The organism is Dactylosporangium darangshiense, assembly GCF_039537565.1.
In the GTDB taxonomy this organism is placed as follows: domain Bacteria; phylum Actinomycetota; class Actinomycetes; order Mycobacteriales; family Micromonosporaceae; genus Dactylosporangium; species Dactylosporangium darangshiense.
In genome coordinates, this window is sequence record NZ_BAABAT010000003.1 from 399613 (window position 1) to 454905 (window position 55293).

Here is a 55293-nt window from a genome sequence, read left to right on the forward strand (position 1 = left end):
GCATCCAGGACCTGTCGCTACCGTGGCCGGAGATCAGCGAGGTGCTGGTCGCGCCGCCCGGGCTGCCCCTGAGCCTCGTGGTACGCACACACCTCGGCCCCCGCGACGGCGCGGCCCGCACCGGGCGGCCGTACCGCTCGGACGTGAACGGCTACGAGCTGTGCACGCTGCGCGAGGTGGGCGCCTCACCCGTCCAGCTCCGCACGGCGATCGCCGCCCACCGCCCCACCTGAACGCCCCCGCCAACTTGATTCACGATCCGTGACTCAAGTTTGGCTGATCGTGAGGTCTGCGCCGTAGGCTCCGCGCCGTGCCCTGCCTGGAGGAACTGATGACCACCACGAGCCACCGCTACACGAGCGATTTCGCCCGCCGATACTTCAGCCAGGGCGAGGCCGCCGGAGAGGCCCGTGGGCAGGCACGCGGAGAGGCCATGGCGGTCCTGGCGATTCTCGACACTCGTGGGATCGACGTTCCGGACGCGGTCCGTGACGAGATCGCCGGCTGCACCGACCTCGACCAGCTCGGTGTGTGGATCCGGCAGGCCGTCACGGCCGAGACCGTCCAGGATCTCGACGCACCGGCGCGCGGCTAGCCAGCCACAACGAAGCTCATAAAGCCCCGGCTCGATCTCTGTGCCGGGCCGCGGAGAGGTTCAGCGTGCCGCGATAAGGCGCCGGACGTCGTCGGCGAACGGGGAGCGCAGGAGTTGTACCCACGGCAGGAACAGCGGGCCGGGGAGGCTCTCCCAGGCGAACCAGGCGTGGCGGACGAAACGGTCGGGCTCCCGCACCTCCGGCTCGCCGTCGGTGCACGTGCCGATCATCCACACGGTCACGTAGTGGCGGCCGTCCGCGATGAAGACGTCGTTCGTCACGGCCGCGGGGCGCAGGTCGAGCAGCGTCAGGCCGGTCTCCTCCTGGACCTCGCGGGCCGCGGCGTCCTCGAAGGACTCGCCGAACTCCAGGTGACCGCCCGGCAGGGACCACGTGCCGGCGCCGTGTGCGCCGCGGCGCTCTCCCATGACGAAACGGGCACCGCGGACCACGAAGACGCCGATCCCGACGCGGGGTGATGACTCGCTCACCATCGCCACAGTACGGCGGTCCTGGCCCCGCGCTCACACCAACGGCGTCTACGGTGGGCGCGTGCAAGGGGCGAGGGGCACGAAGCTCGCGGTGCGGCTGCTCGTCGCAGGGCTGTGCGCGGCCGCGTTGTTGCAGGCCATGCGGCCCGCGGTGTACTCGGCGCGGACCGGGGTCCAGGTCGTGCGCGACGCCGGGAAGCCATCCTCGGGGCGGCAGTTGCGCGAGCAGCTGGAGTACATCAGCGACGAGCTCGCCCGGCAGGTGCCGGCCCGGACGCGGGTCGTCGTCGCCGAGGCCGACGCCGAGTGGCGGGCGCGGGTCACCGAGCTCGCGACGCTGCGCGGGATCGTGGTCGTGACCGGCGGCGGGGATCTCGAGGTCGCGCTCGAGTTCGACCGGGCGGCGCCGCACGGGGTGCGGGTCGTGAAACGGAAACCGGCGAGCCCATGACCGGCGCGCTCGGGATCCTGCTGCTCGTCGCCCTCGGGCTGCCGCCGGCCTACGCGGTCACCCGGGCGCTGCCGCTCGCCGTGGTGTTCGCGCCGCTCGGCGGTGCCGCCGTGGCCACGGGCGGGGTGCTGCTCATGATCGTGGCCGGCGGGCCGCTGCTGGCCTGGGTCGCGCCCGTCGCGCTGGTCACCTGGGTGGTGGCGTGGCGGGTGCGCGGGCGGCCGCCGGTGCCGCACGGGTCGTGGCGGGACGCGCTGCTGGTCAGCGTGCCGCTGGTGCCGTCGCTGCTGCCGCTCGCGCAGCAGCCGCTGCTGTGGGACGCGCACATGATCTGGTGGCTGCACGCGGGATACTTCGAGCAGGGCGGCGGCTTCGCCCGCGACGCGATCGGCAACGGCGCGCTGGCGTTCAGCCACCAGGACTACCCGCCCCTCGCCTCGGCGCCGGTCGCGCTCGTCTGGCGGGTGCTCGGCACGCACGAGTTCTACCCGGCGGCGATGGTGTCCGGCGCGCTGACGTTCTCGGCGGTCGCGGCGGTGGTGTACGCCGTGCGGCTCGTCACCGCCTTCGGGCCGGCGCCGGTGTCGTGGCTCGCCGCGATCGCGGTGGGGCTGTCGGCGTGGAGCCCGCTGTGGATGGTGCCGACCGCGGGCTTCAGCGACGCGATGTGCGCCGCCGCGTTCGCCGCCGCGGTGGTACTCCTGCTGCTGCACCGCGAACCGTTCGGCGCGACGCTGCCCCTGGCGATGCTGCTGGCGTGCTCCTCGGCGCTGATGAAGAACGAGGGGATGAGCATGGCGGGGGCCCTGGCCGTCGTGGGCACGGTCAGGTACCGCCGGGAGATCCGGCGCATCGGGTGGTTCTGGCTGCCGGTGGCCGTCGCCGGCGTGTGGTCGGTGCTCGCCCGGCTGCTCGGGGCGCGCACCGACGTGCTCGCCGGCGGGCGGTTCGAGGCGCTGCTGCACGGCGACCCGGACACCGCGGGGCGGTTCCCGCACGTCTTCGCGACGATGGCCGGACGGGTCGGATGGATCATGGTGTACGCCATGACGGCCGCCCTGCTGGGCCTGCTGCTCCTGCGGCGGCGAAGGCGCGAGCTCGGCCTCGGCGGGGACCTGTGGCTGTGGGCGGTGGCCGCGCTGCAGTGGGGCGTGTTCACGCTCATCTACATGATCACGCCGATGCCGCTGGAGTGGCACCTCGGCACGTCGGTGGACCGGGTGATGATCTCCATCGTGGTGCTGGCCTGCGCGAGCGCGGCCTGCTGGGCGGTGGTGGCGCTGCACCGGCCGGCCCGGGCACCGGACGCGGCGCCGGCCCCTGTCGAGCAGGCCGGCGCCCGGGTCTAGCGGGAGTCAGTCGCGGCCGAAGAGGCGCGAGAAGAAGCCCTTGCGCTCGGTGCGGCGCGGTGCGCGCTGGCGCGGTACCGCCGCCTTGTCCACGGAATGGTGCCGTTCGACGTGCTCCTCGACGGTGTGGTGGCCGGCCACGACCTTGACCTTGGTCTTCTCGTCCTCGACCTTGTCGACCTCGACCTCGCCGGACTTCGTCGGGCGGCGGCGCACCGTCGTGGTCCGGGTGGTCTTCACGACCGTCTCGCGGTCGTCGTCGTCGAGCTCGTCGGCCGGGATGAACTCGGCGGCGGGCTTGACGTCCGCCGCCCGGTAGCGCAGCGGTTCCCAGAGCGGCCCGGGGATCACGTGTACCCCGAAGTGCGTGCGATGGTGCACCGCGCACAGCGGCTCGAGGTTGCCCGGCGACTCGATCCACTCCTGGAAGTCGCCGTCGTCGTCGAGGTGCAGGCCGAGCTGCTGGTTGACCTTGTCGATGTCGACGCCGCCGGCCTGGGAGAACTCGATGTGCGAGTGGTGCAGCTCGACGTTGCCGCCGCAGTAGTTGTCGTTGATCACGCAGCGCCACAGGCCCTGGCGTTTCATCCGGGCCTTGACCTGCTCGAAGAGGTGGTAGTGGGGGTCTTCCTCGCGCGGCTCGTGGGCCGGCACATGCGTGATCAGGTGGAGGGTGAGTCCCTGGTCGTGCGCATCGGTCATGACGCGCAGTTCACAGCCGCGCGGGGCCGAGAGCAAACGACACGCCGTGAGATGTTGACAACCTCATGACAAGCGGGGCGCACCCTCCACTTGATTCAGTCCGTGCCCGCCTCCATCGCGGCCTGGTCGAGCAGGTCGTCGTCCTCGGTCGTGGCACTGCGGGCCGTGATCGCGGCGGCGCCGCCGGCCGGCATCGCGCCGATCAGGTCGGCCGACGGGGTCTGGTTGGCGCCGATGAGCATCGGGTGCGGGCTGCCGATGACGTTGAGCGTGACGTACTGCTCGAGCTTGGCGCGCGAGTCGGCGATGTCGAGGTTGCGCATGGTGAGCTGGCCGATGCGGTCGACGGGGCCGAACGCGGCGTCCTCCTTGCGCTCCATCGACAGCTTGTCCGGGTGGTAGGACAGGGCCGGCCCGGTGGTGTCCAGCACCGAGTAGTCCTCGCCGCGGCGCAGGCGCACGGTCACCTCGCCGGTGACGGCGCTGCCGACCCAGCGCTGCAGGGCCTCGCGCAGCATGAGCGCCTGCGGGTCGAGCCAGCGGCCCTCGTAGAGCAGGCGGCCGAGCTTGCGGCCCTCGTTGTGGTACGCCGCGACGGTGTCCTCGTTGTGGATGGCGTTGATGAGCCGCTCGTAGGCGGCGTGCAGCAGCGCCATGCCGGGGGCCTCGTAGATGCCGCGGCTCTTGGCCTCGATGATGCGGTTCTCGATCTGGTCGGACATGCCCAGCCCGTGCCGGCCGCCGATGGCGTTGGCCTCGAGCACCAGGTCGACGGCGCTCTCGAACTGCTTGCCGTTGATGCTGACCGGCCGGCCCTGCGCGAAGCCGATCGTGACGTCCTCGGTGAGGATCTCGACGTCCGGGTCCCAGAAGCGCACGCCCATGATCGGGTCGACGATCTCGATGCCGTTGTCGAGGTGCTCGAGCGACTTGGCCTCGTGGGTGGCGCCCCAGATGTTGGCGTCGGTGGAGTACGCCTTCTCGGTGCTGTCGCGGTAGGGCAGCCCGTGCGCGAGCAGCCACTCCGACATCTCCTTGCGCCCGCCGAGCTCGCCGACGAAGGCGGCGTCGAGCCACGGCTTGTAGATGCGCAGCGACGGGTTGGCGAGCAGGCCGTAGCGGTAGAACCGCTCGATGTCGTTGCCCTTGAAGGTGGAGCCGTCGCCCCAGATCTGCACGTTGTCCTCGAGCATGGCGCGCACCAGCAGGGTGCCGGCGACGGCGCGGCCCAGCGGCGTGGTGTTGAAGTAGGCGCGCCCGCCGGAGCGGATGTGGAACGCGCCGCAGGCCAGGGCCGCGAGGCCCTCCTCGACGAGGCTGGCGCGGCAGTCGACCAGCCGGGCGATCTCGGCGCCGTAGGCCGCGGCGCGCGAGGGCACCGAGGCGATGTCGGGCTCGTCGTACTGGCCGAGGTCGGCGGTGTAGGTGCAGGGCGTGGCGCCCTTCTCGCGCATCCACGCGACCGCCACCGAGGTGTCGAGGCCGCCGGAGAAGGCGATCCCGACGCGTTCGCCGACAGGCAGGGAGTTCAGAACCTTGGACACGTAGAAAGCATATACGACGCGATGCATAACCATGCAACCCCCCGTGTCGTAACCCACGGTGGTGACGTCAGGCCTCCAGGGCCGCCGCGATGTCGGCCGGGGTCGTGACCGGGTGCAGGGCGGTGCCGCACAGGGGCTCGTACATGCCCTCCGCGTAGTGGCCGGTGCCGTGCACGACGATGTCGCGGCCCGGGTCGAGCAGGGCGCGGTCGGCGGCGTTGAGCACGCCGGTCAGGGCCATGACCGTGGACCACTCGTGCAGGCGGCGTGGGTCGGCGGGCAGGGCGACGCCGGCGGGGGCGAGGCGGGCGCGCAGTTGCGGGTACCGCCCGATGCACTCGGCGAGGGACACCACGATGCCGTCGCCGCCGTGGCGGGCGATCAGGTCGTTCATGGCCGGCGACGTCGGGGGGTTGTGCGTGTAGAACGTCGGGTCGAGGACCTCGGCCGGGTCGTAGGTGACGGCCGGGAAGTGCGGGTCGTCGCCCTCGCGGTGGTACAGGCCCTCGTCGAGGCTGTAGGCGGGCAGCGCTGTGCGACGCAGCGACAGGACCATGTCCGGCGCCGCCAGGTGCTGCACCAGCAGGCTCGCCGGGCGGGTCGCCGGTGTGGCGGCGCCGGTTGACTCGAGCAGGTCGCGGCCGGCGTGGTACCCGAGCAGGCCGAACGCCGACGACACCGCGTGTGCGTGCAGCCGGGGGCGGGTGGCCGGGTCGACGTGGTGCTCGAACAGGGCCCGCGCCGCGTCGGCGATCATGTAGTTGGCCAGGTCGAGGGAGAACCAGACGTCGACGCCGTCGCGGGGGGTGTGCGTGCGAGCGAACTCCCGGGCCAGGGACTTGACGGTTTCGGGGTCGGTCCCGGAGTACGACATCTGGGGGTTGAGGCGGCGCAGGGCGGGGTCCTCGGACAGGCGGGTGGCGCGCAGCTTGTGCCGGCCGGTGCTCGGCGCGATCGTCGCCACGCGCAGTTGCTCGGGCGTGGCCAGGCCCGCGTCGAGGGCGCGCAGGACGGCGTCGCGCAGGGCCACGCCCTTGTTCCCGGAGGTCGGGGAGAAGATCAGGACCTTTCGTCCGGTACGCCGGATGTGCTCGACCGCACGGGCGACGATGAGCAGCGACGCGTAGGTCTTCGTGGTGTGGGTGCCCGGGTTGCCGGTGAGGTCGAGCAGCGTGATCCCGTGGCCGCCGTACTCGCCCAGGGGGCGCCAGCTCGCCGTGGCCGCGGCGAAGAACCCGCGCACGGCGTCGTCGAGGTCGGGCAGTGCGAATCCGACCGGGCCGCCGGCGGCCGGCGCGCAGCGGGCGACGATCTGGGGCATCCGGTCGTAGAAGTCGAGGATCAGGTTGCCGGTGAGCACCGGCAGCTCGACGGAGGTTGGCACCCGCGTTCTCCCTTCAGCCGGCCGGGCGGGCCCGCAGCTCGTCGCGGACCGCGTGCAGCGCCGCGAGCACCCCGTCGAAATCGGCGGCCGCGAAGCCCTCCGCGTATCGGGGCAGGACGGGACCGAGGGCCTCGGCGACCGGTGAGCCGAACCGTACCCGTTCGGCGTCGAACGACACGCCCTCGCGCGCCGTCCAGGCCCGGTTGAGCGCGTCGGCGCCGGCCGCGGACACGCCCGGCGGGCGGCGCAGGGCGACGGTGCCGTTCGCGACGCGGACCGGGTGGCCGCCCGGCAGGCCGGCGACGCCGGGCAGGTGGGTGTCGCGGGCCACGCCGGTGGCGAGGTCGGCGAGCAGCCGGGCGGCGAGGGCGCCGGTGAGGTCGTTCATGCCGCGCCGGTCGGCGCCGCGCTGCGCGGCGAGGCGGGCGCCGACGCCGTCGACGGGTGTGCCGTCGAGCCAGGCGCGGGCCTCGTCGGCGGGGTCGGCGGGCGCGTGCAGGTGGTAGTGGTGCGCGATGACGTGCAGCCGCGACTCGTCGGGCAGGCCGAGGTCGTCCTGCAGCGCGGTGGCGAGCATGCCGATGTTGCCGACGCCGGCGAGCACGGGGGCGCCGAGCAGCGCGAGGAGGGGGTTGACGAGGTCCGGCAGGCAGGCGTTGACGACCCACGCGCCGGTGCCGGCCAGCCGGGCCTTGAAGGCGACCTCGGCCTGCAACGGCAGGGCCACCGCGAGGCCGCCGGCGCGCAGCAGGTCGGTCCAGGCCGAGGGGCGGTCGATCGGCTCCCACGGCGACTGGGTCGAGGCGGCGACGAGCACCCCGGCCGGGTCGTGCGCCTGCAGAGCGGTCGCGAGGGCGGCGGGGTCGAGCACGACGGGCGTGAACCTGGTGGACCGCCCGGCCGCGGCGGCGCGCAGCTGGGCGACGTGGCAGAGGTCCTGCACGGCCGCGCGGTTGCGGGCCAGGACGTGGACGTCGGCCGGGATCGGCAGCGCGAGGCAGGTGGCGCGGGCGAGGGAGCCGCTGCCGATGACGGCGAGCCTGGTCAAGGCGTCAACCGGAGGCCGGCCGGAGGCCGACGAAGGCGTGGGCTTGCACGTCGTACTTCTCCACGAACGCGAGTTGGAGCGCTTCGTGCAGCTCCGGGTCCTGGCTGTCCACGATAAACAGGTCGTGCAACCGTGCGGTGTCGCCGCGCAGGAACACCTGCAGGCGGGCGGGGCGGCGGGCCATGGCGGCGAGGATCTCGGTGTGGATCACGTAGTGGTCGCCGTCGTGCTCGACGTAGCGGGCCTGCAGCTGCCGGGCGGTGTGCTCGTCCTCGACCATCGTGACGGTGACGTCCATGAACTCGGGCATGGCGAGGGTGGCCCGGTCCTCCCAGAGCTCCTCGAAGCGCTGCTGGATGAACTCGCCCAGCGGCGAGCGCATGGTGACCTCGAGCTGGCCGCCGAACTCGGAGAAGCGCCCGATGGGCAGGAACGACACGAGGGCGCGGTCGTCCCAGCGGTACAGCGTGATGGAGGCCGACGCGTCGTAGAGGCGCACCTCGAAGCCGGACCGGTCGCGTTCGCCGAGGTCGGCGACGAAGCGGGACAGGCGGCGCAGGTTGCGCATGATCTCGCGCTGCACCGAGAGCACGACGTTGCCGCCGGCGAGCTCCTGCTGGCGCAGGTCGGCGGCGATGGAGCCGGGGTTCAGCAGCAGGATGCGCACCTTGGCGCCGCGGGCGAGGGCGCCGCGCACGCCGCGGAAGAAGGCGTCGGTTGCGGCGTGGTCGAGCACGTTGGTGAACGTGGTCAGGATCTGCACGTGCTGGGTCGCGGTGTTGACCTGGTCGCTGAACCAGCCGTAGTCGAGGCGGCCGTGCTCGCGCACGGTGCCCTCCTGCACGTAGCGGATGATCGGGCCGATGATCGCGACGGTGATGAGGGCGCCGAGCATGCTGGTGCCGACGTTGAGGGCGGCGTTGGCGAGGCCGTCGTCGGTGTGTGCGGCGCCGTAACCGAGCAGGCCGCCGGAGACGGCGAGGCCGACGATCAGCACGATCAGCCAGCCGGGACGGCGGGCGAGCGCCCGGACGCCGCGGACGAACCGCGTGAGCGACAGACTGCGCACGCGCCCTCCCCCGGCCTGTGTGTGCAGCGACAGTATCCGATGCCCGCGACCACGCACAGCCGCCGACCGCAGTTCGAACAGTTTCCAACACGATCTATCAAAGACCGACGCGAATACGCATACTAAGACACCGATGCGTCGCTCAGGGCCGCCGCCAAATCGGCCCTTCATCGATCGAAAGAGGTCTCCCGTGGTCAGTCGATCACGACCGGGACGCCGGCGCCGGATGCTGTTCTCCGCCGCCGCGGGCCTGGCCCTCACCGCCGCCGCCCTCGTCGGGCTCACCAGCCCGGCGCAGGCCGCAGGTCCCCTGCCCTGCGACATCTACGCCTCCAACGGCACCGCGTGCGTGGCCGCGCACAGCACCACGCGGGCGCTGTTCGCGTCGTACAACGGGCCGCTCTACCAGGTGCAGCGCGCCTCCGACGGCGCCCTGCACAACGTCGGCCTGCTCGCCGCCGGCGGGTACGCCAACGCCGGCGACCAGGACGCCTTCTGCAACGGCTCCACCTGCCGGATCACGCGCATCTACGACCAGACCAGCAACCACAGCGACCTGACGATCGCGCCCGACGGCGGCGCCGGGTCCGGCGACCGCGGCGCGGACGCGAGCGAGATCGCGGTCACCGCGGGCGGGCACAAGGTGTACGGCCTGTGGGTGTCGCCGGGCGTCGGCTACCGCTTCAACGGCCGGGCGCCGGGCGTGGCGGTCAACGGCCAGCCCGAGGGCGTCTACATGGTCGCCAGCGGCACGCACGTCGGCTCCGACTGCTGCTTCGACTACGGCAACGCCGAGGCGACGCCGTTCGACATCGGCAACGGGCACATGGACGCCATCAGCATCGCCACGACCTGCTTCTTCCCGCCGTGCCAGGGCTCCGGCCCGTGGATCGAGGCGGACATGGAGAACGGCATGTTCCAGGGCGGCAACGGCTCGAACCCGAACCCGGGCAACAACTCGGCGTTCGTGACCGCCGTGCTGAAGAACAACGGCCAGACGACGTACGCGCTCAAGGGCGGCAACTCGCAGTCCGGCGGCCTGACGACGTGGTGGAACGACGCGCTGCCGACCGACAAGCCCGGCTACCGCCCGATGCACCAGGAGGGCGGCATCATCCTGGGCATCGGCGGCGACAACAGCAACCGCAACCGGGGCACCTGGTTCGAGGGCGCGATGGTGTACGGCTACCCGAGCGACGCCGCCGAGAACGCCGTGCAGGCCAACGTGGTGAGCGTCGGCTACGGCGGCCAGACGAACGTCCCGAACGGCCCGCAGGGCACGGTCACCGGCCCCGGCGGCAAGTGCGTGGACGTCTCCGCGGACGACACGGCCGGCAACGGCGGCACGGTGGTCCTCTGGGACTGCCAGACCTGGGCCGAGGACCAGCACTGGGCGCACTTCGCCGACACCTCGCTGCGCACCCTGAACCGCTGCCTGGACATCAACGGCAACGGCACCGCCAACGGCACCCAGGTCGAGCTGTGGGACTGCAACGGCGTCGGCGGCCAGAAGTGGGTCCAGCAGGCGGACGGCTCGCTGCGCAACCCGCAGTCGGGCCGCTGCCTGGACTCCCCGAGCGGCGCCACGGGCAACGGCACCCGGCTGCAGATCTGGGACTGCAACGGCTCGGCCGCGCAGAAGTTCGCGGTCAACGGCGGCGGCTCCGGCGTCGGCCCCGGCGGCAAGTGCGTGGACGTGGCCGCGGACGACTCCGGCGGCAACGGCGCGGCCGTGCAGCTGTGGGACTGCCAGTCCTACGCCGTGGACCAGCACTGGTTCCACCAGTCCAACAGCGCCCTGCGCACCCTGGGCCGCTGCCTGGACATCATCGGCAACGGCACCGCCAACGGCACCCAGGTGGAGCTGTGGGACTGCAACGGCGTCGGCGGCCAGGTCTGGCAGCAGCAGGCCGACGGCTCCCTGCGCAACCCGCAGTCGGGCCGCTGCCTGGACTCCCCGAGCGGCGCCACGGGCAACGGCACCCGGCTGCAGATCTGGGACTGCAACGGCTCCGCGGCCCAGAAGTTCGCGCTGAGCTGAGCGATTTCGCCGAGAGGGGCGCGGGACTGGACCCCGCGCCCCTCTTCGCGCGCAGTAGCGTCGGGCCATGGACGCTCAGAGGTTCGTGGAGTTCGAGGCGGGCACGTTCACGGGGGTGCGGGCGTGAGGGTCTTGATCATCGGCGGCACGCAGTTCGTCGGCCGGCACATCACCGAGGCGGCGCTGGGCCGCGGGCACGACGTCACGCTGCTGCACCGGGGCAGGACGGGCGCGGACCTGTTCCCCCAGGCCCGGCACGTGCTCGCCGACCGCAACGGGGACCTGGCTCAGCTCGAAGGCCTGGCGTTCGACGCGACGATCGACGTGAGCGCGTACGTGCCGGGGCAGATCCGGCGGCTCGCCGACGCGCTGCCGGACTCCGGGCAGTACGTCTTGGTCTCCAGCGTCTCCGTCTACGACCAGCCGCCGGCGGGCTACACCGAGGACGGGCCGCTGTACGAGGCCGCGCCCGGCGACGAGGACGTCACCGAGACCAGCTACGGCCCGCTCAAGGTGGCGTGCGAACGGGCCGCCGTCGAGCGGTTCGGCGACGCGACGCTGATCGTGCGCCCGACGTACGTCATCGGCCCCCACGACCACCTGATCCGCTTCACGTGGTGGGTGGAGCGCATCGCCCGCGGCGGCGAGGTCCTGGCGCCGGGCGAGCGGGGCAGTTCGATCCAGTATGTCGACGCCCGCGACATGGCCGCCTGGATCGTGGCGATGGCCGAGTCCGGCACGGCCGGGGTCTTCCACGCCGCGGCGCCCGCCTACGCGCCCGAGCGGCCGTTCTCGTTCGGGGACCTGCTGGAGGCGATGGTGGCCGAGGCCGGGCCGCCGGGCACGACGCTGACCTGGGTCGACCCCGGGTTCCTGCTCGAGCGCGGGATCGGCGGCGACGAGCTGCCGCTGTGGCCGGCGCCCGACCGGGACGCGGCGGTGAACCGCGCCGACCCGTCGGCGGCGTTCGCGGCGGGCCTGTCGCCGCGGCCGCTGCGCGAGAGCATCCGCGACTGCCTCGCCGACGCCCGCACCAACCCGCGCACCGCCCCCCAGCGGCTCACGCCCGAGCGCGAGGCCGAGCTGCTGCGGGAGTGGCACGAGCGTCAGAGGTAGGCGGGCAGCCCCGCTCGCAGGCACGCCAGCATCGCCGCGCCCTCGGCGGGAGCCATGGGCGCGGCGGCCCGGCGCACGCCGGCGAGGACGTCGTCGAGGGCGATGGAGGCGTCGGCGTCGGCCGCGTGGTAGCGCACCTGCGCGACCAGGTCGGCGACGTAGACGAGGACGTCGTCGGGGCCGGTCGTGTTCTCCCACAGCCAGGCGAGGACGCGCCCGAACGCCTCACCGGCGTGCAGGGCCGCGCCGCGGGACCGCTGCGCCAGCATGGCGGCGGCCGACTCGCTGATCAGCGCGCCGATCAGCTTCTCGAAGATGTGGTCAGGCACCGCACGCGTCCGCACATCCGACTCCCGACCAGTCAGTCTTGCCACGAATCAACGTGCCACGAATCAATGTGACGACGGGTGATATTACCGCTTCCCAGCGTCATCGACGAGGCGTCGCCCGAAGTTCATGAACAGACCGCCCGAACACCCTGGCCGCGATGGCGGGGCGCAGCAACGCGGTCGGCGGGTCGAGCAGGTTCGTGACGCGGCTGAAGGCGAGGGACACCGCCTCGTCGTGCGCGGCGGCGGCGTAGAGGCGGTCGAGGTACCGGTTCACCATGCGGGTCCTGGCGTCCCGCGGCCCGTCGACGCCGGGCAGGGCCGCGTCGCCGCCGGTCGCGATCTGCCACGGGATGTCGATGACGGGGCGTACCGCGCGGAAGAACCGCAACGCGTCGAACCCGTCGGCGCCGTCGCGGGCCAGGGCGTCGCCGAGGCGCAGCGCCTCCACGCCGGCGACCGACATGCCCTGCCCGTACATCGGGTTGAACGAGCACATCGCGTCGCCGACGACGACGAAGCCGCGCGGGAAGCGCCGCAGCCGGTCGTAGCGGTGCCGGGTGCTGCCCGGGTAGCGGAACTTCACCGCGTCGTCGAGGGGCACCGACGCCTCGATGATCTCGGCGGCGTACGGCAGCGGCAGCCGCCGGGCGTAGGCGCGGAAGCCCTCATCCTCCAGCGGCGCGTGGTCGCCGAGGATGCCGAACAGGGTGATGACCGCCCGACCGGCCTCCTGCAGCATGACCGCGCCGCCGCGGGGCGCCTGCGCGGACGGGCCGATGATGATCGCGATGTCGCCGTCGAGCAGCGCCGGGTCGACCTTGTAGTGCCGCGACACGTAGGCGAGGTCCACGTGCAGCTGCTCCTCGCGGGGCGGCTCGTAGCCGAGGTCGGCGAGCCACCGCGGGGCCCGTGACCCGCGCCCGGTCGCGTCGACGACAAGGTCGGCGGCGATGCCCTCGACCGGCCCGCCGTCGCGGCGCTGCACCCGCGCCCCGGTCACCCGGCCCGCATCGGCGTCGATGCCCACGATGTCGTGTCCGCCGCGCACCTCGACGCCCGGCAGCGCGAAGACCTTGCTGCGCAGGTAGTTCTCGAGGTACGGCCGGCTGAACGACAGCGCCGTGCGGCCCGTCGGCGCCTGGCGCAGCCGGTGCCCGCTGACGCAGAAGCGCACGTTGCCCAGCACGTCGCCGCTGGGCACCCCGGCCGCGACGAGCTCGGCGGTGGCGCCCGGGAACAACCCCTCGACGACGTCGAGCCCGGCGGCGAGCAGGCCGTGCGCATGGCGACCCTGCGGCACGCCGCGGCGGGTCTCGCGCTCGCGCGGGTCGGCCTCGGGGTCGCCGGACCACGAGCCGCTGAGCTCGTCGCGCTCGACGATGGTGACGCGCCCGAAGTGCTCGGTGAGCACCCGCGCGGTGAGCAGCCCGGCCATGCTGCCGCCCAGGACCACTGCGTGTCGTTGCCTCATGCCCTGGTGGCGTTCCAAGCCGTTCCCTCGCCATCCCCCGCGGGGGCTCGATCGGGTACGCGACAGTGCAAGACTGCTGTTCATGACGACGCTGGGTACCGTGTTCCTGCCGCAGCTGCCGCCGGAGCGCCTGCGTGACCTCGTGCGGACCGCCGACGACGCCGGGCTCGAGGAGCTGTGGCTGTGGGAGGACTGCTTCCTGGAGGGCGGCCTGACCACCGCCGCCGCGGCCCTCGCCTGGACCTCTCGGCTGCGGGTCGGCGTCGGCCTGCTGCCGGTGCCACTGCGCAATGTGGCCATCAGCGCTATGGAGATCTCCACCGTGTTCCGGCTCTTCCCCGGCCGGGCGATCATCGCCGCCGGGCACGGCGTGCAGGACTGGATGGGCCAGGTCGGCGCGCGGGCCGAATCGCCGCTGACGCTGCTGCGGGAGTACACCCTGGCGCTGCGGGCGCTGCTGCGCGGCCAGCGGGTCTCGGCGCAGGGCCGCTACGTGCGCCTCGACGACGTCGCCCTGGACTGGCCGCCCACCGGCCCGGCCCCGATCCTGCTCGGCGCCACCGGCGACAGGACGCTGCGGCTGTCCGGCGAGCTCGCCGACGGCACGGTGCTCACCGGTGGCACCGATCCGGCGACGGTACGCCGCAACCGCGCCCTGATCGACGAGGGCCGCTCGGCCGCGGGCCGCACCGACCCGCACCCGGTGGTCGTGTACCTGCACGCGGCGACGGGCCCGGGCGCGCAGGAGCGCATGGCGGCCGAGCGTCGCAAGTGGGGCTACCCCGACCCGTCGCGGGACGTGTCGGTGACCGGCGACGAGCACGCGTTCGCCGACGCCGTGGCCCGCTGGGCCGAGGCCGGCGCGGACACCGTGGTCCTGCAGCCGACCCCCGACGACCCCGACCCGGAGGGCTTCGTCCGATTCGTCGCCGAGCGCGTCCGCCCGCTGGTGAAGTGAGATGACCGCGTCTTCTGACAACCCGGCCGTCGCCGGGGTTGCGGCGAGCGGCATCGCGTACCGGGTCGTCGAGCACGGCCCGGTCCGCAGCCTCGCCGAGGCAGCCGCGGCCCGCGGCGTCGAGCCCCGTGACGTGGTGAAGACGATCGTGGTACGCCTGAGCGACGGCGACTACCGTTTCGTCCTCGTCCCCGGCGACCGCGTCATCTCCTGGCCGAAGCTGCGCGCCCTGCTCGGCGTGGCCCGCATGTCGATGCCCGACGCCGCGACGGCGAAGGCCGCGACCGGTTACGAGCGCGGCACCATCACCCCGTTCGGCTCGACGACACCATGGCCGGTGATCGCCGACGAGCGCGTCCGCGGCCGGGAGATCTCCCTGGGCGGCGGCCGGCACGGCGTGGCGCTGGCGGTCGCCGCCGACGACGCCCTGACCGCGCTGCAGGCCACGGTCGCCGACGTCTCCGACCCCGAGCCGGCGGCCGGTGGCGGTTCGTCGACCTGAGGAACGGCAGTGGCTCAGGCAATGGGCCCGATCAAAAACCGCACATAACCGAAATGTCGGATATGTCCGTCGCGGAGCGGCGGACATATCCGGTCAACGCGCGGCATAGCGTCAGGGTGCGGGGTGGGGCGCCAGGCGGAAGTCGGCGAAGTCGAAGCCCGGGGCCACCACGCAGCTGACCAGGACCGGGGCGTCGGAGGCGGGTGCGGCGGCCTGCCAGACGCCGCCGGGGATGAGGACCTGCGGGCGCTGGCCGGCGGCGACGTCGGCGCCGAGCAGGACCTCGGTGCCCGGGCCGGGGCGGTCGGCGGAGCCGCCGAGGCGCAGGGCCAGGGGGCCGCCGGAGTGCCAGAACCACAGCTCGTCGGAGCGGACCACGTGCCACGCCGACTCCTCGCCGGGGTGCAGCAGGAAGTAGATCGCGGTGGCGGCGCTGCGCGGGCCGTCGTAGCCGGGCGGCACGAAGACGGCCGTCGAGCGCCAGGTCTCGCGGTACCAGCCGCCCTCGGGGTGCGGCTGCATGTCGAGCTGCTCGGCCAGATGCGGTCTCATCGGGGTACCGTAACCGGCCTAACGCCCAATGCCCCGGCTACCGGCGGTTTGCGATGCTGGGCCGGTGAGACTGCATTCGCGCACCGGGGCCTTCGTCGAGCTGCGAGCCGCCCCCTCATCCGAGACCGGGCCGCTGGTCGTCGAGGGGACCGTGGACGCGCTGGACGGGCGGGCGTGGATGTTCCGGGCGGAGTGCCTGAGCGGCGACGAGGCGCGGCTGCTCGGTGACTGGCTGTTGCGGGCCGCCAAGGGGCGGGTGGAGCTGCTGGAGCGGCTCACGTTCCCGGCGCTGTCGTTCACGCTCGACGAGCACGAGTACGGGCAGCCGCGGCTCATCGTCGGGTTCTCGCAGGACACGGCGCCGTCGTGGCTGGGTGAGGAGCGCGTGCTCACCTTCGACTATCCGGTGACGCTGGACCTCACCCCCGAGTCGCTGGAGGCCGCGGCGGTGGACTGGGAAAGGGAACTGCGAGCGGACTGAATCCACGCGGGCCGCGGCGGCGCTACCATCGCCCGATGCGACGAGGGTTCGGGTTCGTGTTGCTGACGGCGGTGCTCGCCCTGGCGGCCTGCGAGGCCGAACCTGTGCCGGTGGATCCGAATTATCACGTTCCGGACCCCAACAGCGTTGCCCCCGTGGCCTCCGACGCCTCGGACGGCGCGAGCGGGCTCGGCTCGGCGCCGGCGGGCGGCGCGGCGCAGTCCTACACCAACGGCAACCCGTCCGGCCACGCCGACGTGCCCGCCGAGGCGCGAGCGATCGACACGTCCAAGCCGACCTGGGTCGTCGGCGACGGCACGCCGGCCGGCTGCACGTCGGAGAAGTTCGTGGCGGCGGTCGCGGCCGGCGGGCTCGTCACGTTCAACTGCGGGCCGGACCCGGTGACGATCGTGGTGAAGGAGACGGCGAAGGTTCGCAACCGCTCGCCGCGGGTCGTCATCGACGGTGGCGGCAAGGTCACGCTCAGCGGCGAGGGCAAGCGCCGGATCCTGTACCAGAACACGTGCGACCAGTCGCTCGAGTGGACGACGAGCCACTGCCAGGACCAGGAGACGCCGGCGCTGACGGTGCAGAACATCACGTTCGCGGACGGCAACTCCACCGGTGACAAGGCCGAGGGCGGTGGCGGCGGGGCGATCTTCGTGCGGGGCGGCCGGTTCAAGGCGGTCAACTCCCGCTTCGTGCGCAACCGCTGCGACGACACCGGCCCGGACCTCGGCGGCGCCGCCGTCCGCGTGCTCAGCCAGTACCACAACCAGCCCGTCTACATCGTCGCCAGCACCTTCGGCGGGGCCTCCGGGCAGGGCGGGGTCTGCTCCAACGGCGGCGCGCTGAGCAGCATCGGGGTGTCGTGGGTGGTGCTCAACAGCGTGCTGTCGTACAACTCGGCGGTCGGGCGCGGCGCCAACCCGGCCAAGTCGGGCACCCCGGGCGGCGGCAGCGGCGGCGCGATCTACTGCGACGGCAACGACTTCACGGTGCGCATCGCCGGGTCGCTGATCGAGCAGAACAAGGCCAACGAGGGCGGCGGCGCGGTGTTCTTCGTCAGCAACAACCGCACCGGCACCATGTCGATCGAGGGCTCCACGCTGCGCCGGAACCCGAGCGCGGGCTTCGAGACGAACGGCTTCCCCGGCATCTTCTTCCTGGGCGCGAAGCCGCCGTCCGTCTCGTCGTCCACACTCACGAAGTAGCTGTCATGACCGCAGGCAGGCGCAGAACGGATGGCCGGCCGGGTCGAGCAGCACCGTGTACCGGTCGCCGCCGGGCTGGAAGTCCGGCTTCGTGGCGCCGAGCTTGAGCGCGCGTGCCTCGGCGTCGGCGAGGTCGTCGACGTAGAAGTCGAGGTGGAACTGCTTCGGCGTCGGGCCCTGCGGCCACGTCGGCGCCTCGTACGCGTCGATCTGCCCGAAGCCGATGGACGTGGTGCCGTCGCTGATCATCGCGTACTCGGCCTGGCTGTGCGTGACGTCCCAGCCCAGGACCTCGCCGTAGAAGCTTGCCAGCGCGGGCGGTTCGGCGCAGTCGATGTTCACCATGATGAGGCTTGCGAATCCGGTCATGCGCCCATCCTCCCGGCCATTCCTGCCATCTTGTGTCAGGAATTTTTGGCGGTACCGCATGAGCCTGCTCTTGGTTTTGCAAGGCCCCCGGAGCGAGCTCAGGACGCCGTCGGGGCGGACCAGTTGCGCCGGATGGCGACCATGCGCAGCACGAACGTGAGCGTGGCGGCCAGGGCGATGCTCACCGGGCGCTGCAGGTGCACCGCGTCCAGGGCGGCGACGGAGACGCAGCCGAGCAGCCCGGCGACGGCGTAGATCTCGCGGCGCAGCACGGTCGGGATCTCGCCGGTGAGCAGGTCGCGGACCAGGCCCCCGCCGATCCCGGTGAGCATGCCGATGATGCAGGCGCCGAGCGGCGGCACGCCCGCGTCGAGCGCCTTCAGCGTGCCCGTGACCACGAACAGCCCGAGCCCGGCGGCGTCGAGCACGAGCACCGTCCAGCGCAGCCTGCTCACGGTGGGGTGCAGCCGGAACGTGGCGGCGGCGGTGAGGACGGCGACGAGGGCGTACCGCCAGTCGACGAACGCGAACGGCTGCACGTTGATGAACACGTCGCGCATGATCCCGCCGCCGAGCGCCGCGAGGAACCCGACGAAGATCACGCCGAACAGGTCGAGCCGCTTCGCCACCGCGGCGGTGGCCCCGGACGCGGCGAACACGGCGATGCCGACGAGGTCGGCGACGAGCAGTGGGCTGAGGGGTGCCATCGGGATCATGTATACCGGCCGCCCGGCGACGCCTGCGCGGCGCGCCGGACGGCCTCGATCGCGGTCGGCGCGGCCGGTCAGATGTTGTTGATCACGGCCATCGACGTCTCGTGCTGCATCTCCATCATGTCGGACACGGCGCCGGCGTCCCAGTACCCGCCGGAGTCCCCGCCGCCCGCGCTGTCCCCCGCGGCGGCCACGTCGCCGTCGAGGTTGCCGCCCTCGCCGTCGTACCCGGGGTCGTCGTACTCGGCGCTGTAGTCGGGGTCGCTGCCGGTGAGGTCGGTGGTGATGCCGGTCTCCGGGTCGTACGCCTGCTCGTAGACGCCGTCGCCGTCGCTGTCGAGGGCGGCGATGTCGACCTGCCCGTCGTGGTCGAGGTCGCCGACGAGGACGTTGGAGCCGTCGTCGAGGGTGTAGATGGCCGCCGGGTCGTCGGTCCCGTTGCCGTCGAGGTCGGTGCTGAAGGGCGTGTAGTCGTCGCTCATATCGGTGTGTTGCTCCGTTTTCTGGTTCGGCTCGTTTCGCTGCCGCCGGTCGCGCGGCACGGGAATGAACCGTATGGGCCCCCGGCGCGTGCGCACTCCCCCATTGCTGCCAAGCCGACACCGGAAGCGACGCGCGTCACGCCGCCCGCGTTTGCCGCAGTGGTGTGCGCGGGTATCAATCCGTCGATTCGAACCAAGGAGGCACACCGTGGGCAGAGGGTCCTCGATCGGCGGGGTCATCATCGCCATCTGGCTGATCATCGGCGTCATCGCGGCGGGGCAGCGCGGCTACTTCGACAGCGACGACGCGAACTGCGCCAAGGCCGGCACGATCGTCGTCACGATCATCGCGGGCCCGCTGAACTACCTGGGCGTCAACCCGAAGATCAACTGCGAGTTGCCGCAGCCTTCGAAGTAGCCCCGTCCGCCGTTGTTCTGCGCAGCGCGATCGGCGTTCAGCCGGCTCACAGCCTCGGGAGCTAACGTTCCGGGATGGACGAGTTCGAGGCCCGCCGGGTCGTCGACACGCTGCGCGAACGCGGCGTGCCCGCGCACCTGGAGATGGCTAAGGCCGGACTGTCACAGTTCGGCGTGCGGGTGACCCTGTTCGACGGCCGGGTCGCGGTATGGGACACGGACGGCACCGCCGGCCTCGAGGCGCAGGTGATGCGCGACGGCATCCTGGTCGGGTTCGTGCCGATGATCGAGGGCTCGGAGCACTTCACCGAGGCCGAGATCGTCGACGCGATCGCCCGCACGGACTACGACCGGCCGGTCGCCCGCCAGCGCGCCACGCCCCCGCCTCCCGCCCCGGCCCTCCCCCAGGAGGGCGGTTTCTTCCGCCGTTTCCGCGGCGGCTTCCGCTGACGCCGGGCCGCACAGACACGAAAGGCCGCCTCCGCTGAAACGGGTGTGTCAGGCGTCGTGGAGCTCCGAGCGCTGGATCTCCGTGAAGGCGGACTCCAGGTAGCGGGCGAAGCTGCGCGTCTGCAGCAGGTCGGCGACGAGCAGCGGGGCGTGCGCGGCCAGTGCGCGCGGAGGGAGCGGGGCGTTCTCGTCGGTCTCGTGGATGCCGAGGGCGCCGACCAGGAGGACCACCATGACCTGGGGGTCGACCTCGTACCAGGTGCCGGCGGTGCGGACGGTGTGTTCCAGGGCGGCGCGGATGTCGTCGCCGTCGAGGCCGTCGGGGTGGCGCTCCTCCAGCAGCGATCGCACCACGGCGCCGAGGACGCGGCCGGTCTGCTCCGGGTCCAGAGCGGCCAGGCGGTCCACCGCGGCGTCGTACGGGTCCGGGTCGCGCTCGCGGGCCGCCTCCACGGCGTCGGTGGCCGCTACGGCGATCGCGCGGGCGGCGGGCGGGAGGTGGCGCCAGGTGCTCGAGGTCACCCACGAACAGTAATGCGCGGGCCCGCCCCGGTGGGGGTAGTGGTGCTTGCCACACCGCCGGTTGTCACGTTCCGGCGGGGGTGGGCCGTCGTGATCGCATGACGAACTCGGCGGCTGTCAAGCCGGTGCAGCGTATGACGATCAACCAGGTCAGCCCGGACGCCTACCAGGCGGTGCTGGGCATGGAGAAGTACATCCGCGCCAACGTGGATGCCGAACTGCGGCACCTCATCAAGCTGCGGGCCTCGATGCTCAACGGGTGTGCGTTCTGCGTGGACATGCACAGTGGCGAAGGGCTCCAGGACGGGATGGACACCCGGAAGCTGTTCGCGGTGTCGGTGTGGCGGGAGGCGCCGTTCTTCGACGCGCGCGAGCGTGCGGCGCTCGACCTCACCGACGAGGTGACGCGGCTGGGTGAGCACGGGGTGAGTGACGAGGTGTGGGACGAGGCGATCAAGCAGTTCGGGGAGGGCGGGGTCGCCAACCTCCTCATGGCGATTGCGACGATCAACGTGTGGAACCGTCTCTCGGTCGCGACCCGGAACCAGCCGCCGACGGCATGAGCGTCCCCGCCACCGCGGACCGCACCACCCCGGACGCTGCCGCCCGGCACGACGCCGGGCGGCAGCCGAATCCGTCGGGACAGGGAGACGCCGCCGAGCGGGCCTATCAGGAGCACCGGCCGATGTTGTACGGGCTGGCGTACCGGATGCTGGGCAGCGTCCACGACGCGGACGACGTGCTGCAGGAGGCCTATCTGCGCTGGACGGGGGCGGACCGGTCCGCGGTGGCCGAGCCGCGCCGCTACCTGACCCGGGTGGTGGCGCGGCTCGCCGTCGACGCGCTGCGGGCGCGGCAGGCGCGGCGGGAGGAGTACATCGGCACCTGGCTGCCGGAGCCGGTGTCGACCGAGCCGTCGCCGTTCGGGGCGGTCGACACCTCGGACCTGTCGATGGCGGTGCTGCACCTGATGGAGCGGCTCACGCCGCCGCAGCGGGCCGTGTACGTGCTGCACACGGCGTTCGGGCTGCCGTACACGGAGATCGCCGGCATCCTGGAGCGCTCCGCGGAGGACTGCCGGCAGCTGCACCACCGGGCCGAGGCGGCGCTGGCGGGGCGGGCGCGGTTCAGCACCGACCCGGCTGAGCTCAACCGGCTCATCGACGGGTTCGTGGCCGCGGCCCGGCTCGGGGACGTGGCGCGGCTCGAGCGGCTGCTGGCCGACGACGTGGTCGTGTGGAGCGACGGCGGCGGGCGGGCGCGGGCGGCCCGCAACCCGATCGCGGGGCGGGCGAAGGCGGTCCGGTTCTTCGCCGCCGTCCTCGGGCGGCCGCTCTCCGCGGTGCCCGCGCGCCTCAACGGCGGGCCGGCGCTGCTGATCGACGGCGAACGCGCCCGGTACGCACTCACCGTCGCCGTGTCCGGCGGGCGCATCGCCGGCGTGTACATGGTCGTCAATCCGGACAAGCTCGGTGGCATCAGCGCGCCACAGGGGGTACCACTGCGGCGTCCTTAGGGCATTGACGGGCACTGGTTTCGGCGTATGGTCGGGCGCGAGGAGGCGCCGCCATGCCTGCTGATCGAAGCGCCGCGCCGGAGAGTGCGGACTACGTCGTCGTCGGGGCCGGGCCGGCCGGGTGCGTGCTGGCCAACCGGCTGTCGGCCAGCCCGGGCAACCGGGTGGTGCTGCTGGAGGCCGGCGGGCCGGACAAGGCGCGGGAGATCCGCATCCCGGCCGCGTTCAGCAAGCTGTTCGCCACCGCCTACGACTGGAACTACCGCACGGCGCCGCAACCAGGGCTGGGCGGGCGGGAGCTGTTCTGGCCGCGCGGGCGGACGCTGGGCGGGTCGACGTCGATCAACGCGCAGATGTGGATCCGCGGGTGCGCCGCCGACTACGACGGCTGGGGGCTGCCGGGCTGGTCGTTCGCCGAGGTCCTGCCGTACTTCAACCGCGTCGAGCGGCGGGCCGGGCCGGGCAGCGCGTACGGGGCCGACGGGCCGCTGTGGATCGAGGAGCTGCGCAGCCCGAGCCCGATCACGGCGGCGTTCCTGGCGGCGTGCCGGGAGGCCGGCATCCCGGACCAGCCGGACCTCAACGGGGCGGACAACACCGGGTGCTCGCCGACGCCGGTGACGCAGCACCGCGGTTCGCGGCGCAGCGCAGCCGACGCCTACCTGCGCCCGGCGCTGCGCCGCCCGAACCTGACGGTGGTGACCGGCGCGACCGTGGACCGCCTGCGCATCGCTGACGGCAGGAGCGGCGCGGGCGGCAGGGTCACCGGGGTCTCGTACCGCGCCGCCGACGGCACCGTGCGGGAGCTGACGGCACAGCGGGAGGTGCTGCTGTGCGCGGGCGCGGTGAACTCGCCGCACATCCTGCAGCTGTCGGGCGTCGGCGACCCGGACCGGCTGCGCGCCGCCGGGATCGAGCCGGTGCACGAGCTGCCGGGCGTGGGCGCCGGCCTGCAGGACCACCTCAGCGCCGGGGTGGTGCTCGGGTGCCCGCAGCCGATCACGCTGGTCGCCGCCGAGTCGGCGGGCAGCCTCGCGCGGTACCTGCTCGCCCGCACCGGCATGCTGTCGTCGAACGTGGCCGAGGCGGTGGCGTTCGTCTCCTCCACCGGGTCGGGGCTGCCGGACGTCGAGGTGATCTTCGCGCCGGTGCCGTTCATCGAGCACGGCATGGTGCCGCCGCCCGGGCACGGGCTCACGATCGGGGTGGTGCTGCTGCAGCCGGGCAGCCGCGGGACGGTGAGCGCGGCGAGCGCCAACCCGGCGGAGCCGCCGGTGATCGAGCCGGGCTACCTGTCCGACCCGCGCGACCTCGAGGTGCTCATGTGGGGCGTGCGGCAGGCGGAGCGGCTGGCGCGCACGGAGGCGCTGCGGCCCTACGCCGGGGAGCCGATGGCGCCGTACGAGGGCCCGGCGGACGACGCGGGGCTGGCCGAGTCGATCCGGCAGCACTCCGAGACGCTGTACCACCCGGTGGGCACCTGCCGGATGGGGGCGGACGACGACGAGGGCGCCGTGGTCGACCCGCAGCTGCGGGTGCGCGGCCTCAAGGGGCTGCGGGTCGTGGACGCCTCCGTCATGCCGCGGATCAACCGGGGGCACACGATGGCGCCGGTGTACATGATCGCGGAGAAGGCCGCCGAGCTCATCAGCCGTTGAACGGCGGGTCACCGATGAGCGCGGCGTGCGTTTCCGGGCGGGCGCAGCAGCGGCCGTTGCACGGCGGGTCAGCCGAGGAGCGCGGCGTGCATGGCAGGGCGGCGCAGCAGCAGGACCGTCGCGAGCGGCCATACCGCCTCCGCGCCGGACGCGAGGCGCTCGGCGAGGCCGACCAGCCGGCCGGTGCCGAGCGCGACGGTGAACAGCAGCACGAGCGCGACCATGGCGAGCGTGGCCGGGATCATGACGGTGGCCGGCGGGCGCGGCAGCCGGCCGCCGGCGTGGCGCCACAGGGCCGGCCACAGCGCGAGGCAGGCGAAGGCGAGGGTGGCGGCGGCCTGGTGCGCGCCGGAGGTGCCGGCGACCGGCAGCGGCAGGGCGGCGACCGCGACGGTGGCGGCGCCGCCGACGGCGAGCATCACCCGGGCCGGTGTGGCGATGGGGCGCAGGCCGCGCGCCGTGACGAGGTGGCAGATGCCGACGCCGAGCAGGGCGAGGGTCATCACCCAGCGGTCGGTGGCGCCGTACCCGGCGAGGGCGCTGATCGTGTCGCGCAGGGAGTCGTAGCCGTCGCGCTGCAGCGACGCCGCGGGCTGGAGCGCGGCGGCGACGGTCCAGCCGCCGATGAGCAGCACGGGTGCGGCCGCGGACGACCAGATCGCGTACCCGGCGGCGGCATCGCGGCGCATCCGAGCAGTATGCCCGCCCGCCGCACCCCGCGCATGCAGGCACCGCGCGCAGCGCCCGCCGCACCGGGGCCGGCCGGCCCCGGCGGTCACCCCGGGGCCGAGCGACCCCGCAGACCAACGCGAGGCCGGGCGGGTGAGGTGGTGACGGCGGTGAGTGGGTGGTGGCGCGCGTGGGCAGCCCCACGAAGCGAGGGATCGTTAGGTCGCGCGCGACTGAATCGTGCGCTACGGTGTGGGGGTGGATGTCCTTCCGCTCGACCGGCAGGTCTGCTTCGCGCTCTACACCGCCACCCGGGCGGTCACGGCGCGCTATCGGCCGCTGCTCGACGAGCTCGGTCTCACGTACCCGCAGTACCTCGTGCTACTCGCGCTGTGGGAGCGCGACGAGCGGACCGTGAAGGACCTCGGCGCGGCGCTGCGGCTGGACTCCAGCACGCTGTCGCCGCTGCTGAAGCGCCTCGAGGCGGCCGGCCTCGTGGCGCGGGAGCGGCGCAGCGACGACGAGCGCTCCGTTGTCGTCCGGCTCGCGCCGGGCGGCGCGGCGCTGCGGGAGCGGGCGGCGCCGATCCCGGCGCGCCTCGTCTGCGACGGCGGGCTCGACCTCGCCGAGCTCGCCGAGCTCCGCGACACCCTCGTGCGGCTCACCGCCGCACTCCAGCGACAGGGAGAAATCGATGCAGGTGCTCTACACGGCTGAGGTCACCGCCAGCGGCGACGGGCGCAACGGTCACGTCGCCAGCTCCGACGGGATCCTCGACTTCGACGTGCGCACGCCGAAGGAGATGGGCGGCGGGGGCGGCGCCACCAACCCGGAGCAGCTGTTCGCGGCCGGCTTCGCGGCGTGCTTCCACAGCGCGCTGCGGGTCGTCGCCCGCCGCGCCGGCGCCTCCGTCGAGGGGTCCGAGGTGCACGCCCGGGTCGGCATCGGCCCGAACGGCTCCGGCGGCTACGGCCTGGAGGTCTGGCTGGCGGTGACCCTGCCCGAGCTCGACCCCGACACCGCGCAGCGCCTCGCCGACGCCGCGCACCAGGTCTGCCCGTACTCCAACGCCACCCGCGGCAACATCGACGTGCACATCGAGGTCGGCAAGTGAGCGCCACGACGAACCGGGTCTGGTATCTCGCCGCCCGCCCGTCGGGCTTCCCGTCGGAGTCCGACTTCGAGCTGCGCGAGGAGGCGGTACCGCAGCCCGGGCCCGGCGAGGTGCTGGTCCGCAACGACGTCATGTCCGTCGACCCGGCGATGCGGGGCCGGATGAACGACGTGCCGTCCTACATGCCGCCGTGGCAGATCGGCGCGCCGCTCGACGGCGGCGCCGTGGGCACCGTCGTGGCGTCGGACAGCCCGGACGTCAAGGTCGGCGACAGCGTCCTGCACGGGCTCGGCTGGCGGGAGTACGTGGTGCTCGACGCGGCGCGGGTGCGGGTCGTGGACACCGCGGCGGCGCCGGCGTCGGCCTACCTGGGCGTGCTCGGCATGCCGGGCCTGACCGCCTACGCGGGGCTGCTCGACGTGGCCCGGATGCGGCCCGACGAGACGGTGTTCGTCTCCGGCGCGGCCGGTGCGGTCGGCAGCCTCGCCGGGCAGATCGCCCGGCTGCGCGGCGCCCGGGTCGTCATCGGCTCGGCCGGCTCGCCGGAGAAGGTGCGCTACCTCACCGAGGAGCTCGGCTTCGACGCCGCCTTCAACTACCGCGACGGCGACATCCGCGGCCAGCTCAAGCGGCTCGCGCCGGACGGCATCGACGTGTACTTCGACAACGTCGGCGGCGAGCAGCTGGAGGCGGCGCTGTTCCGCATGAACCTGCACGGGCGCATCGCGGTGTGCGGGATGATCTCGCAGTACAACACCCCGGACGCGACGGGCATCCGCAACCTGACGCTGCTGATCAGCAAGCGGCTGACGATGCAGGGCTTCCTCGTCCTCGACCACTGGTCGCGGCGGGAGGCGTTCCAGGAGGAGATGACGGGCTGGCTGCGCGAGGGCCGGGTCACGGTGGCGGAGACGTTCGTCGACGGCATCGACAAGGCCGTGGAGGCATTCCAGGGGCTACTGCGCGGCGCAAACCTCGGCAAAATGGTCGTGCGCCTGTCGGACGCCGCCTAGCAAGCACCACCACGAACCGCCGCCGGCCCGATGAGCACAGAGAACCCGCTCGTCGTCCGGGCGCGCCGCTTCAGATCTTGAGGGGGTGTGGGTGGAGCGAAGCTCCCCCGCCGCGAGCGAAGCGAGCAATTGACACAGCTAGCCGGCCCGTTCCACCGGGAGGTGGAGCTGGAAGGCGACCTCGGTGTAGCGGATCGTCGGGGGCGGCAGCGCCTGCAGCTGCCGCTCCAGCACCACCAGCAGCTCGCGCGGCGGCGCGATCGGGCGGGCCATGATGCGCACGGCCACGGGCCGGTTCGGGGGCAGCCGGAACTCGATCATGAGCTCCTCGGTGTGGTGGCGCACGCCGGCGAAGAGCTGGTAGACGACGCGGCGGGCGCGGTCGAGGAAGTCGCTGAGCTCGCCGGGGGTTGTGGCCTGGCGCAGCTGCTCCTCGCTGGTCAGCAGGACGATCCGGCCGCGGGCCGGGTCCTGTGCGGCGGCCGGGCGGGCGCTGCGGGCCGTGCCGTGCAGGTCGCCGCCGGCCATCGTGGTGGCCGCGGGCACGCCGTTGACGAGGTCGGGCGGGAGCGCGTTGACGGCGTCGGGGCCGGGCTGCGGCGCGGCGGCGGGCGCGCGGTCGGCGACCCGGAACGCGACCGCGCGCACGGCGCCGCCGGGCAGGCCGATCTCCACGGGGCGGCCCGCCTCCACCGCCTGCAGCAGGCGGGCGTGCATGGCGCCGGTCAGCAGGACCGCGAAGCCGTCCTCGACCTGGCGGGCCGTCGGCGCCTGCGGGTCCTCTCCCGGCACCGCCGCGGCGCCCGCGCCGCGCACGATGAGCAGGAAGTTGCAGGCGAGCCGGGTGGCGCGCTCGCCGCCGGGCGCGACGATCGCGGCGGGGCCGGACTGGCCGGGCGCCCACACGTAGGTCTTCGGGGTGCCGGCGAGGCCCGGCAGGTACGCGCACACCTCGGGCGCCTCGCGCATCGCCTCCTGCAGTGACGGCAGGTCCTCGGGGCTCACGGACAGCTCGAGCCGGTCGCCGTCGTGCACGACCCGCAGGAACGGCAGGCTGTACGCCGGTGCGCGGGACAGCATCGTCGCGGCGCGGAACTCGGCGTCGTCGAGGACGGGTGCGCGGCCGGGCCGGAACCACCACGGGTGCGGGTAGTAGCGCTCCTGCGCGCCGAGCAGGGCCAGGACGCGGGCGTGGCCGAAGCGCTGCACGACGGCGGTCTCGCCGCCCAGCAGCGGCAGGGCGACCAGCGGCGGGCGCGGCAGGTCCACAGTGGAGGGCAGGGCGGCCGGCGGGTCGGCGTAGACGAAGCCGGTGACGCGCTCGTCGACGTCGACACCGGGGCGGCCGAACACGCTCACGTCGCCGGCGTCGACGATGCGGCCCTCGGCGGCGAAGCGGTGCACGGTGCGGGCCATCGTCAGCGGGAAGCCGGGCGCGGGTGCGCCGGTGCGGGCGACGGCGAAAACCATCTCGCGCTGGCCGTGCCGCTCGAGGCCGTCGGTGGTGTACAGCAGTGCGGGCAGCATGCCGCCGGCCGTGCGGATGCCACCCTCGTCGATGGCGACCGACAGCTCGCCGGGGATGAGGACCTCCCGGCCGACGGGTAACGCGGAGCCCACGGGGCCGATCATGCCATCCGCACGCAACCCTCCCGGGGTCCGCGAACGGGCCCGGCAGGACAGTGACGGGCGGGTCACCGGGCGCTGCCGGAGCGCGCCGGTGCCGGTGACTGACGGCGGACGCCGCAGGCCCGGGAGTCACGGACCGCGCCCACGGCGGGCATCGCGGTAGCTCGGACTGTGTTCCTGGTTCTTGGTCTGTCCTTGCACCGGGGCGGTGCTGGCGTTCGCCGACGGCCGGCGCGACGATGGTCTCATGCGTGTTGGTGTGATGCGAATGACGTCGGAGCCGCCGGCCGGCTACGTCGCGTTCGTCACCGAGCACCTCGAGCCGCTGCGCCGCGACTCGGTGCGGGTCGTCGGCGGCGAGGAGGACGCCGACCACCTCTACGTCGACGTGCTCACCGACGTGGCGACCCGCTGGCCGTGGCTGGAGCTGCAGCGCACCCGGCTCGGGCAGGCGCGCGCCGCCGACGACTTCCTCTCCCGCGTGTTCCGGCGCCGCTCGGAGCGTTTCTGGCTCGACGAGCGGCCCCAGGAGGACGGCGCCGGCGACGACGCGCTGCAGATCACCGTCACGCCGGAGCGGCCGCAGGAGGCGCCGCAGCGGCGCGTGTACGTGAGCACGGCGGTGCGGCTGGCGCCGATGGTGGTGCCGCGGCGCCGGCGGGGCGTGTTCGTGGCCGGGCCGGTGTCGGAGGCGGCGATCGCGTGGTGGCACGCCTACGAGAACATCCGCCGCCGGCGGCTCGTCTACATCGGCTTCGTGGTCATCGCGGTGCTGCTGGCCCTGGCGCAGTTCGCCGCGCCGGCATCGGAGATCTGACCCGTAGGCACGCCACGTGTAGCCATGCTACTCGTGGTTGGGCGGAAAAGTTCCCGAACGTGTTCAACATTGCTTTCGCGCGCACCGCCGGGCATGCGGCGCGGCCGCGGGGATAGAACAGGGGCAGGCACACCACGCAGGCTTAGGGGGCACGCGTCGTGGAAATCCTGCTGTCACCGTCGATCCTCGCCGAGGCCGCAACGCCCGGCGACTTCGCCGCCGCCCGCACCCAGATGGCGCTGTCGCTGGGCTGGCACATCATCATCGCCAGCTTCGGCGTCGCCATGCCCGCCATCACCCTGTTCATGGAGTGGCGCGGGCACCGCACCGGCGAGGTCGAGTACCGGCTCCTCGCCCGCCGCTGGGCCCGCGCCATGGGCGTGCTCTTCGCCGTCGGCGCCGTCTCCGGCACCATCCTCAGCTTCGAGATGGGGCTGCTGTGGCCCGGGCTCATGGGCACCTACGGGCAGGTGATCGGGCTGCCGTTCACCCTCGAAGGGGTCGCGTTCTTCGTCGAGGCCATCTTCCTCGGCATCTACCTCTACGGCTGGGACCGATTGCCCGCCCGCGTGCACCTGTGGTCCGCCGTGCCGATCCTGATCGCCGGCATCGTCGGCACCTTCTGCGTCGTCAGCGCCAACGCCTGGATGAACCAGCCGAAGGGCTTCGACCTCGTCGACGGCAAGATCACCGGCGTCGACCCGCTCGGCGCCATGTTCAACCGGGCCACCGGGCCGCAGTCGGTGCACATGATGGTCGCCGCGTTCATGGTCACCGGCTTCTGCATGGCCTCCGTCTACGCCGTCGGGCTGCTGCGCGGGCGCAACGACCGGTACCACCGCCTCGGCTTCCTCGTCCCGTTCACCGTCGCCGCCGTCATGGCCCCGGTCCAGGTCGGCGTCGGCGACTGGGCCGCGCACTACGTCGCCGACTACCAGCCGGTGAAGCTCGCCGCCATGGAGGGTCTCTACGAGACCGAGCGCGGCGCGCCGCTGCACATCGGCGGCGTCGCCGTCGACGGGGAGCTGCGCTACGCCATCGAGATCCCCAACGCCCTGTCGCTGCTGGCCCACTGGGACCCGAACGCCGAGATCACCGGCCTCAACACCGTCCCCGCCGACCAGCGGCCCCCGGTCAACGTCGTGCACGCGTCGTTCCAGCTCATGGTCGGCGCCGGGTTCGCGATGCTCGGCGTCGCCGCCGCGTTCGCGTTCATCTGGCGATGGCGGCGGCAGTGGCTGACCAACCGGTGGTTCCTGCGCGCCGCCGCGCTGTGCGGGCCGGCCGCCGTGCTCGCCCTCGAGGCCGGCTGGACCACCACCGAGACCGGCCGCCAGCCGTGGGTCGTCTACGGCATCCTGCGCACCCACGACGCCGTCAACACCGCGCCCGGCCTGCGCACCGGGCTCGTCGTGCTGACCGTGGTGTACACGCTGCTGACCATCGCCACCGTGTACGTGCTGCGCCGCCTCGCCCGCGACAAGCCCGTCCCCGTCGCGCCGCAGGAGTCCGACGTCTCGGCCTTCCCGGTGCCGTGATGAGCCACCTGACCTCCGCGGACCTGCTGCTCGGCGTGCTGTTCCTCGCCGTCACCGCCTACGCCCTCTTCGGCGGCGCCGACTTCGGCGCCGGGTTCTGGGACCTCTTCGCCGGCGGCGCACGCACCGGCATGCGCCGGCGCAAGCTCATCGAGCACGCCATCGGGCCGGTGTGGGAGGCCAACCACGTGTGGCTCATCTTCGCCGTCGTGCTGCTGTGGACCGGGTTCCCGGCCGTGTTCGCCGGCGTCGCCGCCACCATGTACATCCCGCTCACCTGCGCCGCCCTCGGCATCATCGGCCGCGGCGCCGGGTTCGCGTTCCGCAAGACCAGCGACACCGTCGGGCGGCAGCGCATCTTCGGCGCCCTGTTCGCGTTCTCCTCCGTCGTCACGCCGTTCTTCTTCGGCGCCGTCGCCGGCGGCGTCGCCTCGGGCCGGGTGCCGCCGTGGACGGCGGGGCGCGGCGACCTGCTCACCTCGTGGTGGAACCCGACGTCGATCGCCACCGGCGCGCTCGCCGTCGCCGTCTGCGCCTACCTGGCCGCGGTCTTCCTCACCCTCGACGCCCGCCGCGAGGACCCCGATCTGGTACCGCAGATGCGCCGCCTGGCGCTGTGGGCCGGCGCCGCCACCGGCGTCCTCGCCGCCGCCGGGCTCCTCGTCGTGCGGCTCGACGCCGGATGGCTCGCCGACCGCCTGTGGCGGCCCGTCCCGGCGGCGCTCATCGCCGCGTCGGCGCTCGCCGGGCTCGCCTCCATCGGGCTGCTCGCCGCCGGCCGCTACGTCGCCGTCCGCATCACCGGCGGGCTCGCCGTCGCCGCCATGCTGTGGGGGTGGGCGGCCGCCCAGTACCCGTACCTGCTGCCGCCGTCGACCACCGTCTCCGGCGTCGCCGCCACCCCGGCCGTGATGCGCGCCACGCTCTGGGCCGTCCTCGCCGGCGCCGCCATCCTGGCGCCCTCCCTGTGGTGGTTGTTCCGCCTGTTTCAGACCCCTGTGCGCGATTCGTCCCACCGGGCGGCGGAGGGCGATCGTTGACAAATGCTGCTATCGTCCGCCGAGGCATGGGTGACGTCCGAAGCTTGAGACGCTGGAGCGCGACGGTGGCGACCGTCGCGGCGGTCGGCGTCGGCACGGTCGCCGGCGCGGTGGCCCTCGCCGGCCCCGCCTGGGCCGCCGACACGTTCAAGGTCACCGTCCAGCCCGAACGCATCGAGGGCAAGGTCGGCGACAAGGCGACCCTGCAGTTCTCGGTCGAGAACATCTCCAAGGAGCCGGCGACCGGGCTCACCGTGATGCTCACCACGCCCGGCAACGCCAGCGCCGACCCCGCCGACAACCCCGGCTGCGACGTCGGCCCCGGCGGGCGCACCGTCACCTGCCGCTCCAACGGCACCCTCGGCCCCGGCAAGTCCGGCGGCGGGCGGTTCACCATGAAGCTCAACCGCGCCGGCTCCGGCAACGGCAGCGTCCGCGTCGCCAACGGCAAGGGCGCCAGCTTCAACCTGCGCGTCACCGGCGGGCCGTCGGCGACCGCCACCCCCAAGAAGACGTCCAGCGCCTCAACCAGCGAGACGCCGGCCCTGGGCGACGAGACCCTCGCCCCGCCGGAGGCCGGCGGTCAGGTCATCATCCCCACCACCGACGCGGCCACCGGCCGCACCAGCGACGGCGGCGGCCTGTCGTTCGGGTTCTGGGTCGGCATCGTCGCCATCGTCGGCGCGCTCGGCCTCGTCGGCAGCCTCTTCTACTTCCGGCGCAAGGACCGCCAGGAGCCCGACACCGGCATGCACCCCGTCGTGCCCGGCCCCGGCGGCGGGTTCCCGCCCGGCGGCGGCTACGGGCCCGCGCAGCCGAGCACGTACGGCAGCCCGGCGGCGCCGACCACCTACGGATCTCCGCACGGCTCGTTCCCGCCGCCCGTCGACCCCTACCAGCAGGGCGGCGCGACGCAGATCATCAACCCCGGCGGGCCGGGGCAGCCGCCGCCCGGCAACGACCAGACCGTCACGTTCCGCCGGCCCGAGCAGTACTGACCGCCGCGGCGCCCAACGTGAGGACGGGGCTCCGGGCGGCCGCGACCGGCACGGCCCTGGTGTTCACCGCGAGCGGCGCCCTGGTCGGGGCCTGGGTCTCGCGCATCCCGGCCGTCGTGCGGCACCTTGACATCAGCGCCGGGCAGCTCGGCCGGGCCCTGCTCGCCCTCGGCATCGGCTCGTTGCTGTCCATGCCGGCCACCGGGCACCTGTGCCGGCGCTTCGGCAGGCGCCTGGGTGGGCGCCACCGCCGTCGTGTCCTGCGTTGCGCTCGGCGCCGCCGGGTACGCGCCGGGGCTCGGGACCCTCGCCGCGGCGCTGTTCGTCCTCGGGCTCGCCTACGGCTCCTGGGACGTGGCCATGAACGTGCAGGGCAGCGCCGTGGACCGGCGGGCCGGGCGGGAGTGGATGCCGCGCTACCACGCGTGCTGGAGCCTCGGGTCGATCGCCGGGGCGGCCGCCGGGTCGCTCGCGGCGCGGGGCGGGCTCGGGGTCGGGCCGCACCTGGCGCTCGCCGCCGCGGCGTCGCTCGTCGTCACCTACGCCGGGCTCGGCTGGTACCTCGACGAGCGCGCCGACGCGCCCGGCACCCCCTCGGACGGCGAGCGGGGGCGGCCCCGGCTCGCGCGCGGGCTGCTGCTCATCGGGGCGCTCACGTGCTGCGCCACTATCGCCGAAGGGGCCGCCGGGGACTGGCTCGCGCTCTACCTCGACACCGAGCGGGGGCAGTCGCAGGCGTCGGCGGCGCTCGGGTTCACCGTGTTCGCCGCCGCCATGACCGGCGGGCGGTTCCTCGGCACCGCCGTCGTCGCCCGCCTCGGCCGCGCCGGTGCCGTGCGCGCCGGCGGGCTGCTCGGCGTCGCCGGGGTGGCCGGGACCGTCCTGCCGGCGTGGACTCCGCTGGCGTACGCCGGTGCGCTGCTGTGGGGGCTCGGCATCTGCCTCGTGTTCCCGGCCGCCGTCAGCGCCGCCGGGGACACCGCGCGGCCGGCCGAGGCGATCGCGGTGGTGACCAGCATCGGGTACGGGTCGATCCTCGTCGGGCCGCCGCTCATCGGCGCCGTCGCCGACGTGGCCGGGCTGGGCCGGGCGCTGCTGCTGCTCGCGGTGCTCGCCGCCGCGGTGGCCGCGCTCGCCCCGGCCCTGCGCGTCCGGCGCTCCCCGCCCTGATCAGGCCGGCAGCCCTGATCGGGCCGTCACTCCTGATCAGGCCGGCAGGGCGTCCATCGCGCGGTAGATGCGCACGTCCGACACCGGGTAGGCGGTGCCGAGCGCCTGGGCGAACAGGCCCACCCGCAGCTCCTCGATCATCCAGCGGATCTCGCGCAGCTGCGGCGACATCGACATCGTCGACGCCAGCTGGTCGTACTCCCGCTGCACCTCCTGCACCGTCAGCATCCGGTCCCGGTCGCGGGCCGGATCCGTCGGCACCTTCTCCAGGCGCCGCTCGATGCCGCGCAGGTACCGCTCCAGGTCCGGCAGCCGCGCCCAGCCCGTGTCGGTGACGAACCCGCGGTACACCAGCCGGCTCAGCTGGCCGCGCATGTCCGCCAACGCCGGCAGCAGCAGCGGGTTCTTCGTCCGGGTCAGGCGCTGCTCCACGTCGTAGGCGGCGGCCAGGATCCCGCGCACCCTGCCGACCACGTCCAGCGTCAGGTCCACCACGTCGGCGCGCACCTTGTCCCGCAGCGCCGCGAACCCGGCCTCGTCCCACGCCGGGCCGCCCGCGTCCGCCATCAGCTGGTCCACGGCGCACGCCGCGCAGTCGTCGAGCAGGTCGACGGCGTTGCGGTGCGGGTTGCGGCTCAACGCCAGCTTCGCCTCGTTGGACAGCCGGCCCTGCACGAACCGGGCCGGCGCCGGCAGCGTCAGCAGCAGCAGGCGGCGGGTGCCCGCCCACATCTCCAGCTGCTGGCGGGCCGGCAGGTCGAACGCCTGCACCGCCACCGACGTGCCCTCGTCGACCAGTGCCGGGTAGACGGTGAGCGTGTGACCGGCCACCGTGCGTGACAGGGTGCGGGGCAGGGTGCCGAACTCCCAGCTCGTCGCGCCCTTGCGGGTCACGTCCACCGCCGCCTCCGCGACCGTGGCCTGCACCTTCGGCGCCAGGCTCTCCCGCAGCGCCGGCAGGCTCTTGCCCTCCCCCAGCACCTTCCCGGCGTCGTCGACGACCCGGAAGGTCATCTTCAGGTGCTCCGGCACCCGCGACCAGTCCCATTCCTCGCGCGGCACCGACACGCCCGTCATCCGGCGCAGCTGCCGCTCCAGGGCGTCGAGCAGGTCGCCGTCGCGGACCGGCATCTCCGCCAGGGCGTCGCGGGCCGTGTCCGGGGCCGGCACGAAGTTGCGCCGCAATGCCTTCGGCAGCGACTTGATCAACGCCGTCACCAGGTCCTCGCGCAGCCCCGGCACCTGCCACCCGAAATCGGCGTCGCGGACCGACACCAGCAGCGGCAGCCCGATGTGGACCGTCACGCCGTCGGCGTCCGTGCCCGGCTCGAACTGGTACGTCAACGGGAACCGCCGGCCGTCCTGCTCCCACGCGTCCGGGTACTGCTCCTGGCGTACCGCATCCGCCGAAGCGTTCACGAGCATCGCCGGGTCGAACGTCAGCAGGTCCGGCTGCTCGCGGCGCGTGCGCTTCCACCAGCTGTCGAAATGCCGGCCCGACACCACCTCGGCGTCGATCCGGCCGTCGTAGAACTCGAACAGCGTCTCGTCGTCGACGAGCAGGTCCCGGCGGCGGGCCCGGTTCTCCAGCTCCTCCACCTCGTCGAGCAGGCGGCGGTTCTCGGCGAAGAACGCGTGCTGCGTCTCCCAGTCGCCCTCCACCAGCGCGTGGCGGATGAACAGCTCCCGCGACAGCACCGGGTCGATCCGGCCGTAGTTGACCTTCCGCGCGGCGACGATCGGCACCCCGTACAGCGTCACCTTCTCCGACGCCATCACCGCCGCCTGCTTGCGCTCCCAGTGCGGCTCGCTGTACTGCCGCTTCACCAGGTGCTGCGCCAGCGGCTCGATCCACTCCGGCTCGACACGGGCCGCGACCCGCGCCCACAGCCGCGACGTCTCCACCAGCTCCGCCGCCATCACCCAGCGCGGCGTCTTGCGGAACAGCGCCGAACCCGGGAACACCGCGAAGCGCGCGCCGCGCGCACCCAGGTACTCGTTCTTCTCCGCGTCCTTCAACCCGATGTGCGACAACAGGCCCGACAGCAGCGACACGTGGATCGGCAGCGGCGCCGCCGGCTCCTCGTTCGGCGTCACATCCATCGACTTCAGGACCTGACGCAGCTGGCTGAAGATGTCCTGCCACTCCCGCACCCGCAGGTAGTTGAGGAACTCGGCCCGGCACAGCTTGCGGAACTGGTTGCTCGACAGCTCCCGCTGCTTGTCCTGCAGGTAGTTCCACAGGTTCAGGAACCCGGTGAAGTCGGAGTCCTTGTCGGCGAACCGGGCGTGCAGCTGCTGCGCCTGCGGCTGCTTGTCGGCCGGGCGCTCCCGCGGGTCCTGGATCGACAGCGCCGCCGCGATCACCATCACCTCGCGGACACAGCCGTTGCGCTCCGCCTCCAGCACCATCCGGGCCAGCCGCGGGTCCACCGGCAGCTGCGCCAGCCGGCGGCCCAGGTCCGTCAGCCGCGGGCCCGGCTCCAGCGCGCCGAGCTCCTCCAGCAGCTGCACGCCCGCCGTCACGTTGCGCCGGTCCGGCGGGTCGATGAACGGGAACGCCCCCAGGTCGCCCAGGCCCAGCGAGATCATCTGCAGGATCACCGACGCCAGGTTCGTGCGCAGGATCTCCGGATCCGTGAACTCCGGGCGGGCGTTGAAGTCTTCCTCGCTGTACAGCCGGATGCACACCCCGTCCGAGGTGCGCCCGCAGCGGCCCTTGCGCTGGTTCGCCGACGCCTGCGACACCGGCTCGATCGGCAGCCGCTGCACCTTCAGGCGGTGGCTGTACCGCGAGATCCGGGCCGTGCCCGGATCCACGACATACTTGATGCCCGGCACCGTCAGCGACGTCTCCGCCACGTTCGTCGCCAGCACCACCCGGCGGCCCGCATGCGGCTGGAACACGCGATGCTGCTCCGCGAACGACAACCGCGCGTACAGCGGCAGGATCTCGGTGTTGCGCAGCTCCAGGCGGGTCAGCGCGTCCGCGGCGTCGCGGATCTCCCGCTCGCCGCTGAGGAACACCAGCACATCGCCCGGCCCCTCCGCCTGCAGCTCCACGACCGCGTTGCAGATCGCGTCGAACTGGTCGACCTCCTCGGCGCCCTCGTCCGCCGACTCGATCGGGCGATACCGCACCTCCACCGGATACGTCCGGCCCGACACCTCCACGATCGGGGCGTCGCCGAAATGCCGCGAGAACCGCTCCGGGTCGATCGTCGCCGACGTGATGATCAGCTTCAGGTCGGGGCGGCGGGGCAGCAGCTGCTTGAGGTACCCGAGAATGAAGTCGATGTTGAGGCTGCGCTCGTGCGCCTCGTCGATGATCAGGGTGTCATAGCGACGCAGGAGCCGATCCTGCTGGATCTCCGCCAGCAGGATGCCGTCCGTCATCACCTTCACCATCGTGCCGTCGCCGGACTGGTCGGAGAACCGGACCTTGAACCCGACCGTGGCACCCAGCTGCGAACCCAGCTCCTCCGCCACCCGCTCGGCAACCGTGCGCGCCGCGATCCGCCGCGGCTGCGTGTGCCCGATCTGCCCGGTCACGCCCCGGCCCAGCTCCAGGCAGATCTTCGGCAGCTGCGTCGTCTTGCCCGAACCCGTCTCGCCCGCGACGATCACCACCTGGTGGTCGCGGATCGCCGCCAGGATCTCGTCCTTGCGCTGGCTGACCGGCAGCTGCTCCGGATAGCTGATGTGCGGCATCGCGGCCCGGCGGGCGGCCACACGCTGCTCGGCCCGCTCCACGTCCGCCTTGATCGCCTCCGCGATCCCCTGCGCGTTACGGGACCGCTTCGCCCCGTCGATCCGCCGCCGCAGCCGATGCTGATCCTGCGGCATGAGCCCGGCGAGGCGAGCGCGCAGCTCGCCCAGGCTCGTCGGCTGGGACACCTCAGACATAACGCTCGCAAGGATAGGCACGCGTCGCCGCGATTGCCCGGTGATTTTCCCCGGACCGGCCGCGGGCGGTTCGCCGGGCCGCCACACCTGCCACTAACGTCACACCCCATGCCCACCCAGCCGGTGCCCGCCCCGGCCCTCGAACAGGCCGCGCCGGCGCGGCCACGGCCGCCCAGGGCCCTCGAGTTCGCCACCGTCGACGACGACGACCTGCGCGACGACGGCACCTACTGGGCGCTCGGGTTCTACGACCTCGCCCTCACCGGCCGCACCGCCAAAGGCGCCGAGTTCGTCCAATGCCGGTTCAACCGCGCCGACCTCGCCGGCACCGCCCTCGCCGGCGCCATCCTCACCGACTGCCTCATCGAACACACCGACCTCACCGACGTGCGCGCCGACCAGTCCGTCCTGCACCGCGTCGCCATCCGCGACTCCCGCCTCACCGGCCTGCACTGGCTCGACGGCACCCTGCACGACGTCACCATCCGCGACAGCCGGGCCGCCGGCGCCGTCTTCCGCGGCGCCCGGCTGCAGGCCGTCGTCATCACCGGCACCGACCTCGCCGGCGCCGACTTCGGCGACGCCGACCTCTCCGGCGTGGCGTTCATCCGCTGCGACCTCACCGGCGCCCGCTTCGACGGCGCCACCGCCGCCGGGGCCCGCCTCAACGGCTGCACCCTCGACGGCGTCACCGGCATCACCGGTCTCGCCGGGGCCACCATCGCCACCGGCGACCCGGCCGGCCTCGCCGACATCGTCGCCGCGGCGCTCGGCATCACCGTCGAACAGCGGTAACCGCCGCTAGCGCGGCCAGCCGAGGCCCTGCGCCACCCGGCTGCCGGCCCGGCGGGCCGTCACCTCGATCTCGATACGCATCCGCGGATCCGACAGGCCGCACACCTGCATCGTCGCCGCCGGCCGGACGTCGCCCATCCAACGGCGCAGCACCGGGAAACACGGCTCGAAATCCGCCGCCGCCGGCAGCAGATACCGCACCCGCACCACGTCGCCGACCGACGCGCCCGCCTCCCGCAACGCCGCGTCGATGTTGCGCCAGCACTGCTCCGCCTGCTCGACCACGTCATCGGAGATCGTCATCGCGGAGTAGTCGAAGCCCGTCGTGCCCGACACGTGCACCCAGTCACCGTCGACGACCGCCCGGGAATAGCCGATCTCCTGCTCGAACGTCGAACCACTCGAAATCAACCGCCGATCGCCCATGGCCCAGACGCTAGACGGCAGCCGGCCCAGCCGGCGCGGCAGGTCCGCCTCGTCCGACAGCATCCACGGCGGCGCGCCCTGGCATGCTTGACCGCATGGCGTCGACAGTGAACCACGGCGGGCCGCCACGCGTGCGCCCCAGCCGCGACGACCTTCTCGCCGCCGCCGACCGGCTCCTGCCCGACGTCATCGCGCCCGGCCTCGACGTGCTGCTGTGCGGCATCAACCCCGGCCTGTGGTCCGCGGCCACCGGGCACCACTTCGCCCGGCCCGGCAACCGCTTCTGGCCCGCGCTGCACCTCGGCGGGTTCACGCCCCGGCAGCTGCGCCCCGACGAGCAGGACACGCTGCCCGGGTACGGGCTCGGGATCACCAACCTCGCCGCCCGCGCCACCGCGCGCGCCGACGAGCTCACCCGCGACGAGCTCACCGCCGGCGGCGTCATCCTGCGGGCCAAGGTGGCCGAACACGCGCCGCGGTGGCTCGCCGTCCTCGGCGTGACCGCGTTCCGCACCGCGTTCGGCGTGCAGGCCGCCAAGGTCGGGCCGCAGGACGGTGCGCCGCTCGGGGCGACGCGGCTGTGGATCCTGCCCAATCCGTCCGGCCTCAACGCCCACTACCGGCTCGCCGACCTCGCCGCCGAGTTCGCCCGGCTGCGGGAGACGGCCCAACGCGGCTAGGCGTCTGCGCGCCGATCAGTCCGGCAGTTCCGCCGGGCCCTCGTACCGCGCGGCCCGCTCCTGCAACAGCTGCCCGAACACGCCGCTGGGCCGGCCGCAGTCGGCGCACACGAAGTTGTCGTCGAGTCGCGGTCCGCCGCAGTGGTCGCAGGTGCCGCGGTCGCGCGGGTCCTGGTACGCCCGCAACGCCTCGGCGAACGCCTTCGCCACCGGCGCTCGCAGCGGCACGGTGCGCTCCCCCACCCTGATCTCGGCGACGGCCGGCCCGGGCAAGGGATCGAACACGTCGATGCGCTCGGCGAACTCCCGTAGCGCCTCGGCGACCTGTTCCGACGGTGACAACGCCATTCCCCTGACCCTACCGGGTCGCCGCCTGCGGAAAGTCTGCGCAAGTTTCGGGCGCGTTACCGGGCCAGCAAGAACACGCAAATACAGGGAAAGATGTACATGGAGCGATATTCGGGCTTACGCGCGCCGGCCACGGATGAGATGATCGAGACAACACAGAACGCTCGTACTGCTGCAAGTCAGGGTTCCGCGAGCCCTGGGCGTTGGGGGTCTAGCTCATGTCCGCCATCCATGAGGTCACGGCCACCACGGCCGGCACCGTACCATTACGCCGGGCGCTGCCACGGCTCGTTCGCAGTCCGCTTGACGCACTGGTCGGCTTCGCCGACGAGGCCGGCGGCGAGATTGTACGGCTGAACTTCGGCACGTTCCGCCCGTACATGGTGACGCATCCCACACACCTGCAGCACGTTCTGCGTGACAACGCGAGCAACTACACACGTGACGGCAAAGGCCTGCTCTGGCGGCCGGTGCGCCGGGCGGTCGGGGAGGCGATCCTCGTGGTCGAGGGTCCGCTGTGGGAGTCCAGCCGGGGCGTACTGCAGCCACTGTTCACCGCGAAGCGGGTCGAGACACTCATCGACGCGATGGCCGCGGCGATCGGCGAGGCGGTCGACGCGCTGGACGAGCCGGCCAGGACAGGGCAGGCGGTCGACGCCAGCGACACACTGTCCCGGATCGTGTGCCAAGCCACCATGCGAGTGCTCTTCGGCGACAAGATTTCGGTGCCCGACGCGATGCGGATCGTCGCCGCACTGGGCACGATCGCGACGGCGATGGTTCCGCGGCTCCTCGTACCGTTCATGCCGGACGCGATTCCCATGCCGGGAGATCGCGCGTTCCGTGACGCCGTGCGGACCATCGACGACATCGTGCTCCCGATCATCAGCGAGACGCTGCGCCGGCCGGATGACGGCCAGGACATCTTCTCCACCTTGTGCCGGCCGCGCATGGTCAACGGGCAGCAGATCACCGAGCGACAGATTCGTGACGACGTCGTGGCGATGTTCTCGACGTCGACCGAGACGACCATCGCGGTGCTGTCCTGGTTGTGGCCGGTGCTCGACACACATCCCGAGGTGGCGGCCCGGCTCGTCGACGAGATCGACCAGGTGGTCGGCGCGGAGCAGCTCCAGCGGTCCCACGTGGCGGAGCTCCGATACACCCGGATGGTGCTCGACGAGCTCCTGCGGCTGTTCCCGGCCGGCTGGATGATCCCGCGCACGGCCGTGGAGAGCGAGAACCTCGGCGGAACGCGCATCCCGAGCGGGGCAACGATCCTCGTCAGTCCGTACGTGACCCAGCGGATGGCGGCGTTCTGGGAGCGTCCTGGCGCCTTCGACCCGGAGCGTTTCTCTCCTACCGCGCCACGACGTGAGCACCGCAACTCCTACTTTCCGTTCGGGGGCGGCCCGCACCAGTGCATCGGTCAGTACCTGTTTCTCATGGAGGCGCCGCTGATCATTGCGACGCTCCTGAGCCGGTTCCGGATTCAGATGCACGGCAAGGGCGACCTCACCCCACGGATGGGTGCCTCGCTCCGGCCACGTCAGAGCGCGCAGTTGACGCTCGTACCGGTCGACCGTCCCCGGGCGAGCTGAGGGTCACGCATGCGCACATCGCTCACCAGCCGCGACGAAGTACTGGTGGGGGCCGAGCACGGCAGAATCTGTGCACTCGCTGCCGCCGGCCAGCGTGACCTGCAGGAATGCGCCGCCGCTCACCAGGAGCTTTTCGGGGCCAAGCCGTTCGACCACACCCTCTTCAGCGCCATCGCGCACGCAACCGCGTTCGGCGCTCCGTGGTGCACACGCGAGCAGCTGCGGGTCGTGAACCGGGTTTCGCTGTGGGTTTTCGCGGCGGACTGGCTGATGGACCACGAGGCGTCGTCGCGCGAAGAAGTGACGACCATCATCGCCGATTGCTTCGCCGTCGCCGATGGCGCAGCGCCGCGGGCGGCCAGCCCGCTCGGATGGTTCCTGGCCGAGATCAGGGACGAGTTGACGACCGCACCTGCGTTCCCGGCCCGGCGTTCGCTCTGGCACGACGAGGCCCGACGCATGCTGGCCGCCATGGCTCAGGAATGGCAGTGGAAGTCCGCCATCGCCGCCGGGGCCTCCGGTCCGACGTTCGACGAGTACCTGGACATCGCCGACAACACCGGCCTGTCGTTCGTCAACGTCACGCACTGGCTCTTCACCGGTGACCGGACCTGCCTGGAACGGCTCGACGAGCTCACCGCGGCCGGGCGCGAGGCCCAGCGTGTGCTGCGGCTCGTCAACGATCTGGCCACGCACGGGCGCGACGTGGTGTGGGGCGATCTCAACGCCCTCATGCTGACCGACCACGCCGACGTGTCCCGGCGGATCACCACGCTCACCGAGCAGTTCCAACAGCTCCTGCGCCCGTTGGAGCGGACCTGTCCACAGCAGGTCGTCTACCTGAGGCGGCAGATCGGATTCACGGGCGGTTTCTACCAGGTCACAGATTTCTGGGGTGACGCATGACGATCGAGGAGGCCGGCGAGATCGCACCGTCGCTCGCCGTCACGCACATCGACACAGCAGCGTCGGCGCGCGAGCTGATCACCCAGATGATGCTCGAGCCCTCGGGCCAGGTAGGCCCGTCGGTGTACGAAACCGCGCGTGTCGTAACTGTGGCGCCATGGTTGACCGGGCACGACCGGCGGCTGCGGTACCTCCTGGACACCCAGAGATCCGACGGTGGCTGGGGGCAACCGGAGGGGTACGCACTCGTACCCACATTGAGCGCCACCGAGGCCATCGTGCAGACGCTCCGCAGCATTGACGCGGACCCCCCGCACGGCGTCGGCGAAAACGACCTCACCGGCGCGGCCCGTCGCGGACTGCAGGCGCTGTTCGACTGGCTGCAGACCGGGGCGTTGTCGCTTCCGGACACGCCGGCGATCGACGTCCTCGTGCCGGCCCTCGTGTCCTCCATCAACGAACTGCTCCGCCCGGACAGCGACACGCCGATCAGGGGGCTGACCGCCTGGTGGAGCGGTCGCCGCCTCGGCCTGCCCCCGGGCATGAACGGCAAACGCCTCGCCGCGGCCCGGCAGCTCACGGCCGAGGGCAAAATGCCGGCAAAGCTGGTCCATTTCCTTGAGGTGCTGGCGTACGGGGAGCAAGGCGCTCCAGGCGTGCGCCCGGCCCCGCCGGGCGCCGTCGGCGCGTCACCCGCGGCCACCGCCGCGTGGCTCGGGCCCGCGGCATCGGGATCGACGGGACCGGCGAGGGAATTCCTGGACGACGTCATCGCCCTGCAGGGCGGCCCGGTCCCGTGCCCATTCCCGATCAGAGCGTTCGAGCGCTCCTGGGTGCTCAGTACGTTGGCGCGCGCCGATGTGCCATTCGCCGTGCCATCGGCGTTGCTCGACGACCTTGCCGCGACCGTGGAGCCGATCGGCGTCGCCGCCGGAGCCGGACTTCCCGCAGACGCGGACACCAGCTCCGTCACGCTGTACGCGCTGGCAAAACTCGGTCGGCCGATCGCCCCGGACAGCTTGTTTGCGTTTGAGACGCCGGCCGGCTTTTGCACCTGGCCCGGCGAGGACGGCTTCTCAGTCACCACCAATGCTCATGTTCTGGATGCCTTCGGCCAGTTTGTGATCACTACCGCCGATGCGTCGCCGCGCTATCGCGAAGTGCTGGACAAACTGTCGGCGACGCTGTCGGGCGAACAGCGAGCGGATGGATCGTGGCACGATCGGTGGCACGCCTCGCCGTACTACGCGACGGCTTGCTGTGCGGTCGCGCTCGATGAATCCGGCCGTGGGCCGGCGGCGCGCGAGGCGGTCGCCAGGGCTGTGGACTGGGTCTTGAGGACGCAGCGGACCGACGGCTCATGGGGCCGATGGTCGGGCACCACCGAGGAGACGGCATACGCCATGCAGGTGCTGCTGGCCACGGGCAACCCGGCTCGTCGCGCTGTCAACGAGGCCGTCCGGCAGGGGTACGCCTTCCTGAGCGAGGCCTTGGGCGCACAGCCCGATCCTCCGCTGTGGTACGGCAAGGAACTCTATCTGCCGAAAGCGATTGTTCGAGCCGCGGCGGTCGCCGCGCTGCACCTGACGCAGGCGGGACCGGACTCGGCGGCGACCGGCGACATTGCCGCACGCCGCTAGCTAAAACTTACGCTGACCAGGCAGACTTGAGTGGGCCTTCGATGGCTGTTACGGTGCGCGGGGTCTAGCAGGTGGGAAAGTCCGCGACGCGAACGACTTTCACAAATACCCGTTGACATTCTGATTCCCAGCGGCGACGGATGGTGTGATGGGTTCTCGCAGCATAAATCTGCGTGCGAAGATTACCGCGCTACTTGTTTCGCTAGCTGCTCTGTGGGCGTTCGCGGCGTGGGTGACCCTCCGGGAAGGCCTGAACCTGTTCTGGGTGCAGGCGCACAACACCAAGATCTACCAGCCGAGCGAACCGTTGCTGCTGGACCTCCAGACCGAACGCCGGCTGTCGACGGCCTACCTCGGCGCGCCCGGTGATCAGCAACGCCAGGACCTGGCCGCCCAACGGCAGAAGACCGAGCAGGCCGGCACGGAGTTCAAGAAGTCGGTTCAGAGTTGGCAGGCCAACCCGACGGGCGATGCGGGGCTGCAGCAACGAGTCGACAAGGTCGTCGCCGGCCTGGACGGGCTGGCGGCCACCCGAGCCTCGATCGACTCCCGTGCCATCGACCGTACTGCGGCGTCGAGCGCCTTCACCGATCTGATTGGTTCCCTCTTCGACGTCTACGACGCACTGGGGAGCCTGGACGACAAGGACGCTGCCGCCGACGCGGCCGCCCTGATCCAGCTCAACCGCACGTGGGAGCTGATGTCCCAGGAGGATGCTCTCCTGACGGGCTCCATCGCGGCCGGTACCATGACGGCCGACGAGCGCGCGCGATTCACCCAGATCGTCGGCGCCCAACGATTCCTCGGCGGCGAGACGGCGGCCAGGCTGCCGAGCGCCGACCGGGCGCGGTACGACCAGATGATCGGCGGCAAAGCCTTCACGACGCTCCGCGCGATCGAAGATCGCGTGATTCTCGAGGGACGATCGGGAGCCAAGCCGCCGGCCACCAAGGAGGACTGGCGCACTGCTGTCGACCCTGCCCTGACAGACCTGCACAACGTCGTCGTGACCGGCGGTAAGGACCTCGTCGAGCGATCCACGCCGATCGCGATCTGGGTCTTCGTCCGCCTGTTGCTGGCGGCCGGCCTCGGACTGGTCACCGTCATCGCGTCGATCATCGTCTCGATCACCACCGCCCGCCGGATGCTGCGGCAGTTGGAACGCCTGCGCGACGCGGCGCGGCAGCTCGCTGATGAGCGTCTCCCGAGCGTCGTGGCCCGTCTCAGCCGCGGCGAGGCGGTCGACGTGGAGCATGAGGCGCCCCCGCTGGAATTCGGCAACGACGAGATCGGCCAGGTAGGCCGGGCGTTCAACGCGGTACAGCAGACCGCGATTCAGGCCGCCGTCGAACAGGCCGACCTTCGCCGTAGCGTCCGCGACGTCTTCCTCAGCATCGCTCGACGTTCCCAATCGCTGATTCACCGTCAGCTCAACCTTCTCGACGGCATGGAGCGGCAGGAGGGTGACGAGGCAAAGCTCGACGGCCTGTTCCGCGTCGATCACCTTGCCACCCGAATGCGGCGCAACGCCGAGAACCTGATCGTGCTGGCCGGCGCCAGCCCCGGCCGCGTCTGGCGCCGGACCGTGCCGATGCACGACATCGTGCGCGGCGCGATAGCGGAGGTCGAGGAGTACGAGCGGGTCACGGTCCAGCCGATCGGGCCGGTGGTGGAGCTGGCCGGGCGGGCCGTCAGCGACGTGACGCACCTGCTTGCAGAGCTGGTCGAGAATGCACTGTCGTTCTCGCCACCCCACACCGAGGTCCATATCAAGGGCCAGCGCGTCGGCACCGGCTATGTCCTGGAGGTCGAGGACCGAGGTCTCGGTATCGCCGAGGACGACCTGGCAGCGCTGAACGAGCGCATCGCCAGCCACCCCGAGTTCGTGCTCGGCAGCGCCGCGAGGCTGGGGCTGTTCGTGGTGAGCCGGCTTGCCGAGCGCCACGGCATCAAGATCCAGCTGCGGGAGTCCGCGTACGGCGGGACGACGGCCATCGTGTTGATCCCGCTGGAGTTGCTGGGCGACGGCTCGGGCAACACCGACGACGGTTCCGACGGTATTCCGGCGGCGAGCTTGCGCGCGTCGGCGGTTCGTGGTTCGCACCAGTTGGAGGGATCCGTTGACGTCGAGGCGCCCACTGCACGCGGCCAGGTCGCTCTTGCCGAGCGGCCTCCGGCGGCCCATCTGGACCTCGACCCGACGATGACCATGACGCCGGGATTGCCGCAACGGCCCCCCGCGGCGCCGGCCGCTGGGAGCAATGAGGAGCCGGCGGCGTCCGCCGATGCGGACAGCGCGTTCACCCAGGGTGGTCTGCCCGTTCGAGTGCGCCAGGCCAACATTGCGGCACCGCTGCGGGACCTCGATATCGCCGACGACCCGGCGCCCGATGCGGAGCCGCCGCGAACTCCCGAGCAGGTGCGCAGCCGCATCTCCTCCTATCAGGAGGGCATCCGCCGAGCTCGAGCCGACGAGTCCCAAGATTCGGCCAACCACAGCGACCCACCGCCACCCCTCCCGACCCGTACCGCGTCGAGCGGCAACGAACAGCCGACGACGTAACCAGACCGACGGGACCGAACTCACCAATCGCGGGCCTGACATAAGGGGAAACCTGTGGCGCAGATGACGACGAACGCCAACCTGACTTGGCTGTTAGACGATTTCGTTGCTCGGATCGATCAAGTCGAGCACGCGATTGTGCTCTCCGTGGACGGCCTGCTGACGGCGGCGTCCGGCGCGCTCAACCGGGACGATGCGGAGCAACTGGGCGCGATCGCGTCAGGCATCCAGAGCCTTGCTCGCGCGGCGGGCAAGCGATTCAACGGCGGGCCCTTGCAGCACACGATCGTTGAGATGAAACAGGCTGCGTTGCTCGTCACGGCGGCCGGCGACGGCTCATGCCTTGCGGTCCTCGCATCGGAGAACGGCGACCTGGGCGTCATCGCCTATGAGATGGCGATGCTCGTCGTCCGCGTCGGGAAGTTCCTCGACACGCCTCCGCGATCGGACGAGCTGGCCGGGGGAGCGTGACGCGCCACGATGAGTGCTCCCGAACCCGTGGAGGAGTGGGTCGACGACGGCGCCGGCCCGGTCGTGCGTCCGTACGCGATGACCCGTGGGCGGACCCGGCCGGTGCGAGGCACGTTCGACCGCATCGCGCTCGTGACCGCGACGGTTGCCACGACGACGCCCGAGGTCGGGATGGAGCCCGAGCACCTATCCATCATCCGGCTGTGTCAGCGACCGCAGATCGTGGCCGAGCTGACCGCGCATCTCAAACTCCCGCTCGGCACCATCCGCGTCATGCTTGGCGACCTGCTCAACCGGGGCCTGGTCCAGGTTCATGAACCTCACCCAGCCGGGACCCGTCCCGACGTCGACATTTTAGAGGCGGCGATCAATGGCCTACGGAGGCTCTGAGGTGGTACCTACCGCGGTCAAGATCCTCGTTGCGGGCGGGTTCGGCGTCGGCAAGACCACGATGGTCGGTGCGCTGAGCGAGACAGGTCCGCTACGCACCGAGGAGATCATCACCGAGGCCAGCACGGGCGTGGACAGTCTCACCGGCGTGGAGGCAAAGTCCACCACGACCGTTGCGCTGGACTTCGGCCGGATCACCATCAGTGAAGATCTGGTGCTGTACCTGTTCGGCACGCCTGGCCAGGACCGGTTCTGGTTCCTCTGGGACGAGCTCGCGCTGGGCGCGACCGGCGCCGTCGTGCTGGCCGACACACGCCGGCTCGCCGACTGTTTCCCGTCGGTGGACTACTTCGAACGGCGCGGCACCCCATTCATCATCGCCGTGAACTGCTTCGAGGGCGCCAGCCTGTACGAGCTGCACGAGATCAAGCAGGCGCTGAACCTCGAGTCCGAGGTTCCCATCATGCTCTGCGACGCGCGGCGCCGGCAGTCCGGCAAGGACGTGCTGATCGCATTGCTGCAACACGTCGGCAGCGCACGCACACGCGGAGAGCCGGCGCGCGTCACCACGTGACGCAGGACCGGCGGCGCGCTTCCAGGTCGAGAGGCACCAGAACATCCTTCCCCAGAGGCCCGCCACGGCGAGGGCATCGGCGGTGTCGAACCGCCTTATCGTCGCCATCGATCCATCCTGCCTGCATCAACCACCAGGTCGCCGGGGAGAAATACGCGGAGTTACGCGGCACGAGCACGCTGCCGACGTGCGCGGTGAGTCTCACGCGCAGGTGACGCAGGTGCGAGCAAACGGGAGGATCGCGAGGCGACCGGCCGGGATCGGGCGACCGCAGCGCTCACAGATGCCGTAGGCGCCGGCATCCAGACGCGCCAGAGCCTCGTCCAGGTCAGCCAGTCGGCGGCGGGTCGAGGCGAGGACGGCGGTCAGCTGCGCGCGCTCGTAGCCGATCGTGGTTCCCTCGGGGTCGTGCTCGTCGTCGGCGTTGGAGTCCTGACTCGCCTCGAACACGGCATGCAGGTCTGCCTCGAGCCCGTTCACCTCGCCGGCGACGGCTGAACGTAGCCGCTCCAGCTCAGCGCGAGTAGCGTCGTCCGCCACCGTTCAACGGTACCCCCCAGCTTCCTCACCGGAGCAACAGGTTCACGTCCCCGAACTCGTGCCACAGGTACCGCCCCCGCACCGCCTCCGCATAGCATTTCCGCAGCGTGTGCGGGTCGGTGACGGCCGCCAGGAGATCCAGGTGCGACGCCTTCGGCTCGTGGAATCCGGTCAGCAGCCCGTCCACGACACGCACTCCCCGTGACCGCGTGATCACGAGATCGGTATATCCCTCGCGCGCCTCGACCCGTCCGCCGGCGCCGACGGCGCTCTCCAGCGCCCGTACCGCGGTCGTTCCGACCGCGACGATCCGCCCGCCGGCCGCCCGGGCGTCGTTGACGACCCGCGCCGTGGTCGCGGGCACCGAGAACCATTCCGGGTACGGCCGCTCGTGCGCCTCCGGCGACGCGACCCCGGTGTGCAGCACCAGCGGCGCGAACTGAATCCCGGCGGCGACGAGCCGGGTGACGACCCGTTCGCTGAACGGCCGCGCGGCGCTGGGCATCTCGGCGCTGCCGGGCACGGTGGCGAACACGGTCTGGTAGTACGACAGCGGCCAGTCGCGCCGCACGTACCGGTAGCGGATCGGCTGCCCGTACCGCTGCAGATATTCCGGCACGGGCAGCGCGGTGCGTACGGTGGCCGACCACAGCCGCCCGCGCGTGTAGGGCTCCTCCAGCGTGACGGCGGCGCCGCCCGGCAGCTGCAGCTCACCGGCCCGCCCGGGCAGCGGCCGCCGGTCCCGGCCCCGCACTTCGACGGCCCACCGCCCGTCCGGCAGCAGTGTCGAGAAGTGCAGCCGATTCGGTACCCCCACGACGGGCACCGACGCCGCCAGTGTCCCGGAGGTGTTGACGACGAGCACGTCCCCGGCCCGCAGCAGCTTCGGCAGGTCGGTGAAGCGCCGGTGCGACACCCCGTCGGGCCCGCCGGCGAGCAGCCGCACCTCGTCCCGCGCGAGCCCGCGCGCCTCCGGCGGCTCGTGGGCCTCGAGCGCCGCCGGCAGCTCGAACGCGGCCGAGCCGAACACGTCGGCGGTGACGTTCTCGCCGACCGGCGTCACGACGGTGCTCACAGCCGCACCCGCCCGGACTCCGGCCGCCGCTCCAGCAGCGACAGGAACGCGGGCGTCACGCTGGACGGCAGCGGCCGGTCGCTGATGTCCTCGCCGGGGAACGCCTCGGCGTGCATCTGGGTGCGCAGGTCGCCGGGGTCGACCCACCAGACCCGCAGCTTGGGCTCTTCGGCGGCGAGCACGTTGCTCAGCTGTTCGACGGCGGCCTTCGCGGCGCCGTAGCCGCCCCACCCCGGGTAGGCGCCGACGGCGGCGTCGGAGCTGATGTTCACGACCGCCCCGCCATGGTCGCGCAGCGCGGGCAGCGCCAGCTGCGTGAGCGCGAGCGGCGCGACGACGTTGACCTCGAACACGCTGCGCAGCGCCTCGGGCGGGTAGTCGGCGAGCGCCGGCTGCGGGCTGGGCCCGAGGATGCCGGCGTTGTTGACGAGCAGGTCGAGCCGCCCGGTCTCCAGCGCCGTCTCGAGCAGCAGCCCGCGGTGCCACGAGTCGGTGACGTCGCCGGGCACGGGCACGACGCCGGGGATCTCGGCGGCGATGCCGGAGCGCAGCGTGCGCCCGTCGACGACGACGATCCAGCCGTCCCCGGCGAGGGCCTCGGCGAGGGCGCGTCCGAGGCCGCGGGAGCCGCCGGTGACGATGGCGGTGCGCGCCGCCGGTTCCCCGCGAACGCTGTTGCCGGTTCCACTGCGTTCGGTACTGCCATGTTCGCTCAAACTGGATTCGGTCATGCTCCCGACGCTATGGAGCGCCCGGCCGCGTGCCATCGGGCCGCGGACCGGCCCGCGCCTAGGTCCTTGGTCCTAGGACCTTCAAGAGCAAGACCCGGCATCGGTACCGTGGGTGCGTGGCCGGATGCGATCGGGAGGAGCTGCGCGAGGTGAGCGCGGCGGTGCTGGCCGTCACCGCCCACCTGTCGGTGCGCGAGGTCCTGCAGACGATCGTCTCGGCTGCGCGGCGGCTGCTCGGTGCCCAATATGCGGCGCTGGGCATCCCGGACGGCAACGGCTCGTTCCGCGAGTTCCTGGCCGACGGCCTGAGCGCCGAGCAGTGGCGGGCGATCGGCCCGATCCCGCGCCAGCACGGCCTGCTGGGTGCGATGCTGCGCGACCCGAGCCCGGTGCGTTCGGCGGACATCCGCCGCCACCCGCGGTTCGAGGGCTGGCCGGCGGCGCACCCGGAGATGGTGGACTTCCTGGGCATGCCGATCGTGGACGGCACCGAGATCCTCGGCGAGCTGTTCCTCGCGAACAAACTGCCGGCCGGCAAACAGCTCGCCGACAAGCAGCACGTCAACGGGCAGCCCACCGACAAACAGCCCACCGACAGGCAGCCCGCCGCCGACGAGCGGCACGGCGGCTTCGACGCCGCCGACGAGGAGCTGCTGAAGCTGCTGGCCGGCCACGCCGCGATCGCGATCGTGAACGCCCGCCTCTACGAGCGCAGCCGCGAGCTGTCCATTGTGGAGGAACGGCAGCGCATCGCGCGCGAGCTGCACGACGCGGTGACGCAGAAGCTCTTTAGCCTGAGGCTGACGGTGGAGGCGGCGGCCGCTCTGGTAGCGCGGGATCCGGCCCGGGCGGCGGCGGAGCTGGACACGGTGCGGCGCCTGGCCGCGGAGGCGACGGCGGAGCTGAAGTCCATTGTGGTCGGTCTGCGCCCGGTGGACCTGGCCGGCGACGGCCTGTCGGCGGCGCTGGAGCGGCAGGCGGAGCTGCTGGACCGGGTGCACGCCCCGCGGGTGTCGTTCGCGGCGGACGCGGTGCCGCGGCTGCCGGCGCAGCGGGAGGAGGCGGCGTACCGCATCGCGCAGGAGGCGCTGCACAACGCGCTGCGGCACGCATCGGCGCGGCACGTGGCGGTGGAGCTGCGCCGGGCGGGCCCGGGCGTGGTGCTGACGGTGTCGGACGACGGCCGCGGCTTCGACGGCCGCATGCCGCCGGGCCGCGACACGGCGGCGGACGGCGCCCCGCGGCCCCGGCTCGGCCTGGCGTCGATGCGCGAGCGGGCCCGTGCGGCCGGCGCGCGCCTGGTGGTGCAGTCAAGCCCGGGCGAGGGCACCGTGGTGACGTTGGAGGTGCCGGGTGCCTGACCCGATCCGCGTCCTCGTCGTCGACGACCATCCGGTGGTACGCCAGGGCCTGCGCACGTTCCTGGACCTGCAGGACGACATCGCGGTGGTCGGCGAGGCCGGCGACAGCGCGTCGTGCGTGGCGGAGGCCCGCCGCACCGACCCCGACGTGATCCTGCTGGACCTGCGAATGCCCGGCGGCGACGGCGTGGAGGCGCTGCGTGCGCTGCGCAGCCCCGCCGGGGGCGCGCCGCCGGTGGGCGCGCGGGTGCTGGTGATCACGAGCTTCACCGACCCGTCGGCGGTGCTGCCGGCCGTGCGGGCGGGTGCGGCCGGCTACGTGTACAAGGACGTCGACCCGCCGGCGCTGGCCGCGGCGATCCGGGCGGTGCACGCCGGCCACGTCCTGCTGCACCCGGATGTGGCCCGGATGCTGGCCGACGGCCCGGCGCCGGCGGAGGCGGCGCACCTGACGGCCCGGGAGCGGGAGGTCCTGGCCGAGGTGGCGCGGGGCCGCTCGAACCGCGAGATCGCCCGCACCCTGGGCCTGGCGGAGAAGACGGTGAAGACGCACGTGAGCGCGATCCTGACGAAGCTCGGCGTCCAGGACCGCACCCAGGCCGCGCTGTACGCGGTCCGCTCCGGCCTGGACACCGCCTCCTAGCCGCCCTGGAGCGGGCTCGCTACCGACCTCGCACAGGTCCTCATCGGCCGGCAACGGCCCCGGTGATGGCCTCGTCGAGGATCTCCACGCCGCGCGCGATCTCCTCGTCGCTGCTGGTCAGCGGCGGCGCGATCCGGAACGTCCCGCCCATCCCCGGCAGCTGCACGACGTTCATGTGCAGCCCGAGCTCCAGGCACCGCCGGGTGACCTCGGCGCCGAGCCGGTCCGCGCCGTGCGGCGTCTCGGCGCCGGCGACGAGCTCGAGCCCCTGCAGCAGCCCGCGCCCGCGCACGTCGCCGACGACGGCGTGCCGGTCCCGCAGCTCGAGCAGCCCGGCGCGCAGCTGGTCGCCGAGCTTCGCGGCCCGCTGGTCGAGCCCGTCGCGTTCGAGGATGTCCAGGACGGTGTTGCCGACGGCGGCGGGCAGCGGGTCGCTGACGTGCGTGGTGTAGAAGAGGAAGCCGCGCTCGTACGCCGCCTGCTCGATCTCCGCCGTGGTGACGACGGCGGCGAGGGGCAGCCCGGCGCCGAGCGTCTTGGACAGGGTGATGATGTCGGGCACGACGCCGTCGCGCTCGAACGCGTACCAGGTGCCGGTGCGGCACAGCCCGGTCTGGGCCTCGTCGAGGATGAGCAGCATGCCCCGCTCCCGGCACTTGCGCTGCAGCGCCGCGAGGTACCCGGGCGGCGGCTCGATGACCCCGCCGGAGCTGAGGATCGGCTCGACGAGGCAGGCGGCGGGCGCACCGACGCTCTGCGCGTCGAAGAGCGCGAAGGCGTGGTCGAGCTGGCGCCGCCAGTCGAGGTTCCCGTCGGCGTCGGTGAAGTCGGGGTGGTACGCGTCCGGCACCGGGATGGCGAAGTTCCCGGGCGCGACCGGCCCGTAGCCATGCCGCCCCGCGCTGTAGGTCGCCCCGGCGGCGGCGAGCGTCATCCCGTGCCACGACCGGGCGAACGACACGATCTCGTACCCGCCGGTGACGAGCTTGGCCATGCGCACGGCGGCCTCGTTGGACTCGGCGCCGGTGGTCAGCAGCAGCACCTTCTCCAGCCGCCCGGCGGCCGCCGCGCCGCCGGGCGCATCGCGCTCGACGGCGTCCTGCGCGGCGGTGAGGGACTCGGCGAGGCGCCGCGACAGCTCGACGACCGGCCGGGACAGCATCCCGCTGAACAGGTGGTCGAGCTCGCCGACCTGCCGCCGGACGGTGTCGACGATCTCCGGGTGCGAGTGGCCGAGGATGGCGCTCATCTGCCCGGAGGTGAAGTCGAGAATGGCCCGTCCGTCCTCGGTGTACACATGGCTGCCCGCGGCCCGCGTGATGATCTCCGGCGTGAAGCCCCCGCCGTAGCGCACCACGTGACGATCGACGTCGTTCCAGAAGTCCGTCATGCCACCGACGCTACGGCCGCCGGATGTCCGCTTCCAGCGCACGTTCTCGCACAGCTTGTACGTCAGAATCGAACAATGCGAGCGACGGGCGCGCGCTCGCCGGGCACCGATCTTGGAGGCGATGCACCGTGTTCGACCCGTGGCGCCTGAAGCTGCTCGGCGACCTGGCGTCGCTCGGCACGGTCCGTGCCGTGGCGCAGGCCGCCCACCTGAGCCCGTCGACGGTGTCGCAGCAGCTGGCGGTCCTGGAGCGGGAGGCCGGCGCCCGGCTGTTCGAGCGCGCCGGCCGCCGCCTGCGCCTCACCGCCGCCGGCGAGGCCCTGGCCCGGCGCGCCCGCTCGATCCTCGACCAGATGGACGCGGCCCGCGCGGAGGCGGTCGCGCTGGACGACGCGGGTGCGGACGGGTCCGGCGCGGCGGGCGGCCCGGCGGGAAGGGTCACCCTCGGCGCGTTCACCAGCGCGGCCAACACGTTCGTCCTGTCCGCGGTCCTGCTGCTGCGTGAGCGGCACCCGCGGCTGCGCGTCGACATCCGCGAGCTCGACCCGGCCGAGAGCGTCGAGGCGCTGCGCCGCGGCGACTGCGACGTGGTGGTGACCGCGGACCAGTTCGACGGCTCGGCGCCGATCGACCCCGGCATCACCCACACCGCCCTGGCCTCGGACCGTATCGTCCTGGTCACCGCGGCGGCCGGCGCGCGCGCCTGGGACGCGTCCCCGGTCGACCTGGCCGACCACGCCGGCGCCCGGTGGTCGGCGGAGCGCCCGGGCAGCTGGACCCACGGCCTGATCACCCGCGCGTGCCGCCGAGCCGGGTTCGAGCCCGACGTCGCCGCCGTCTTCGCCTCGTACGCCCCGCTGCTCGCCCACGTCGAGGCGGGCCTGTCGGTGACGCTGCTGCCGGAGCTGGCCGTCGACCGGCGGTACAAGGTGCGCGGCCACCCGCTGCGCGACCCGCTCGAGCGGAGCATCACGGCGGCGGTGCGCTCGACGGCGGCGGCCCGCCCGTCGGTCGCCGCGGTCCTCGCCGCCCTCACGGAGACGGCCGCCGCGGTCGCCCGCGAGGAGCGCCGTCGCGAAGCTCCGTGACTCGGCCGGGACCGTGGCGACCCGGCGTCGTCGGGATCGTGGGGGCGCTGGAGGCCCGGCCCGAGAGCGAGCTCGGGCGGCGGGCCGGGTTACGCCGCTGGCGGTTGTTCGTCGGGCGCCGCCGCCCGCAGGTGGGCCAGGACGTGCGGGTCGATCGCGCCGTCGACGAGCCGCTCCTCCAGGTTCTCGATGCCGGCCCACGCGGCGAGGTCGTCGTGGCCGAGCGCGGCGAGCCGGTCGCGGACCTCGGCGGCGAGCGAACCCTCCAGGGGGAGCAGGGTGGCGGGGTCGGGCTTGCCGAAGTACAGCTCCCACAGGCCGATCAGGGCACCGATCCGGGTCACGGGGTCCGGGTCGTCGTCGACGCGCAGGTCCACCTCGACGTCGCTGAGGCCGCCGTAGCCGGCGGCGCGGCGTGCGACGAGGACGGCGGCGCTCTGCCGGCCGCGGCGGTCGCCGCCGGCGGCGTCACCGGCGGCCAGGGCGGCGTGCAGGCGGCGGGCGAGCGGCAGGCCGGGTGCGGCGAGCCAGGCCCGCTCCATCTCGGTGATAACGGCGTGGCCGGTGAGGATGTTGCCCTGGATGGCGTACCCGTCGCCGGCGACGCCGCCGGCCCAGGCGAAGCACTCGCCGCCGGTGTAAGTGGCGCCGTCGCCGGCGGGGCCGACGACGCCGACCTGGCGGGAGTCGCGGCCGGGGTCGGCGGCGACGAGTCCGGCGACGACGTCCGCGGCGGCGGTGCCGGTGCG

At 72.7% G+C, this 55293-nt stretch carries 58 protein-coding genes (2 of these 58 cut by a window edge); 35 read left to right on the forward strand and 23 right to left on the reverse strand.

The genetic code is table 11. The features are described 5' to 3' along the window. A protein-coding gene (locus tag ABD901_RS08550; RefSeq protein ID WP_345123053.1) for an Hsp70 family protein crosses the window boundary here: on the forward strand, positions 1-233 show its 3' end. Its footprint begins 1420 nt before the window's first position; 233 of the gene's 1653 nt are visible here — the last part of the coding sequence; its start codon lies beyond the left edge, outside the window; it ends in the stop codon at positions 231-233. A 98-nt stretch (positions 234-331) separates the two neighbouring features. Then, positions 332-595: a hypothetical protein gene (locus ABD901_RS08555; protein WP_345123055.1), complete on the forward strand. Its 264-nt coding sequence runs from the start codon at positions 332-334 to the stop codon at positions 593-595. Between the two features lie 60 nt (positions 596-655). Here ABD901_RS08555 and ABD901_RS08560 read toward each other — a convergent pair whose 3' ends face one another. Then, positions 656-1087: a nucleotide triphosphate diphosphatase NUDT15 gene (locus ABD901_RS08560; protein WP_345123057.1), complete on the reverse strand. Its 432-nt coding sequence runs from the start codon at positions 1085-1087 to the stop codon at positions 656-658. A 61-nt stretch (positions 1088-1148) separates the two neighbouring features. Here ABD901_RS08560 and ABD901_RS08565 point away from each other — a divergent pair, with 61 nt between their 5' ends. Both ABD901_RS08565 and ABD901_RS08570 read left to right on the forward strand, forming a co-directional pair. Continuing rightward, positions 1149-1538: a nucleoside/nucleotide kinase family protein gene (locus tag ABD901_RS08565; RefSeq protein ID WP_345123059.1), complete on the forward strand. Its 390-nt coding sequence runs from the start codon at positions 1149-1151 to the stop codon at positions 1536-1538. Then, positions 1535-2887: a hypothetical protein gene (locus ABD901_RS08570; RefSeq protein ID WP_345123061.1), complete on the forward strand. Its 1353-nt coding sequence runs from the start codon at positions 1535-1537 to the stop codon at positions 2885-2887. The genes ABD901_RS08565 and ABD901_RS08570 overlap by 4 nt, the downstream gene beginning before the upstream one ends. 6 nt (positions 2888-2893) lie before the next feature. On the opposite strand, the gene ABD901_RS08575 is transcribed toward ABD901_RS08570, so the two are convergent. The 5 genes from ABD901_RS08575 to ABD901_RS08595 all read right to left on the reverse strand — a co-directional run bounded on the left by ABD901_RS08575 (position 2894) and on the right by ABD901_RS08595 (position 8634). Continuing rightward, positions 2894-3589, reverse strand: a complete 696-nt coding sequence (locus ABD901_RS08575) for a hypothetical protein (protein WP_345123063.1) — start codon at positions 3587-3589, stop codon at positions 2894-2896. Between the two features lie 95 nt (positions 3590-3684). Next, on the reverse strand, positions 3685-5133 hold the full coding sequence (argG, locus tag ABD901_RS08580; RefSeq protein WP_345123065.1) for an argininosuccinate synthase: 1449 nt from the start codon (positions 5131-5133) through the stop codon (positions 3685-3687). Between the two features lie 67 nt (positions 5134-5200). After that, complete coding sequence (locus ABD901_RS08585) at positions 5201-6517, reverse strand: DUF6002 family protein (RefSeq protein ID WP_345123067.1); 1317 nt, start codon at positions 6515-6517, stop codon at positions 5201-5203. 13 nt (positions 6518-6530) lie between these two features. Next, complete coding sequence (locus ABD901_RS08590; protein ID WP_345123069.1) at positions 6531-7565, reverse strand: potassium transporter TrkA; 1035 nt, start codon at positions 7563-7565, stop codon at positions 6531-6533. A 4-nt stretch (positions 7566-7569) separates the two neighbouring features. Continuing rightward, the gene (locus tag ABD901_RS08595) at positions 7570-8634 is read right to left on the reverse strand and encodes a hypothetical protein (RefSeq protein WP_345123071.1); all 1065 of its coding nucleotides are present in this window, start codon (positions 8632-8634) and stop codon (positions 7570-7572) included. Between the two features lie 226 nt (positions 8635-8860). On the opposite strand from ABD901_RS08595, the gene ABD901_RS08600 reads away from it, so the two are divergent. Both ABD901_RS08600 and ABD901_RS08605 read left to right on the forward strand, forming a co-directional pair. Continuing rightward, positions 8861-10675, forward strand: coding sequence for an arabinofuranosidase catalytic domain-containing protein (locus ABD901_RS08600; RefSeq protein ID WP_345123073.1), 1815 nt, complete (start codon positions 8861-8863; stop codon positions 10673-10675). Positions 10676-10798: 123 nt separating this feature from the next. Continuing rightward, positions 10799-11791 carry an NAD-dependent epimerase/dehydratase family protein gene (locus ABD901_RS08605; protein ID WP_345123075.1) on the forward strand — a complete coding sequence of 331 codons (993 nt, stop codon included), beginning with the start codon at positions 10799-10801 and terminating at the stop codon, positions 11789-11791. On the opposite strand, the gene ABD901_RS08610 is transcribed toward ABD901_RS08605, so the two are convergent. Continuing rightward, positions 11782-12120, reverse strand: a complete 339-nt coding sequence (locus tag ABD901_RS08610; RefSeq protein WP_345123077.1) for a hypothetical protein — start codon at positions 12118-12120, stop codon at positions 11782-11784. The genes ABD901_RS08605 and ABD901_RS08610 overlap by 10 nt on opposite strands. 100 nt (positions 12121-12220) lie before the next feature. After that, positions 12221-13594 carry an FAD-dependent oxidoreductase gene (locus tag ABD901_RS08615; RefSeq protein ID WP_345123079.1) on the reverse strand — a complete coding sequence of 458 codons (1374 nt, stop codon included), beginning with the start codon at positions 13592-13594 and terminating at the stop codon, positions 12221-12223. Between the two features lie 82 nt (positions 13595-13676). Between ABD901_RS08615 and ABD901_RS08620 the strand changes: the two genes are divergently transcribed. Continuing rightward, a complete protein-coding gene (locus ABD901_RS08620; protein WP_345123081.1) occupies positions 13677-14552 on the forward strand; it encodes an LLM class flavin-dependent oxidoreductase in 876 nt (291 codons plus the stop codon). 1 nt (position 14553) lies between these two features. Continuing rightward, positions 14554-15054 carry an aminoacyl-tRNA deacylase gene (locus ABD901_RS08625; RefSeq protein ID WP_345123084.1) on the forward strand — a complete coding sequence of 167 codons (501 nt, stop codon included), beginning with the start codon at positions 14554-14556 and terminating at the stop codon, positions 15052-15054. A 111-nt stretch (positions 15055-15165) separates the two neighbouring features. Here ABD901_RS08625 and ABD901_RS08630 read toward each other — a convergent pair whose 3' ends face one another. Continuing rightward, positions 15166-15606, reverse strand: coding sequence for a cupin domain-containing protein (locus ABD901_RS08630; RefSeq protein ID WP_345123086.1), 441 nt, complete (start codon positions 15604-15606; stop codon positions 15166-15168). Between the two features lie 64 nt (positions 15607-15670). On the opposite strand from ABD901_RS08630, the gene ABD901_RS08635 reads away from it, so the two are divergent. Further along, positions 15671-16087 (forward strand): WapI family immunity protein, encoded by a 417-nt coding sequence (locus ABD901_RS08635; protein ID WP_345123088.1) that lies wholly within the window; start codon positions 15671-15673, stop codon positions 16085-16087. Positions 16088-16122: 35 nt separating this feature from the next. Further along, the gene (locus tag ABD901_RS08640; RefSeq protein WP_345123090.1) at positions 16123-17301 is read left to right on the forward strand and encodes a hypothetical protein; all 1179 of its coding nucleotides are present in this window, start codon (positions 16123-16125) and stop codon (positions 17299-17301) included. Positions 17302-17304: 3 nt separating this feature from the next. Here the strand turns inward: ABD901_RS08640 and ABD901_RS08645 are convergent, their stop codons facing one another. The 3 genes from ABD901_RS08645 to ABD901_RS08655 all read right to left on the reverse strand — a co-directional run bounded on the left by ABD901_RS08645 (position 17305) and on the right by ABD901_RS08655 (position 18865). Continuing rightward, complete coding sequence (locus ABD901_RS08645) at positions 17305-17670, reverse strand: VOC family protein (RefSeq protein WP_345123092.1); 366 nt, start codon at positions 17668-17670, stop codon at positions 17305-17307. 98 nt (positions 17671-17768) lie between these two features. Next, positions 17769-18377 (reverse strand): trimeric intracellular cation channel family protein, encoded by a 609-nt coding sequence (locus tag ABD901_RS08650; RefSeq protein WP_345123094.1) that lies wholly within the window; start codon positions 18375-18377, stop codon positions 17769-17771. A gap of 77 nt (positions 18378-18454) precedes the next feature. Then, positions 18455-18865, reverse strand: coding sequence for a hypothetical protein (locus tag ABD901_RS08655; RefSeq protein ID WP_345123096.1), 411 nt, complete (start codon positions 18863-18865; stop codon positions 18455-18457). A 208-nt stretch (positions 18866-19073) separates the two neighbouring features. Between ABD901_RS08655 and ABD901_RS08660 the strand changes: the two genes are divergently transcribed. Together ABD901_RS08660 and ABD901_RS08665 are read left to right on the forward strand one after the other, a co-directional pair. Then, positions 19074-19283 (forward strand): hypothetical protein, encoded by a 210-nt coding sequence (locus ABD901_RS08660; RefSeq protein WP_345123098.1) that lies wholly within the window; start codon positions 19074-19076, stop codon positions 19281-19283. A 74-nt stretch (positions 19284-19357) separates the two neighbouring features. Then, positions 19358-19732, forward strand: a complete 375-nt coding sequence (locus tag ABD901_RS08665; protein WP_345123100.1) for a hypothetical protein — start codon at positions 19358-19360, stop codon at positions 19730-19732. 48 nt (positions 19733-19780) lie between these two features. Here the strand turns inward: ABD901_RS08665 and ABD901_RS08670 are convergent, their stop codons facing one another. Continuing rightward, positions 19781-20254: a hypothetical protein gene (locus ABD901_RS08670; RefSeq protein ID WP_345123102.1), complete on the reverse strand. Its 474-nt coding sequence runs from the start codon at positions 20252-20254 to the stop codon at positions 19781-19783. Between the two features lie 134 nt (positions 20255-20388). On the opposite strand from ABD901_RS08670, the gene ABD901_RS08675 reads away from it, so the two are divergent. The 3 genes from ABD901_RS08675 to ABD901_RS08685 are packed head-to-tail and all read left to right on the forward strand — an operon-like array spanning position 20389 to position 23428. After that, positions 20389-20817 (forward strand): carboxymuconolactone decarboxylase family protein, encoded by a 429-nt coding sequence (locus tag ABD901_RS08675; protein WP_345123104.1) that lies wholly within the window; start codon positions 20389-20391, stop codon positions 20815-20817. Next, complete coding sequence (gene sigJ / locus ABD901_RS08680; protein WP_345123106.1) at positions 20769-21770, forward strand: RNA polymerase sigma factor SigJ; 1002 nt, start codon at positions 20769-20771, stop codon at positions 21768-21770. Before ABD901_RS08675 ends, sigJ begins: the two co-directional genes overlap by 49 nt. 53 nt (positions 21771-21823) lie before the next feature. After that, positions 21824-23428, forward strand: coding sequence for a GMC family oxidoreductase (locus ABD901_RS08685; RefSeq protein WP_345123108.1), 1605 nt, complete (start codon positions 21824-21826; stop codon positions 23426-23428). Between the two features lie 68 nt (positions 23429-23496). Here ABD901_RS08685 and ABD901_RS08690 read toward each other — a convergent pair whose 3' ends face one another. After that, on the reverse strand, positions 23497-24117 hold the full coding sequence (locus ABD901_RS08690) for a DUF998 domain-containing protein (protein WP_345123110.1): 621 nt from the start codon (positions 24115-24117) through the stop codon (positions 23497-23499). A 238-nt stretch (positions 24118-24355) separates the two neighbouring features. Between ABD901_RS08690 and ABD901_RS08695 the strand changes: the two genes are divergently transcribed. The 3 genes from ABD901_RS08695 to ABD901_RS08705 are packed head-to-tail and all read left to right on the forward strand — an operon-like array spanning position 24356 to position 26224. Next, on the forward strand, positions 24356-24814 hold the full coding sequence (locus ABD901_RS08695) for a MarR family winged helix-turn-helix transcriptional regulator (RefSeq protein WP_345123112.1): 459 nt from the start codon (positions 24356-24358) through the stop codon (positions 24812-24814). Next, positions 24792-25211: an organic hydroperoxide resistance protein gene (locus ABD901_RS08700; protein ID WP_345123114.1), complete on the forward strand. Its 420-nt coding sequence runs from the start codon at positions 24792-24794 to the stop codon at positions 25209-25211. The genes ABD901_RS08695 and ABD901_RS08700 overlap by 23 nt, the downstream gene beginning before the upstream one ends. Then, positions 25208-26224: an NADP-dependent oxidoreductase gene (locus ABD901_RS08705; protein WP_345123116.1), complete on the forward strand. Its 1017-nt coding sequence runs from the start codon at positions 25208-25210 to the stop codon at positions 26222-26224. Before ABD901_RS08700 ends, ABD901_RS08705 begins: the two co-directional genes overlap by 4 nt. 138 nt (positions 26225-26362) lie before the next feature. Here the strand turns inward: ABD901_RS08705 and ABD901_RS08710 are convergent, their stop codons facing one another. Then, positions 26363-27844 carry a hypothetical protein gene (locus tag ABD901_RS08710; protein ID WP_345123118.1) on the reverse strand — a complete coding sequence of 494 codons (1482 nt, stop codon included), beginning with the start codon at positions 27842-27844 and terminating at the stop codon, positions 26363-26365. Between the two features lie 256 nt (positions 27845-28100). Between ABD901_RS08710 and ABD901_RS08715 the strand changes: the two genes are divergently transcribed. The 5 genes from ABD901_RS08715 (at position 28101) to ABD901_RS08735 (ending at position 33416) form a co-directional block, all read left to right on the forward strand. Then, the gene (locus ABD901_RS08715) at positions 28101-28670 is read left to right on the forward strand and encodes a hypothetical protein (protein ID WP_345123120.1); all 570 of its coding nucleotides are present in this window, start codon (positions 28101-28103) and stop codon (positions 28668-28670) included. Positions 28671-28828: 158 nt separating this feature from the next. After that, complete coding sequence (locus ABD901_RS08720; protein ID WP_345123122.1) at positions 28829-30208, forward strand: cytochrome ubiquinol oxidase subunit I; 1380 nt, start codon at positions 28829-28831, stop codon at positions 30206-30208. Beyond that, positions 30208-31248, forward strand: coding sequence for a cytochrome d ubiquinol oxidase subunit II (locus ABD901_RS08725; protein ID WP_345123124.1), 1041 nt, complete (start codon positions 30208-30210; stop codon positions 31246-31248). Before ABD901_RS08720 ends, ABD901_RS08725 begins: the two co-directional genes overlap by 1 nt. 26 nt (positions 31249-31274) lie before the next feature. After that, a complete protein-coding gene (locus ABD901_RS08730) occupies positions 31275-32246 on the forward strand; it encodes a hypothetical protein (RefSeq protein WP_345123126.1) in 972 nt (323 codons plus the stop codon). Between the two features lie 237 nt (positions 32247-32483). Next, positions 32484-33416, forward strand: a complete 933-nt coding sequence (locus ABD901_RS08735; protein ID WP_345123129.1) for an MFS transporter — start codon at positions 32484-32486, stop codon at positions 33414-33416. Between the two features lie 36 nt (positions 33417-33452). On the opposite strand, the gene hrpA is transcribed toward ABD901_RS08735, so the two are convergent. After that, a complete protein-coding gene (hrpA, locus tag ABD901_RS08740; RefSeq protein ID WP_345123132.1) occupies positions 33453-37322 on the reverse strand; it encodes an ATP-dependent RNA helicase HrpA in 3870 nt (1289 codons plus the stop codon). 108 nt (positions 37323-37430) lie between these two features. On the opposite strand from hrpA, the gene ABD901_RS08745 reads away from it, so the two are divergent. Continuing rightward, complete coding sequence (locus ABD901_RS08745) at positions 37431-38117, forward strand: pentapeptide repeat-containing protein (protein WP_345123134.1); 687 nt, start codon at positions 37431-37433, stop codon at positions 38115-38117. 6 nt (positions 38118-38123) lie between these two features. Here the strand turns inward: ABD901_RS08745 and ABD901_RS08750 are convergent, their stop codons facing one another. Beyond that, positions 38124-38543, reverse strand: a complete 420-nt coding sequence (locus ABD901_RS08750) for a RidA family protein (RefSeq protein WP_345123136.1) — start codon at positions 38541-38543, stop codon at positions 38124-38126. A 95-nt stretch (positions 38544-38638) separates the two neighbouring features. On the opposite strand from ABD901_RS08750, the gene mug reads away from it, so the two are divergent. Next, complete coding sequence (mug, locus tag ABD901_RS08755; RefSeq protein WP_345123138.1) at positions 38639-39223, forward strand: G/U mismatch-specific DNA glycosylase; 585 nt, start codon at positions 38639-38641, stop codon at positions 39221-39223. Between the two features lie 15 nt (positions 39224-39238). Here the strand turns inward: mug and ABD901_RS08760 are convergent, their stop codons facing one another. Next, positions 39239-39571 carry a hypothetical protein gene (locus tag ABD901_RS08760; RefSeq protein ID WP_345123140.1) on the reverse strand — a complete coding sequence of 111 codons (333 nt, stop codon included), beginning with the start codon at positions 39569-39571 and terminating at the stop codon, positions 39239-39241. A 218-nt stretch (positions 39572-39789) separates the two neighbouring features. Between ABD901_RS08760 and ABD901_RS08765 the strand changes: the two genes are divergently transcribed. The 7 genes from ABD901_RS08765 (at position 39790) to ABD901_RS08795 (ending at position 47716) form a co-directional block, all read left to right on the forward strand. After that, the gene (locus tag ABD901_RS08765) at positions 39790-41172 is read left to right on the forward strand and encodes a cytochrome P450 (protein WP_345123143.1); all 1383 of its coding nucleotides are present in this window, start codon (positions 39790-39792) and stop codon (positions 41170-41172) included. 9 nt (positions 41173-41181) lie between these two features. Then, entirely contained in the window at positions 41182-42078 is an 897-nt protein-coding gene (locus ABD901_RS08770) for a terpene synthase family protein (protein WP_345123146.1), read from the forward strand. Beyond that, positions 42075-43718, forward strand: a complete 1644-nt coding sequence (locus ABD901_RS08775) for a prenyltransferase/squalene oxidase repeat-containing protein (protein WP_345123149.1) — start codon at positions 42075-42077, stop codon at positions 43716-43718. The genes ABD901_RS08770 and ABD901_RS08775 overlap by 4 nt, the downstream gene beginning before the upstream one ends. Positions 43719-43866: 148 nt before the next feature. After that, the gene (locus ABD901_RS08780; protein WP_345123151.1) at positions 43867-46281 is read left to right on the forward strand and encodes a sensor histidine kinase; all 2415 of its coding nucleotides are present in this window, start codon (positions 43867-43869) and stop codon (positions 46279-46281) included. A gap of 54 nt (positions 46282-46335) precedes the next feature. Continuing rightward, positions 46336-46752, forward strand: coding sequence for a roadblock/LC7 domain-containing protein (locus tag ABD901_RS08785; RefSeq protein WP_345123153.1), 417 nt, complete (start codon positions 46336-46338; stop codon positions 46750-46752). A 9-nt stretch (positions 46753-46761) separates the two neighbouring features. Further along, positions 46762-47142, forward strand: a complete 381-nt coding sequence (locus ABD901_RS08790; protein ID WP_345123155.1) for a DUF742 domain-containing protein — start codon at positions 46762-46764, stop codon at positions 47140-47142. Continuing rightward, a complete protein-coding gene (locus ABD901_RS08795; protein ID WP_345123157.1) occupies positions 47123-47716 on the forward strand; it encodes a GTP-binding protein in 594 nt (197 codons plus the stop codon). The genes ABD901_RS08790 and ABD901_RS08795 overlap by 20 nt, the downstream gene beginning before the upstream one ends. Before the next feature lie 201 nt (positions 47717-47917). Here ABD901_RS08795 and ABD901_RS08800 read toward each other — a convergent pair whose 3' ends face one another. Genes ABD901_RS08800 through ABD901_RS08810 form a run of 3 tightly spaced genes read right to left on the reverse strand, consistent with a single transcriptional unit; the run spans position 47918 to position 50062 of the window. Continuing rightward, complete coding sequence (locus tag ABD901_RS08800) at positions 47918-48256, reverse strand: TraR/DksA family transcriptional regulator (protein WP_345123159.1); 339 nt, start codon at positions 48254-48256, stop codon at positions 47918-47920. Positions 48257-48281: 25 nt separating this feature from the next. Beyond that, positions 48282-49331, reverse strand: coding sequence for an S-adenosylmethionine:tRNA ribosyltransferase-isomerase (locus ABD901_RS08805; RefSeq protein WP_345123161.1), 1050 nt, complete (start codon positions 49329-49331; stop codon positions 48282-48284). After that, complete coding sequence (locus tag ABD901_RS08810) at positions 49328-50062, reverse strand: SDR family oxidoreductase (protein WP_345123163.1); 735 nt, start codon at positions 50060-50062, stop codon at positions 49328-49330. Before ABD901_RS08810 ends, ABD901_RS08805 begins: the two co-directional genes overlap by 4 nt. Before the next feature lie 116 nt (positions 50063-50178). On the opposite strand from ABD901_RS08810, the gene ABD901_RS08815 reads away from it, so the two are divergent. Together ABD901_RS08815 and ABD901_RS08820 are read left to right on the forward strand one after the other, a co-directional pair. Continuing rightward, positions 50179-51423: a GAF domain-containing sensor histidine kinase gene (locus ABD901_RS08815; protein WP_345123164.1), complete on the forward strand. Its 1245-nt coding sequence runs from the start codon at positions 50179-50181 to the stop codon at positions 51421-51423. Continuing rightward, the gene (locus ABD901_RS08820) at positions 51416-52066 is read left to right on the forward strand and encodes a response regulator (RefSeq protein WP_345123165.1); all 651 of its coding nucleotides are present in this window, start codon (positions 51416-51418) and stop codon (positions 52064-52066) included. Before ABD901_RS08815 ends, ABD901_RS08820 begins: the two co-directional genes overlap by 8 nt. Positions 52067-52106: 40 nt before the next feature. Here ABD901_RS08820 and ABD901_RS08825 read toward each other — a convergent pair whose 3' ends face one another. Next, positions 52107-53456, reverse strand: coding sequence for an aspartate aminotransferase family protein (locus ABD901_RS08825; RefSeq protein ID WP_345123167.1), 1350 nt, complete (start codon positions 53454-53456; stop codon positions 52107-52109). 128 nt (positions 53457-53584) lie between these two features. Here ABD901_RS08825 and ABD901_RS08830 point away from each other — a divergent pair, with 128 nt between their 5' ends. After that, a complete protein-coding gene (locus ABD901_RS08830) occupies positions 53585-54544 on the forward strand; it encodes a LysR substrate-binding domain-containing protein (protein ID WP_345123169.1) in 960 nt (319 codons plus the stop codon). An 89-nt stretch (positions 54545-54633) separates the two neighbouring features. Here the strand turns inward: ABD901_RS08830 and ABD901_RS08835 are convergent, their stop codons facing one another. After that, positions 54634-55293 carry the 3' portion of a DUF1028 domain-containing protein gene (locus ABD901_RS08835; RefSeq protein WP_345123171.1) on the reverse strand. The gene runs 174 nt beyond the window's last position, so 660 of the gene's 834 nt are visible here — the last part of the coding sequence; its start codon lies off the right edge, out of view; the stop codon is at positions 54634-54636.

Excerpts from the sequence above, each read along its gene's own strand:
- ABD901_RS08665 (WP_345123100.1), top strand. The coding sequence starts at position 19,358 with ATGGACGAGTTCGAGGCCCGCCGGGTCGTCGACACGCTGCGCGAACGC.
- ABD901_RS08625 (WP_345123084.1), top strand. The coding sequence starts at position 14,554 with ATGACCGCGTCTTCTGACAACCCGGCCGTCGCCGGGGTTGCGGCGAGC.
- ABD901_RS08725 (WP_345123124.1), top strand. The coding sequence starts at position 30,208 with ATGAGCCACCTGACCTCCGCGGACCTGCTGCTCGGCGTGCTGTTCCTC.
- ABD901_RS08650 (WP_345123094.1), bottom strand. The coding sequence starts at position 18,377 with ATGGCACCCCTCAGCCCACTGCTCGTCGCCGACCTCGTCGGCATCGCC.
- ABD901_RS08765 (WP_345123143.1), top strand. The coding sequence starts at position 39,790 with ATGTCCGCCATCCATGAGGTCACGGCCACCACGGCCGGCACCGTACCA.
- ABD901_RS08555 (WP_345123055.1), top strand. The coding sequence starts at position 332 with ATGACCACCACGAGCCACCGCTACACGAGCGATTTCGCCCGCCGATAC.
- ABD901_RS08825 (WP_345123167.1), bottom strand. The coding sequence starts at position 53,456 with ATGACGGACTTCTGGAACGACGTCGATCGTCACGTGGTGCGCTACGGC.
- ABD901_RS08760 (WP_345123140.1), bottom strand. The coding sequence starts at position 39,571 with ATGGCGTTGTCACCGTCGGAACAGGTCGCCGAGGCGCTACGGGAGTTC.
- ABD901_RS08790 (WP_345123155.1), top strand. The coding sequence starts at position 46,762 with ATGAGTGCTCCCGAACCCGTGGAGGAGTGGGTCGACGACGGCGCCGGC.
- ABD901_RS08770 (WP_345123146.1), top strand. The coding sequence starts at position 41,182 with ATGCGCACATCGCTCACCAGCCGCGACGAAGTACTGGTGGGGGCCGAG.
- ABD901_RS08810 (WP_345123163.1), bottom strand. The coding sequence starts at position 50,062 with ATGACCGAATCCAGTTTGAGCGAACATGGCAGTACCGAACGCAGTGGA.
- ABD901_RS08570 (WP_345123061.1), top strand. The coding sequence starts at position 1,535 with ATGACCGGCGCGCTCGGGATCCTGCTGCTCGTCGCCCTCGGGCTGCCG.
- ABD901_RS08750 (WP_345123136.1), bottom strand. The coding sequence starts at position 38,543 with ATGGGCGATCGGCGGTTGATTTCGAGTGGTTCGACGTTCGAGCAGGAG.
- ABD901_RS08600 (WP_345123073.1), top strand. The coding sequence starts at position 8,861 with ATGCTGTTCTCCGCCGCCGCGGGCCTGGCCCTCACCGCCGCCGCCCTC.
- ABD901_RS08690 (WP_345123110.1), bottom strand. The coding sequence starts at position 24,117 with ATGCGCCGCGATGCCGCCGCCGGGTACGCGATCTGGTCGTCCGCGGCC.
- ABD901_RS08715 (WP_345123120.1), top strand. The coding sequence starts at position 28,101 with ATGCGTGTTGGTGTGATGCGAATGACGTCGGAGCCGCCGGCCGGCTAC.
- ABD901_RS08675 (WP_345123104.1), top strand. The coding sequence starts at position 20,389 with ATGACGATCAACCAGGTCAGCCCGGACGCCTACCAGGCGGTGCTGGGC.
- mug (WP_345123138.1), top strand. The coding sequence starts at position 38,639 with ATGGCGTCGACAGTGAACCACGGCGGGCCGCCACGCGTGCGCCCCAGC.
- ABD901_RS08685 (WP_345123108.1), top strand. The coding sequence starts at position 21,824 with ATGCCTGCTGATCGAAGCGCCGCGCCGGAGAGTGCGGACTACGTCGTC.
- ABD901_RS08655 (WP_345123096.1), bottom strand. The coding sequence starts at position 18,865 with ATGAGCGACGACTACACGCCCTTCAGCACCGACCTCGACGGCAACGGG.
- ABD901_RS08620 (WP_345123081.1), top strand. The coding sequence starts at position 13,677 with ATGACGACGCTGGGTACCGTGTTCCTGCCGCAGCTGCCGCCGGAGCGC.
- hrpA (WP_345123132.1), bottom strand. The coding sequence starts at position 37,322 with ATGTCTGAGGTGTCCCAGCCGACGAGCCTGGGCGAGCTGCGCGCTCGC.
- ABD901_RS08700 (WP_345123114.1), top strand. The coding sequence starts at position 24,792 with ATGCAGGTGCTCTACACGGCTGAGGTCACCGCCAGCGGCGACGGGCGC.
- ABD901_RS08615 (WP_345123079.1), bottom strand. The coding sequence starts at position 13,594 with ATGAGGCAACGACACGCAGTGGTCCTGGGCGGCAGCATGGCCGGGCTG.
- ABD901_RS08645 (WP_345123092.1), bottom strand. The coding sequence starts at position 17,670 with ATGACCGGATTCGCAAGCCTCATCATGGTGAACATCGACTGCGCCGAA.
- ABD901_RS08575 (WP_345123063.1), bottom strand. The coding sequence starts at position 3,589 with ATGACCGATGCGCACGACCAGGGACTCACCCTCCACCTGATCACGCAT.
- ABD901_RS08795 (WP_345123157.1), top strand. The coding sequence starts at position 47,123 with ATGGCCTACGGAGGCTCTGAGGTGGTACCTACCGCGGTCAAGATCCTC.
- ABD901_RS08730 (WP_345123126.1), top strand. The coding sequence starts at position 31,275 with ATGGGTGACGTCCGAAGCTTGAGACGCTGGAGCGCGACGGTGGCGACC.
- ABD901_RS08640 (WP_345123090.1), top strand. The coding sequence starts at position 16,123 with ATGCGACGAGGGTTCGGGTTCGTGTTGCTGACGGCGGTGCTCGCCCTG.
- ABD901_RS08630 (WP_345123086.1), bottom strand. The coding sequence starts at position 15,606 with ATGAGACCGCATCTGGCCGAGCAGCTCGACATGCAGCCGCACCCCGAG.
- ABD901_RS08780 (WP_345123151.1), top strand. The coding sequence starts at position 43,867 with ATGGGTTCTCGCAGCATAAATCTGCGTGCGAAGATTACCGCGCTACTT.
- ABD901_RS08745 (WP_345123134.1), top strand. The coding sequence starts at position 37,431 with ATGCCCACCCAGCCGGTGCCCGCCCCGGCCCTCGAACAGGCCGCGCCG.
- ABD901_RS08775 (WP_345123149.1), top strand. The coding sequence starts at position 42,075 with ATGACGATCGAGGAGGCCGGCGAGATCGCACCGTCGCTCGCCGTCACG.